This window comes from Thermoplasma sp., assembly GCF_008709555.1.
Lineage (GTDB): Archaea > Thermoplasmatota > Thermoplasmata > Thermoplasmatales > Thermoplasmataceae > Thermoplasma.
Genome location: NZ_VYIJ01000003.1, coordinates 1 through 46,420 on the forward strand (window position 1 = coordinate 1; position 46,420 = coordinate 46,420).

Annotated in this window: 50 protein-coding genes, 2 tRNA genes and 1 pseudogene; 26 read left to right on the forward strand and 27 right to left on the reverse strand. The window is 45.9% G+C overall.

Going from position 1 to position 46,420, the window contains the following annotated elements; translation table 11 throughout:
- Positions 1–230 precede the first annotated feature (230 nt).
- Entirely contained in the window at positions 231–1,667 is a 1,437-nt protein-coding gene (locus F6Q11_RS01655) for a S41 family peptidase (RefSeq protein ID WP_297025981.1), read from the reverse strand.
- Between the two features lie 500 nt (positions 1,668–2,167).
- Between F6Q11_RS01655 and F6Q11_RS01660 the strand changes: the two genes are divergently transcribed.
- Both F6Q11_RS01660 and F6Q11_RS01665 read left to right on the forward strand, forming a co-directional pair.
- On the forward strand, positions 2,168–3,283 hold the full coding sequence (locus F6Q11_RS01660; protein ID WP_297025982.1) for an NAD(P)/FAD-dependent oxidoreductase: 1,116 nt from the start codon (positions 2,168–2,170) through the stop codon (positions 3,281–3,283).
- Positions 3,284–3,445: 162 nt separating this feature from the next.
- Positions 3,446–4,255: a spherulation-specific family 4 protein gene (locus F6Q11_RS01665; RefSeq protein WP_297025983.1), complete on the forward strand. Its 810-nt coding sequence runs from the start codon at positions 3,446–3,448 to the stop codon at positions 4,253–4,255.
- A 165-nt stretch (positions 4,256–4,420) separates the two neighbouring features.
- On the opposite strand, the gene F6Q11_RS01670 is transcribed toward F6Q11_RS01665, so the two are convergent.
- From F6Q11_RS01670 to F6Q11_RS01695, 6 genes and pseudogenes are all read right to left on the reverse strand, one after another.
- Positions 4,421–5,014, reverse strand: coding sequence for a cob(I)yrinic acid a,c-diamide adenosyltransferase (locus F6Q11_RS01670; protein ID WP_297025984.1), 594 nt, complete (start codon positions 5,012–5,014; stop codon positions 4,421–4,423).
- An 80-nt stretch (positions 5,015–5,094) separates the two neighbouring features.
- On the reverse strand, positions 5,095–6,504 hold the full coding sequence (locus F6Q11_RS01675; RefSeq protein WP_297025985.1) for an APC family permease: 1,410 nt from the start codon (positions 6,502–6,504) through the stop codon (positions 5,095–5,097).
- Between the two features lie 246 nt (positions 6,505–6,750).
- Positions 6,751–7,695: a TIGR00269 family protein gene (locus tag F6Q11_RS01680; RefSeq protein ID WP_297025986.1), complete on the reverse strand. Its 945-nt coding sequence runs from the start codon at positions 7,693–7,695 to the stop codon at positions 6,751–6,753.
- 136 nt (positions 7,696–7,831) lie between these two features.
- A pseudogene (locus tag F6Q11_RS01685) lies at positions 7,832–8,191 on the reverse strand (DUF4382 domain-containing protein); the annotation flags it as partial.
- Between the two features lie 12 nt (positions 8,192–8,203).
- On the reverse strand, positions 8,204–8,332 hold the full coding sequence (locus tag F6Q11_RS01690) for a hypothetical protein (RefSeq protein ID WP_297025987.1): 129 nt from the start codon (positions 8,330–8,332) through the stop codon (positions 8,204–8,206).
- A gap of 202 nt (positions 8,333–8,534) precedes the next feature.
- Positions 8,535–8,619, reverse strand: a tRNA-Ser gene (locus F6Q11_RS01695).
- Positions 8,620–8,835: 216 nt separating this feature from the next.
- Here F6Q11_RS01695 and rpl7ae point away from each other — a divergent pair.
- The 5 genes from rpl7ae to infB are packed head-to-tail and all read left to right on the forward strand — an operon-like array spanning position 8,836 to position 11,815.
- Positions 8,836–9,201 (forward strand): 50S ribosomal protein L7Ae, encoded by a 366-nt coding sequence (rpl7ae, locus tag F6Q11_RS01700; RefSeq protein ID WP_010901526.1) that lies wholly within the window; start codon positions 8,836–8,838, stop codon positions 9,199–9,201.
- An 11-nt stretch (positions 9,202–9,212) separates the two neighbouring features.
- Positions 9,213–9,422 (forward strand): 30S ribosomal protein S28e, encoded by a 210-nt coding sequence (locus F6Q11_RS01705; protein WP_010901525.1) that lies wholly within the window; start codon positions 9,213–9,215, stop codon positions 9,420–9,422.
- Positions 9,422–9,625, forward strand: a complete 204-nt coding sequence (locus F6Q11_RS01710) for a 50S ribosomal protein L24e (RefSeq protein ID WP_367119316.1) — start codon at positions 9,422–9,424, stop codon at positions 9,623–9,625. Before F6Q11_RS01705 ends, F6Q11_RS01710 begins: the two co-directional genes overlap by 1 nt.
- A complete protein-coding gene (gene ndk, locus F6Q11_RS01715; protein WP_297025989.1) occupies positions 9,622–10,068 on the forward strand; it encodes a nucleoside-diphosphate kinase in 447 nt (148 codons plus the stop codon). Before F6Q11_RS01710 ends, ndk begins: the two co-directional genes overlap by 4 nt.
- Positions 10,046–11,815, forward strand: coding sequence for a translation initiation factor IF-2 (gene infB / locus F6Q11_RS01720; protein WP_297025990.1), 1,770 nt, complete (start codon positions 10,046–10,048; stop codon positions 11,813–11,815). Before ndk ends, infB begins: the two co-directional genes overlap by 23 nt.
- Positions 11,816–11,825: 10 nt before the next feature.
- Here infB and F6Q11_RS01725 read toward each other — a convergent pair whose 3' ends face one another.
- Both F6Q11_RS01725 and F6Q11_RS01730 read right to left on the reverse strand, forming a co-directional pair.
- Positions 11,826–12,779: an NAD-dependent epimerase/dehydratase family protein gene (locus tag F6Q11_RS01725; protein ID WP_297025991.1), complete on the reverse strand. Its 954-nt coding sequence runs from the start codon at positions 12,777–12,779 to the stop codon at positions 11,826–11,828.
- Positions 12,780–12,832: 53 nt separating this feature from the next.
- On the reverse strand, positions 12,833–13,144 hold the full coding sequence (locus F6Q11_RS01730) for a helix-turn-helix transcriptional regulator (protein ID WP_297025992.1): 312 nt from the start codon (positions 13,142–13,144) through the stop codon (positions 12,833–12,835).
- 107 nt (positions 13,145–13,251) lie between these two features.
- Between F6Q11_RS01730 and F6Q11_RS01735 the strand changes: the two genes are divergently transcribed.
- Genes F6Q11_RS01735 through F6Q11_RS01745 form a run of 3 tightly spaced genes read left to right on the forward strand, consistent with a single transcriptional unit; the run spans position 13,252 to position 15,744 of the window.
- Positions 13,252–13,863 (forward strand): FmdE family protein, encoded by a 612-nt coding sequence (locus F6Q11_RS01735; RefSeq protein ID WP_297025993.1) that lies wholly within the window; start codon positions 13,252–13,254, stop codon positions 13,861–13,863.
- Entirely contained in the window at positions 13,863–14,636 is a 774-nt protein-coding gene (locus F6Q11_RS01740; protein ID WP_297025994.1) for a sulfite exporter TauE/SafE family protein, read from the forward strand. Before F6Q11_RS01735 ends, F6Q11_RS01740 begins: the two co-directional genes overlap by 1 nt.
- Before the next feature lie 31 nt (positions 14,637–14,667).
- On the forward strand, positions 14,668–15,744 hold the full coding sequence (locus F6Q11_RS01745; protein ID WP_297025995.1) for a 5-(carboxyamino)imidazole ribonucleotide synthase: 1,077 nt from the start codon (positions 14,668–14,670) through the stop codon (positions 15,742–15,744).
- Between the two features lie 18 nt (positions 15,745–15,762).
- Here the strand turns inward: F6Q11_RS01745 and F6Q11_RS01750 are convergent, their stop codons facing one another.
- Positions 15,763–16,275 (reverse strand): ACT domain-containing protein, encoded by a 513-nt coding sequence (locus F6Q11_RS01750; protein ID WP_297025996.1) that lies wholly within the window; start codon positions 16,273–16,275, stop codon positions 15,763–15,765.
- Positions 16,276–16,441: 166 nt separating this feature from the next.
- Between F6Q11_RS01750 and F6Q11_RS01755 the strand changes: the two genes are divergently transcribed.
- Positions 16,442–17,011, forward strand: coding sequence for an O-acetyl-ADP-ribose deacetylase (locus F6Q11_RS01755; RefSeq protein WP_297025997.1), 570 nt, complete (start codon positions 16,442–16,444; stop codon positions 17,009–17,011).
- Between the two features lie 66 nt (positions 17,012–17,077).
- Here the strand turns inward: F6Q11_RS01755 and radA are convergent, their stop codons facing one another.
- The gene (gene radA / locus F6Q11_RS01760; RefSeq protein ID WP_297025998.1) at positions 17,078–18,046 is read right to left on the reverse strand and encodes a DNA repair and recombination protein RadA; all 969 of its coding nucleotides are present in this window, start codon (positions 18,044–18,046) and stop codon (positions 17,078–17,080) included.
- Entirely contained in the window at positions 18,046–19,062 is a 1,017-nt protein-coding gene (locus F6Q11_RS01765) for a type II glyceraldehyde-3-phosphate dehydrogenase (RefSeq protein WP_297025999.1), read from the reverse strand. The genes radA and F6Q11_RS01765 overlap by 1 nt, the downstream gene beginning before the upstream one ends.
- A gap of 155 nt (positions 19,063–19,217) precedes the next feature.
- On the opposite strand from F6Q11_RS01765, the gene F6Q11_RS01770 reads away from it, so the two are divergent.
- From F6Q11_RS01770 to F6Q11_RS01795, 6 genes are all read left to right on the forward strand, one after another.
- Positions 19,218–22,652 carry a hypothetical protein gene (locus tag F6Q11_RS01770; protein ID WP_297026000.1) on the forward strand — a complete coding sequence of 1,145 codons (3,435 nt, stop codon included), beginning with the start codon at positions 19,218–19,220 and terminating at the stop codon, positions 22,650–22,652.
- A gap of 44 nt (positions 22,653–22,696) precedes the next feature.
- Positions 22,697–23,242, forward strand: a complete 546-nt coding sequence (locus tag F6Q11_RS01775) for a hypothetical protein (protein WP_297026001.1) — start codon at positions 22,697–22,699, stop codon at positions 23,240–23,242.
- Between the two features lie 12 nt (positions 23,243–23,254).
- Positions 23,255–23,797, forward strand: a complete 543-nt coding sequence (locus F6Q11_RS01780) for a UbiX family flavin prenyltransferase (protein WP_297026002.1) — start codon at positions 23,255–23,257, stop codon at positions 23,795–23,797.
- Entirely contained in the window at positions 23,766–24,236 is a 471-nt protein-coding gene (locus F6Q11_RS01785) for a Mut7-C RNAse domain-containing protein (RefSeq protein ID WP_297026003.1), read from the forward strand. Before F6Q11_RS01780 ends, F6Q11_RS01785 begins: the two co-directional genes overlap by 32 nt.
- A 7-nt stretch (positions 24,237–24,243) precedes the next feature.
- Positions 24,244–25,263, forward strand: a complete 1,020-nt coding sequence (locus tag F6Q11_RS01790) for an mRNA surveillance protein pelota (protein WP_297026004.1) — start codon at positions 24,244–24,246, stop codon at positions 25,261–25,263.
- Between the two features lie 103 nt (positions 25,264–25,366).
- A tRNA-Glu gene (locus F6Q11_RS01795) sits at positions 25,367–25,441 on the forward strand.
- Positions 25,442–25,636: 195 nt separating this feature from the next.
- Here F6Q11_RS01795 and glpK read toward each other — a convergent pair.
- Positions 25,637–27,178, reverse strand: coding sequence for a glycerol kinase GlpK (glpK, locus tag F6Q11_RS01800; protein ID WP_297026111.1), 1,542 nt, complete (start codon positions 27,176–27,178; stop codon positions 25,637–25,639).
- A 138-nt stretch (positions 27,179–27,316) separates the two neighbouring features.
- Between glpK and F6Q11_RS01805 the strand changes: the two genes are divergently transcribed.
- The gene (locus F6Q11_RS01805) at positions 27,317–28,396 is read left to right on the forward strand and encodes a DUF763 domain-containing protein (RefSeq protein ID WP_297026005.1); all 1,080 of its coding nucleotides are present in this window, start codon (positions 27,317–27,319) and stop codon (positions 28,394–28,396) included.
- Positions 28,397–28,443: 47 nt separating this feature from the next.
- Positions 28,444–28,746 (forward strand): DUF2175 family protein, encoded by a 303-nt coding sequence (locus tag F6Q11_RS01810; RefSeq protein WP_297026006.1) that lies wholly within the window; start codon positions 28,444–28,446, stop codon positions 28,744–28,746.
- On the opposite strand, the gene F6Q11_RS01815 is transcribed toward F6Q11_RS01810, so the two are convergent.
- The 8 genes from F6Q11_RS01815 to F6Q11_RS01850 all read right to left on the reverse strand — a co-directional run bounded on the left by F6Q11_RS01815 (position 28,741) and on the right by F6Q11_RS01850 (position 34,096).
- On the reverse strand, positions 28,741–28,908 hold the full coding sequence (locus tag F6Q11_RS01815) for a 30S ribosomal protein S27ae (RefSeq protein ID WP_010901503.1): 168 nt from the start codon (positions 28,906–28,908) through the stop codon (positions 28,741–28,743). The two genes, F6Q11_RS01810 and F6Q11_RS01815, sit on opposite strands and share 6 nt — an antisense overlap.
- 9 nt (positions 28,909–28,917) lie before the next feature.
- Complete coding sequence (locus F6Q11_RS01820) at positions 28,918–29,217, reverse strand: 30S ribosomal protein S24e (RefSeq protein WP_297026007.1); 300 nt, start codon at positions 29,215–29,217, stop codon at positions 28,918–28,920.
- An 11-nt stretch (positions 29,218–29,228) separates the two neighbouring features.
- Positions 29,229–29,729, reverse strand: a complete 501-nt coding sequence (locus F6Q11_RS01825; protein ID WP_297026008.1) for a DUF359 domain-containing protein — start codon at positions 29,727–29,729, stop codon at positions 29,229–29,231.
- On the reverse strand, positions 29,707–29,901 hold the full coding sequence (spt4, locus tag F6Q11_RS01830; protein ID WP_297026009.1) for a transcription elongation factor subunit Spt4: 195 nt from the start codon (positions 29,899–29,901) through the stop codon (positions 29,707–29,709). The genes F6Q11_RS01825 and spt4 overlap by 23 nt, the downstream gene beginning before the upstream one ends.
- On the reverse strand, positions 29,898–30,476 hold the full coding sequence (locus F6Q11_RS01835; protein ID WP_367119314.1) for a DNA-directed RNA polymerase: 579 nt from the start codon (positions 30,474–30,476) through the stop codon (positions 29,898–29,900). The genes spt4 and F6Q11_RS01835 overlap by 4 nt, the downstream gene beginning before the upstream one ends.
- A gap of 127 nt (positions 30,477–30,603) precedes the next feature.
- The gene (gene dnaJ, locus F6Q11_RS01840; protein ID WP_297026011.1) at positions 30,604–31,701 is read right to left on the reverse strand and encodes a molecular chaperone DnaJ; all 1,098 of its coding nucleotides are present in this window, start codon (positions 31,699–31,701) and stop codon (positions 30,604–30,606) included.
- Positions 31,702–31,717: 16 nt separating this feature from the next.
- Positions 31,718–33,562 carry a molecular chaperone DnaK gene (dnaK, locus tag F6Q11_RS01845; RefSeq protein ID WP_297026012.1) on the reverse strand — a complete coding sequence of 615 codons (1,845 nt, stop codon included), beginning with the start codon at positions 33,560–33,562 and terminating at the stop codon, positions 31,718–31,720.
- 6 nt (positions 33,563–33,568) lie between these two features.
- Positions 33,569–34,096: a nucleotide exchange factor GrpE gene (locus tag F6Q11_RS01850; RefSeq protein WP_297026013.1), complete on the reverse strand. Its 528-nt coding sequence runs from the start codon at positions 34,094–34,096 to the stop codon at positions 33,569–33,571.
- Positions 34,097–34,222: 126 nt separating this feature from the next.
- On the opposite strand from F6Q11_RS01850, the gene F6Q11_RS01855 reads away from it, so the two are divergent.
- The 6 genes from F6Q11_RS01855 to cgi121 all read left to right on the forward strand — a co-directional run bounded on the left by F6Q11_RS01855 (position 34,223) and on the right by cgi121 (position 40,352).
- On the forward strand, positions 34,223–35,455 hold the full coding sequence (locus F6Q11_RS01855) for an MFS transporter (protein WP_297026014.1): 1,233 nt from the start codon (positions 34,223–34,225) through the stop codon (positions 35,453–35,455).
- Between the two features lie 193 nt (positions 35,456–35,648).
- Positions 35,649–36,095: a YbhB/YbcL family Raf kinase inhibitor-like protein gene (locus tag F6Q11_RS01860; protein WP_297026015.1), complete on the forward strand. Its 447-nt coding sequence runs from the start codon at positions 35,649–35,651 to the stop codon at positions 36,093–36,095.
- Positions 36,096–36,107: 12 nt separating this feature from the next.
- On the forward strand, positions 36,108–37,412 hold the full coding sequence (locus F6Q11_RS01865; RefSeq protein ID WP_297026016.1) for a nodulation protein NfeD: 1,305 nt from the start codon (positions 36,108–36,110) through the stop codon (positions 37,410–37,412).
- A gap of 49 nt (positions 37,413–37,461) precedes the next feature.
- Positions 37,462–37,803 (forward strand): putative transcriptional regulator, encoded by a 342-nt coding sequence (locus F6Q11_RS01870; protein WP_297026017.1) that lies wholly within the window; start codon positions 37,462–37,464, stop codon positions 37,801–37,803.
- Positions 37,804–37,963: 160 nt separating this feature from the next.
- Positions 37,964–39,937 (forward strand): ATP-dependent protease LonB, encoded by a 1,974-nt coding sequence (lonB, locus tag F6Q11_RS01875; protein WP_297026018.1) that lies wholly within the window; start codon positions 37,964–37,966, stop codon positions 39,935–39,937.
- The gene (gene cgi121 / locus F6Q11_RS07580) at positions 39,927–40,352 is read left to right on the forward strand and encodes a KEOPS complex subunit Cgi121 (RefSeq protein ID WP_367119315.1); all 426 of its coding nucleotides are present in this window, start codon (positions 39,927–39,929) and stop codon (positions 40,350–40,352) included. The genes lonB and cgi121 overlap by 11 nt, the downstream gene beginning before the upstream one ends.
- Here the strand turns inward: cgi121 and cobS are convergent.
- The 5 genes from cobS to F6Q11_RS01900 form a co-directional block, all read right to left on the reverse strand.
- A complete protein-coding gene (gene cobS, locus F6Q11_RS01880; protein WP_297026019.1) occupies positions 40,295–41,062 on the reverse strand; it encodes an adenosylcobinamide-GDP ribazoletransferase in 768 nt (255 codons plus the stop codon). The two genes, cgi121 and cobS, sit on opposite strands and share 58 nt — an antisense overlap.
- On the reverse strand, positions 41,059–42,090 hold the full coding sequence (locus F6Q11_RS01885; protein ID WP_297026020.1) for a pyridoxal phosphate-dependent aminotransferase: 1,032 nt from the start codon (positions 42,088–42,090) through the stop codon (positions 41,059–41,061). The genes cobS and F6Q11_RS01885 overlap by 4 nt, the downstream gene beginning before the upstream one ends.
- 162 nt (positions 42,091–42,252) lie before the next feature.
- Complete coding sequence (gene ftsY, locus F6Q11_RS01890; protein ID WP_297026021.1) at positions 42,253–43,119, reverse strand: signal recognition particle-docking protein FtsY; 867 nt, start codon at positions 43,117–43,119, stop codon at positions 42,253–42,255.
- A gap of 6 nt (positions 43,120–43,125) precedes the next feature.
- Positions 43,126–43,518 (reverse strand): prefoldin subunit alpha, encoded by a 393-nt coding sequence (gene pfdA, locus F6Q11_RS01895; protein WP_297026022.1) that lies wholly within the window; start codon positions 43,516–43,518, stop codon positions 43,126–43,128.
- Positions 43,519–43,521: 3 nt separating this feature from the next.
- Positions 43,522–44,748, reverse strand: coding sequence for a phosphoglycerate kinase (locus F6Q11_RS01900; RefSeq protein ID WP_297026023.1), 1,227 nt, complete (start codon positions 44,746–44,748; stop codon positions 43,522–43,524).
- A 79-nt stretch (positions 44,749–44,827) separates the two neighbouring features.
- On the opposite strand from F6Q11_RS01900, the gene F6Q11_RS01905 reads away from it, so the two are divergent.
- Positions 44,828–45,559, forward strand: a complete 732-nt coding sequence (locus F6Q11_RS01905) for a nucleotidyltransferase family protein (RefSeq protein ID WP_297026024.1) — start codon at positions 44,828–44,830, stop codon at positions 45,557–45,559.
- Positions 45,560–45,569: 10 nt separating this feature from the next.
- Here the strand turns inward: F6Q11_RS01905 and F6Q11_RS01910 are convergent.
- The coding region (locus tag F6Q11_RS01910) for an NAD-dependent epimerase/dehydratase family protein (RefSeq protein ID WP_297026025.1) at positions 45,570–46,420 on the reverse strand (851 nt) is incomplete at its 5' end.

A 46,420-nucleotide genomic window follows, 5' to 3' on the forward strand; every position in this document is an offset into this window, starting at 1 on the left:
AGTTCCAAGATCTCTTCTGAAAATGGGTCTTAACTATAAAACAGAAAGCCATAATGTTTTTCATATCCACTTAATTAAATAATCGGATACCTACCTATCCTTTTGAACATATATATGCTGATTATTGTCACAATTCCCTATCGCTTACTTCAAAGCTTTTTATGGATGTTCCAATTTCAACGACAAATTTTCCCCAAGCAGACTTCATAGATAGTGATACGTATAGACTCCTAATAATTGCTATCACGCCGCTTGGAACGTATCAGTTCCAATGTTTCTATAAGGATAGTATTTGTATCCCATTCGTGTTTCATGTAATTTTCTATGCCTATCGATATATCTGGCTCTATTCTATAAAACATATTTTTGTCAGGGTCTTTTAACATTAATTTTGATGATACCCATCCCTTGAGTCCTGAAATATCTAAGGAAAAACGAATAGTATTCGTAAACGCATTTGCAGGTTGAGAGGAAGGAATCCCAATTATGGTCGCTCCACATTTTTTCAGCATATACAAAAGATCAAAACCAGCACTGAAGGTTCTAGCTGAGGATAGCACATATACTTTAATTTCGCTACTAAAACGGAAGAATCTTTCATATTCCGCAAAGGTAGGTGATAGATCAACTATCTCTTTCCATTCATCACGATCAATTCCTCTCTTTCCTGATAACCATTTATGCATCTCCTCAAAGGTATATCCTCCAGGTGATTCCATATCTCCCTTGGTGTTAAATTGGTCTTTATACCAGGCTGAATGCCGCTCTATATCATATCCAGTATCTACTTCCAATGCTCTGTCCCCATATAAAAAATAAGCTAAAATGTATGCTAAATAAGAATTGCCTCCTTTATTTTTCCGCAGATCCACAATGAGATCTTTGATATTTTTATCAATCATTATCTGAAGAAGTTCAACTATACGATCAGATGCTGACGGGACCTTAGATATCATCTTCTCTATTTTTCCATTGGTCTCAAATCCTTGATATTTTAGAAGCTCCCGTAGGAAAGATTCGCTTGCGCCGAGTTTCAGCTGTGATTCATAGTTTTCCCTGTATTTGGTCATAGAATCTATCTTTAGATATCCAACTCTATCCTCAAGTATTTTATACGAAATATCTGTTTTTGAAGATCTGATAAGCGATGAACCATGTTCAATCAATTTACCAGGCGGTTCTTGACTGAAGGGAAGGATAATTTTCTGAATCGAATTATTTTCAAAAGATTGTAGGGTGAGTACCACCTTTTTAATATTGCTTATGTCATCTCTAGTAAGAAATGAAATGGTATATGGATCCTTAAGAGCGTCTGCAAGATGAATAAGATTTTCATAAATTCCATTTGCACCTCTTATCTCAAGCATTTTTGACAATAAGTGCTCTACAGGAACTTCGTCAATGGCAAGAAGGCAGTGGCCAATGAGATTGCTAAATTTCTTCTCATACACACCTACAACAATAAGCTTCTCTTCTATAGGCTCCAACTCAATCCAGATTCGTCCTTCATTGTGTTCTAACGGATCCATGAAGGTGTGACCATCACCTACAAGTGCAACGATTTTGGAGGCAATTGTGTGTATCTGAGGGATCTCCAGAGTTTCTGGTAAATTGCTCAGAATCTCATCAATCTTTATGTAAAACTTAACTTGCGAACCAACATTCATGAAAGGATCTGGATGAGCTTCGGTTAATATCTTGATCAGCTGAGATATATCGGATAACACATCCTATCTCGTGAATTTGCGCAAGGATGTATTCATATTTTTCTATATAAGCGTGGTCTCATTAAACTTGCGATGAATTTCTTCTAACGAGAAACTGAGCAGATCAGTTTGTTTAGCATATCCATTTAATGAAAGGTTAGGATGTTGGAGGAGGCTGTAATTCTCAACAGCTCCAATGATGAGATACACGGTATTCCCAGATGGAAATATTTTTAGAGTGTGCATCTTCCACGATAACCAAGTGGTGTAATACCTAAGCAGGGCTGTTGCATAATCAATGCTCATGGGGATCTTTCGTCTTTCACTGCATATACCGGTACAGGCAGCTGTCTCTTCGCTGAAAGGAAGAAGTTCTGAAGCTTAAGCAGAGTAATAGTTTACAAGTCTGGATGGACTAAGTTAGGAAGATATATATTATTAATAGTTATGGACTTCCCTAAATGGAAAGTGCAAATATTGTTATAATCGGTGCTGGTGTAGTTGGCCTTTCCATAGCGTCTGAATTATCTAAAGATAATGAATCTGTATATGTTTTTGAGAAGAACAGGGTGTTCGGTGCCGAAACCAGCAGCCATAACAGCGGCGTAATACATTCAGGTATATACTATCCAAAGGGCACACTAAAAGCCACTCTCTCTATCAAGGGAAACTCAATGATATATCAGATCTGCGAGAAATATGGAATATCATATAAAAGGCTGGGAAAACTCATCGTGGCAACCGGAGATCGTGAACTGAAGGAACTGGAAAAAATCTTCCAGAATGGAATGAATAATGGAATAGACGGTATAGAAATGGTGGACAGCGATGGCGTGAGAAGAATTGAACCAGCGGTACAAGCAGATGCCGCCATATACGTCCCGTCAACTGGAATAGTCGAACCATACGATTTGATGAATTATTACTATGCCAAAATCTCGAAAAACGGTGGCATAGTGGCTCTGAGAACTGAAGTTACCGGCATAAGAAAATCGGGAGATGGCTATATTCTTGATGGAATCAGTGCCGGTGAGAGATTCTCAGTAAGATGCAATACCGTGATAAATGCGGCTGGCCTTTATTCCGATAGGATAGCTGAGATTGCAGGTTTCGATGTCGACAGCCTCGGATATAGATTGAATTACGTTAAGGGTGATTATTTCAGGGTATCTGGTAAACCACCGGTCAGAATGCTTGTATACCCCATACCTGAAGCATCTGGCCTTGGTATACATCTAACTCCGGATCTTTCAGGTTCAGTGAGGCTTGGTCCCAACGCATATGAAGTTGATCATATAGATTACAGGGTGGAGTCCAAGGCTGAAGATTTCATGGCCTCGGTGATGAGGTTTCTTCCATCAATATCGGAATACGAGATCCATGAGGACTCTACTGGCATCAGGCCTCAGCTTAGGAAAAAGGACGGTTCATATAAGGACTTCATAATCAGAAATGAAGTCGATCACGGAATGCCCAATTTCATAAATCTTATAGGAATAGAATCACCGGGTCTTACCGCATCGCCGGCAATAGCTTCCTATGTCTCTGATATATACAAGAATGAAATAAGAAACTGATCTTGATCATAGCGTATGAAAATCGATTTGAGGAAATGATCATTCGAAGTAAATTTAGCGGTGTTATATATATTAGAAGATGAAATATAAGTTGGAGATTATGAAACGGAAGCTGAATCGACATAAAATATGTATTATGTTTGATGATAGTACATCGTCCACATGGTCAAGTACAGGAAGGCATTGATATCGATTTTTCTTGTGGTTGTTTTGTCTTCGCTGACAGCAATAGGATACCATTATTATTCAGCGGAGGAACGGTATGGTTCAGGACATGGCTATAAAGTGACTGGTCTGATCATTCCACTGTACAGCGACCCGAATGGGTCGTGGATAGATATATTGCAGATACACCGCCAGTTTCCGGATGTTCCTATGATTGTGATAATAAACCCGGATAACGGCCCAGGTCAGAATTTTTCGCATGATTATTTCAACTGGACTCAAGCGCTTATGAATGCGGGCATCAGGGTCATAGGTTACGTTTACACAGAGTATGGATCCAGATCTGCTGGTGTCATAGAGAGCCAGACCATTGATTATTTGAACTGGTATCATGTCAATGGTCTGTTTCTGGATGAGGTTTCTGAATACAGCAACTATAGTTCATACTATGAAGACCTTACTGACATCTGCAGATCGCTGGGCGCAGAGTATATCGTCGGTAATCCAGGCACCTCAGCGCCTTTAAACATAACACAGTACTTCAACCTCACCGTGCTTTATGAGAATCCTGGCATCCCTCCACTGGAAAACTTATCATTGATTGTGAACGGGACGCCCAGATCACACTCTTCGATAATATGCTATGACGTGGAGGCTGTCAACGAATCGGTACTAAACACCATCTTGAATTATTTCTCATACGTATACTTCACTAATCGTGGACTTCCAAATCCGTATGCAAGCCTTCCGGAGTATCTTTATCAGGAGATGAGCCTAGTCTCCTCTTTACATCCTGCAAATGAATGATCGAATCATATATTCCACAATGCTCAGATGGTACTTACAGATAAACGGCTGCAACGATGTTACCGGAATGCCATATTTTTAGATCTAGTGGTTGTCAGCGAATTCGGTGAATTTTTCTTACAGTTTTTAATTCCAAGGATTCGATAGCAGCCATATTCAATTATATCAAAAATCGACGCCACGCCTTGCAAGTATGCCTCTCTGATATGGATGCTTCGGTGAGGATACTTCCGTGATCAGATCCGCCCTCTCCATGATCTCCTTTGGCATCTTTCGTCCTGTGAAAACAAGTTCTGTGTGATCAGGCTTCAGTTTGAAGATCTCCATGACTTCATCCAGGCTTAAAAGATAGTAGTATAGCGCAACGTTGATCTCATCGTATATGAATACGTCCCATTTTCCGCTCTTCAGCTCCTCCAGCGATCTATCAAAATGTTCCTTTACGGCCTTCCTGTAATCATCTGGAGGATGACCTTTCTTGCAGATTACAACGTTCTTTACCTTGTCCAGATCCTCCTTTGGAATCTCATTTTCCCATGCGATGAAATAAGGCATTCCAACGAAATCAACCCGCAGATTCCTGTCAAAAATCAACGCTGATTTGTTCTCGCCATACACGCCTGTCTTCATGAACTGCAACATGTAAACACTGTAACCCCACCCAAGAGCCCTGAACGCAAGGCCGAAAGCTGCAGTGGTCTTTCCCTTGCCGTCTCCGGTGAACACATCGATGAGGCCGAGTTTCGAAGTCTCTTCCATGATCCAAGATCGGAATGGGATATAATAGATATAACTGATTGTGCCGACTAAAAATAATTTAAATCATGTCTCGAGACAAATTACTGTTTTACGGTAGTGAATGTATCCATCCTTATGGAACGGTTTCTCATCACGTATATTATAACCAGGGAGAGTATGACCAGGAGCGGAATTATGGCATATACAAGGGATAGCGGGTAAGACAGCCCCGTCAACGAATAATACATAGCGATGCCTATTATTCCGCTCGCTATGGTTGGGCCAACGATGTGTATGAGTGGTTTCAGCTGCTTCAGTTTGAACATGAAGAATGGAAGGCTCTCATTTATGATTATGTGGTAGACCAATGTAAATGTCGAACCAACAAGAGCATTTATTACGAGCAGATAGTACATTCCATAATTCTCCCCGTAATAATGTACTAGGGGAATGAGACCGAAGCCTATACCTATTATCGCTATTACGAATACGGTTATGACGGCAATGTATGGGCTTCCGTATCTGTCATGAACCTTCGCAAAAACAGGCGGCAGTATCCCATCCCTTGCAAGAGAGAATAGATCTCTGGCCGCGCTGTTTCCGAATATCACCGTGGATATCAGTGCAGATACAAGAAACACGAAGAATGCTGCCAGTGTCACGTCCATACCATAGTAGCTTTTCGTGACGAAGAGGCCAGGAGCGAAGAATTCAAGGGCAGCGGGAAGATGAGGCCCAGCACCTGCGACGTTCGCATATATCACAAAGGTATCATAGGATATCATGATGATGAGGGATGTAATTATTGCCTTTTTTATGCTTTTCGATGGCATCTTGGCCTCTTCCGCAAGAACAACGATGGATCCATAACCTGAGAAGGCAACAAAACCTCCAACGATCATTCCAAGAAAGAATCCATGAAGCCCATCATTTGAGTTCATTATATTGAAATACTGTATACCATTGTATGGAGATTTCACTATTATGGCAATGGACAGTGCAAGGTAAAAAGCCAGATCGATGAGGCCCACGGTGACCGCGATCTTCTGACTGTAGTTGAGGGAGAGATATCCCACTATAAGGTATATGACGGGCGTTACAAAGGAAATGGCTATGACGTATGTGAATGGAAGAGAATAACCGATCATGGTTTCCAGACCGATCCATGTGAACCATCCCAGCAGTATGCTCGAACCTATTATGCTGCTCAGGACAACAAAAAGATAGTAGAAGCCAACACTCTTGCTGAAATACTTATTGTTGAATGTCGCTTCCACAAACTTGTAATAACCCCCCGCACTGCTTATGCGACCACTATAAACATATACTGCTATCACGGCTAGAAAGAGTGTCAATCCACCAATGAGGAAGGTCAGCGGCGCGGTTTTCCCTGCGTAATCCATGGCCGAGGCTCCCGTGAAGGCAAATGGACCGGCAGGTGAAATAACCATTATAGCATAGAATACAAGACCCCAGAACGTTATTACATCCTTCTTCAGTGTGCCAGCCACCAGTTGAAATCGCTTTCATAGAGATTAAAATGTCGTGAAATTAGTGTTCAGGATAAGATATTGCTATGCACGAATAACGGTGGTTTGTCCCTGAGCTCCATATACCATGAGAAAAAACGGCATCCTCAGAAAATAACCAAGCTTAAATGATCCTCTATGGGCCAGGGAGCGTAAGAATGAACACCTCACGAAACGATCCGTATTGATCTTTACGTCATACAGGGTTGGAATAAAAGACGCATTTTGTCATCTGAAGCTGATATCATATTCTTCACCTTTTCCTTCCTTCCTGAGGCTCTCAATGGCAGCGCAAGCTGAACATATATCATTCTCCGTAGGTGCACCACATATCTTGCATCTTCCCAGTATCTTTGTCTTCTCTGCCTCATGCGATCTGGCTCTTTCAAAAAATTTAAGTATAGAGAACTTCGTACTTGGATTGTATTCTGATAGCCTATTGATCACCTCTCGGAATATGTTTCTCTGAGCCCGTGAATAATACGGACACCAGCTGCTGTCAAATGGTATCCCATTGGCAACTGCGTAGATCACGACCTCCTTTTCAGGAACGGATCTGAGTGGTGCGATGCGCCTCACAAGGCCGTCTTTAATGTCCTTCTGCGGTGACATCCTCATGAATCTGTCAAAATCGCCCTTTGCAACGTTCATGAGTATGGATTGACTGTAATCGTCTAGATTGAGCCCAAGGGCCACGTAATCCGCATTCTGTTGTTCCGCCATCTCGTTTATGAGCTTTCTTCTGAGGGGACCGCAATATGAACAAGGTATCCTGTTGGGATCAGAGGATACTATTGAATCAAGGGTCATACCGAACGAATCCCTGAACCGTATTATGCTGTGTTCAACGCCGAGCATGTTGGCGAGCCTTATGGCACTATCAAGTCCTGCTGGTCTGTATCCATTTATTCCCTCGTCTACGGTGAATGCCGCCAGCTTGACGTTTCTCCTGTTTGACAGGATCTTGTGGAGCAGGTAAAGCGTGACTGAGGAATCCTTTCCGCCAGATATTGCCACAGATATTCTGACCATGGGCTTCTTCAGATCTATCTGCTTTCTTATCTCCGACTTAACGCGTTTTTCGACCATTTCATTGAAGTGTTCTCTGCAGAGATACAGCCCATTATAACTGGCGAAGTAAATTGCTTCAGCGTTGCACTTCGAGCATCTCATGTTTACTGCATGTATCCAGAATTGATATTTATGGAAGATCCTTTTTTATAGCAAAATGAATGCTGGCCTTTGAATCACTTATATCATAATCTAAAAATGTAGATAATTGGAAATTAATATTATAGTCTCTCCGTATTCAATTTGTTGTGTAGCCCACATACGGAGTGAAAATCTTTGACTGAAGGTTGAGATCGGAATGCAGATCGAACTCTATTATCACCGTTGTCGTTGAATGAGGCGATACAGTGAATGGATGGTTGATGAATGCAAATTGCGCACTCATGCTGAAGGTTTCATTAGTTCCTGAAAAGATCACGTTGACCTTGGATATGTATAGACGGATCATCGTGTATTTTCCAGCATGCAGCGATATGTTGGTAAGGAGAGAAGCATTACTTGTGGTGAGACCGTATATGTTCACGGTCTTATCGATCGTATAGTTTTGCCATCCGCTTGTATTGCTGTGCAACGCCACTGATGTGAACGTTATGTAAACAGCGGATACATTTTAATTTGGAAGATCCGAAACCGATATTGCCATCCTTCCGGTGTCGGTTGAATTATAATAGGCATAGCCGCCTACCGCTGCAATTATTGCAATCAGAATTATGGCCATGACAACGTATGAAACTTTCACATACGTTGATTTCAAGCCCAGTATTTAAATTTTCACCTATAATAGCGGTATTTTGCGTTTGAAGTTCATTCTATATATTTTTCAGATTCATGGATCAAATCAGTTTCGAAAACACCATGGTGGTCAATGAGATGGCATTAAATTGCATCTCCTCTACTGTCGCGTTACAGATGCCAGCGTCGAAGACAAAGGAATAATATAGCGCTGGGAGGGAGATTTGAACTCCCGAGCTCTTTACGAGCACAGGTTTTCCAGACCTGCGCCTTACCGGGCTAGGCTATCCCAGCTTTAAATAGCCAAGCAGTTTTCCATTATGGAAGCTGAATTTATAAAGGTTTCCTGCATCGGCGAAATAATCCATTCTAAATGATTATATATCCGCAAATCATCATCTCGTTGCATCATACGAGGTCTTGATACCAGGTGCATGACGCTTCAAATAAAATATATATGCGTTCGGCATATGGGAAAAGCTCGTATATTGAGATGAAGGAGGTAATGATATGGAAAAGAGCTACGTGAAGTTTGAAACTCCCGAAGACGTTTCGCAGAAAGCACTGGATCTTGTGGAGAGTTCGTACAGAACCGGAAAGGTCAAGAAGGGTACTAACGAGGTTATAAAGTCCATAGAGAGAGGAGAGAGCAAGCTGGTTGTCATAGCGGAGGACGTTAATCCGCCTGAAGTTGTATACTACTTGCCTTCTCTCTGCGAGGACAAGAAGGTTCCATACGTCTATGTGAAGAAGAAGGCAGATCTGGGTTCAAAGGTTGGTATAGCCTCAGCAGCGTCTGTTTCCATAGTGGACTATGGAAAGAATGAGGAACTCTACAAATCCATAGTTTCTGCTCTTGAGCAGATAAAGAAGTGAAGGTGAAATAGATGCCCAACGAGGCGACACCCGCTGAGGTTGTCGAGATAATAGGAAGAACGGGAATGACCGGAGAAGCGACAACGGTAAAGGTCAGGGTACTTGCAGGTAGGGACCAGGGAAGGATAATAGCGAGAAACGTTCTCGGTCCAGTAAGGGTCGGTGACATCCTGATGCTCATGGAGACCGCAAGAGAAGCAAAGAAGCTCTCTATAAGGTGATAACATTGGCAAAGAACTGCAGTTTCTGTGGCAAGGCAATAGAACCTGGGACAGGAATAATGTATGTCCGCAAGGATGGTGCGATCCTCTATTTTTGCTCCAATAAGTGCAGGAAGAACATGATAGAGCTGAACCGCGTTCCCAGATATGTGAAATGGACTAATGAATATCATGACTTAAAGAAGATGAGGGCCAAATCATGACGGAGAGAACTCTTGTGCTTCTCAAGCCTGATGCTGTCAAGAGGAGATTGATCGGGCGCATAATTTCCAGACTCGAAGATAAGGGGCTCAAGGTGGTTGCGCTCAAATTCATGCAGATGACGCATGATCAGGCGGAAAATCACTATTCTGTACACAGATCGAAGCCATTCTTCAAGGATCTCGTAAGCTATATCACCTCTGGTCCGATCGTGGCCATGGTGCTTGAGGGCCCTAAGGCCATCGAGGTCGTGAGGCTGATGGCAGGATCCACAGATGGCTCAAAGGCTCAGCCAGGGACTATACGCGGAGATTTCTCAATGGGCATTGAAAAGAACATAATACATGCATCAGATTCTCCAGAGGCCTATTCTCATGAGATGCCCATATTCTTCAATGAGAGTGAGATAGTAGAATGGTCCTATGGCGACGAAATCATCTACTAGCCAGACTGCCTCAAAACTGAGGCAGCCAATAGTTTGCGTTCTGGGTCATGTTGACCATGGAAAGACCACGTTGCTTGATCTCATCAGGGGTACCTCTGTAGCCAGCAAGGAACCCGGGGGGATAACACAGAGAATAGCCGCAACAACGGTTGATATTTCCAGAATTCTGAAGGAGACCGAGAAGCTCAACACGAAGGGATTGAAGATACCGGGGCTGTTGTTCATAGATACGCCTGGTCATGTCGCATTTTCAAATATGAGGGCTAGAGGAGGCGCTCTAGCAGATCTTGCAATACTCGTGATCGACATCAACGAGGGCATAATGCCCCAGACTGTTGAATCAATAGATATATTGAAGAAGTTTAAGACGCCGTTCATAATAGCAGCGAACAAGATCGACCTGATACCATTCTTCACCGATGTTAAAACAACGCTCTTCACGGAATTCATAAGAAAGCAGAGGCCAGAATATGTGAACGAGCTTGACAACAGGATATACGGCATAATGAACAAACTTTACGAATTTGGCCTGAACTCTGACAGATTCGACAGGATATCCGATTTCACGAAGACTGTAGCCATAGTCCCGGTCAGCGCCAAGAAGAACATAGGTGTACCAGAGATTCTTATGGTTCTCGCTGGCCTTGCACAGCGCTTCCTCGAACGGGAGATAGAGTACAAGGATATAAATGGCCACGCCACGATAATAGAGGTCAGGAAGGAGGAGTCCGCGGGTATCACTCTCGACGCTGTTCTCTATCAGGGCACAATATCTGTCGGCGATACCATAGCCGTGAACACGAAGAATGGGCCAGCTGTGACCAAGGTCAAGGCTCTGTTCGTGAACACGGGTAAGGGCCAGCGCTCACTGAAAGAGGTGAAGAAGGTATCAGCAGCCGAAGGTATTAGGGTGCTCATAAGCGATAAGATCGATGTCATATCTGGATCGCCAATGATCGTTGTCAACGATAACCTTGATCAGGTTATGAAGGAGATCGAGGAGGAGAGCAAGATAGACATCCAGCTGAGTGAAGATGGCATATACGTGAAGGCGGAGGCCATCGGATCCCTCGAGGCTATAAGCTATGAGCTGAACAAGCAGGGTATAAAGATAAGGCAGGCTCAGGTTGGAGACATAACAAAGAGAGACATAATGGATGTCTCGACTCTATCCGATCCAATAAATAGGATAATTGTGGGGTTCAACGTATCTGTGCTGCCTGAGGCTAAGGAGGCCATGTCTTCATCAGATGTGAGCATCGTCAATGGCGACATAATTTACAAGATCGTCGAGGACACACAGAAGGTTATGGACGATAGGAGGAAGATGCTCCTTCAGGGCAGGAAGATGTCAATGCCCGTACCGTCCAGGATAAGGATACTCCCGCAGTACATATTCAGGGCCTCTAAACCCGTCATTGTCGGTGTCAGAGTAGAAACCGGTCAGATAAAGGTTGGTGATAACCTGATAAGAGGTGACGGCAAATACGCGGGTACGATAAAGAGCATAAGGAATGAAGACATTAGTGTTCGATATCAGGATGCGCCAGCAGAGGTCGCTGTCGCAATAGACAACGTGACTCTGAACAGGCAGATCTTCCCGGACGATGTTCTTTATGTTGACATAAATGAAAACGTTGTGAAGGAGCTGCGCAGGGCACCGATGGAAAAGGATATAATGGACACGCTTGAGGAAATAATAAAGATAAAAAGAAAGGATAACCCCTTCTGGGGAACCAGGGTCTGAATTATTGTATTCAGGCCAGGTGTTTTCCGCTCACGCCGAGTTTCTCGGATATATGTTCGATCATGTCATCTACGGTTCTGTCCAGGTCGTAATCAAACCTATATCCCCACTCTCTGACTGCATCTGAAGAATCTATGCTTTCCGGCCATGTCGCCGCTATGCCATCCCTGTAATCCGGTTTGTATTCGATCTGGAAGCCGTTGATTCTCTCAGCTATCTTCATATATATCTCTTCAGGCGTAAAGCTGTATGCCTGCACATTGTAGCCATTCCTTATCTTGAGCCTCTCCGAATTCGCTTCGTAAAGATCGGTGAGGGCCCTGAGCGCGTCTGGCATGTACATCATGGGCAGGCGCCTGTTTCTCTGCAAGTAGCACGTATACTTCTTCATGCGTAAGGCGTAGTAGAATATCTCAACGGCGTAATCAGTGGTACCGGCTGTCGGCTCAGCCATGTAGCTTATGATACCTGGATAACGCAGCGATCTGACATCAAGCCCAAACTTCTCATAGTAGTACTGTGCCAGGAGCTCTGCCGCGACTTTTGTAACGCCGTACATCGTCCTTGGCCGCAGCACCGTTATGCTCGGTACATCGCGTTTTGGTGTTTCTGGGCCGAAGACTCCTATGGTGCTTGGTATTATAACCCTGTCTATGGAATGGTGCCTCGCAGCTTCCAGGACGTTGTAGGTACCATTCAAATTCACCCTATAGGCCAGATCCGGATCCTTTTCGCCCTTGGCTGAGAGTATGCCAGCCAGGTGGAATATGTCTGTGACCTTGTACTTCTCTATGGCACGGTCAAGCGAATCTCTGTCCGTCACGTCGAGCCGTATGTACCCTGTCTCTGTCCCCTTTGTTTCCATTATATCGGACGAGATAACAGAGTCCTTACCGTATTTCTCTCTCAGGTATGGAACAAGTTCGGTGCCGATCTGACCGGAAGAACCAGTAACGAGTATCATAACTATAGATCAAAGATCCGTATAAAAACAATTTTATTCAAGCCTGCTATGTTTTAGCTTATCCTGAGCACATTTTCCACTATATCCCTGTATTCCGGGTTTATATGGTAGAAGGTGAACTTCTTTATCTCACGTTTCTCTATTATCCCAGCATCATAGAGCTTGTTCAGGTGGACCGTCACGGTTGGTTGTGAAAGCTTGAGGGCAGGTACGAGCTCACAGGTGCAGACCTCATCGTATTCCATCATAAGGTCCAGGATGGCCAGCCTGACCTTGGATGCCAGAGCTTCCACTATCTTCTCCCTTCTCTCGTATGATCTCAGATCTGGATTCCTCAGTTTTATGATCCTGCAGGCCGACTCCATGATAAAATAAGAGTGGTTCATCACATATATAGTTTTCTGGCTATGGGATGGCATTGCATAGTTAAATAGAAATATAACTATTAAATATCTGACACCGGTGAAAACATATGGAAAAACTTGAGTTCGGGATTCCAGAGTGGGCATTTGAATTCCATGGGCACAAATGTCCATACATGCCGATGGGCTACAGGGCCGGTTCCTACGCCCTCAGGATCGCTGGTCTTGATAAGGAAAAGGACCACAGGACGTATCTGCTTTCGGAGATGTCCACCGAGGACATGAACGGATGCTTCAACGATGGAGCTCAGGCTGCCACCGGTTGCACATACGGAAAGGGTCTCTTTTCGCTGCTTGGTTACGGGAAGCTCGCCCTGATACTGTACAAGCCAGGAAGGAAAGCCATACGCGTACATGTAAGAAACAGCTTCATGGACGACCTGACCACAAGGGCCTCTGAATTCTTCAAATACAGGAAGCAGGGCTATGAGCCATCCGAAATACCGGCAGGCGCCATAGATCCAGTGCTTGAATGGATCTCATCGCTGAAGGATGAGGAAATATTCGAGTATGAGGAGATGGATGACTTCCACTTCGATCCTGTGAAGAAGAACGGTGCCAAGATCAAATGCGATATCTGCGGGGAATACACCTATGAAGCAGATGCAAAGATTCTGAATGGTAAACCCGTATGCAAACCTGACTACTACGGCAGGAAATGATGCCCATGATCGGGGCCCTCTACATAGTGATCCTCATACTTACCTGGATATTGTCCGCAATATTCGCAATATCTGGTGTGGGTGCGGCCAACACGCTCATACCGATATATTATTCATTCGGCATACCATTCTCGATAGCAGCAGCGGCCGGTCTTCTACTAAACGTATTTTCACTTTCAAGCGCAACGGCCAACAATGCGAAACACAGCTTCATACTATGGAAGATAGGTATAATATTCCTGATTCCTGCCGTCGCGATGGCACCAGTTGGGGCCATGGTCGGCGTCCACACACCAAGGAAGTATCTGCTCATAATATTCGTTGTGTTCCTCTCGTACACGCTATTCAATCTCATAAGGGGCAGAAAGACCGGAAAGAAGGATGCCGTGCTCACTGGGATCAGCGGTGCAATAACTGGGATTTTCATCGGTGCTCTGGCCGGTTTCCTCGGAGGTCTCCTTGGAGTGGGAGGCGGAATGATCATACTGCCCGTGCTTACCTTCATGGAGAGCGATTACAAGAAGATCGCCGGTACTTCGGCATTCATAGCACTTTTCTCATCGGCCTCAGGTTTCCTCTCTTATCTGGCCATACTCAGGGGGGTCAACTATCTGCTCTGGATTGTGGTGCTCATCGGTGGAATCGCTGGAGGCCTGTCCGGATCCTTCATGATGCACAGATTCGACAGCAGGAAGGTCAGGCTCCTGATCATTATAATAATACTCTTCGTAACGGTGAAGACAGCTTATTCCGTTGCGGTGAGCTTTCATTAAAATATTTATTTTTTGATAACATACGATGCGCATGAACATAGGCATAATAGGCACAGGGCAGCTTGGCTTCATGATGATAAACGAAGGACGCAGGCTTGGCAACAGATACCTCGTACTTGATTCAAATGGTGTTGGTCCAGCATCCCTGATAGCCGACGCACACTTCAGTCCAGAGGAATACAGAAAATTTGTGGATGAATCTGATGTCGTCACGTTCGAATTCGAACATGTGATGGAGGAAGCGCTGATCTACGCACAGTCTCAGAAAAAACTTTTTCCCGGGATCGAAGCCGTTGATCTGAAGAAGGATAGATCGAAGGAAAAGGACTTTCTGACCGATCATGGACTTCCCGTTGCGGAGTACCGGAAAGCGGATAGTTTTAATGAGGCGCTGAGGTATGCAAGGGACTTCGGCAGAGCCGTCATAAAGAACGCTTATGGTGGGTACGACGGCAAGGGCCAGGTCATCTATGATGGCGGCGTGACAGAGGAACTCCATGGGGAGAAATTCGTGGTTGAGGAATTCATAGATTTTGATTATGAAGCCTCTATAATAGCTGTAAGAGACAGAGAGGGAAACTTCACATACTTTGATCCGACGTACAATTACAACAGGGAAGCAATATTCATCTACAATGCGGCTCCCACAGAGGAGCTGGTAATGCCTGATATGGCCAGAAAGCTCCTGGAGGCCCTGGACTATCACGGCGTCATGGGTATCGAGTTCTATGTAAGAAACAGGCAGGTGATCATAAATGAGTATGCACCGCGTGTGCATAATTCTGGCCATCACACGCTACTCGGATCTTCTGTATCACAGTTCGAGGAGCATCTGAGGGCGATAAGCGGGATGCCGGTTCCAAAGCCCATCCTCTATCGCCCATCATCCTCCGTGAACATTCTGGGCCAGGATCTGAACCAGGATAAGGTGAAAAAGATACTGTCGCTGGGCGAATCAGAGATATATTGGTATGGAAAGGCAGGAATAAGGCGGAGAAGAAAGGTCGGCCATGTGAATCTTACCGGTTACACCAGGGAAAAACTAGACCATCGCATAGCCAGCGTGATGGATATACTTTACCCAGATGGTGTCCAGAATTACATATAATGGGTCTGGTCCGAACGATCACATGATCGTGATGGCTCTGACCCCTTCCACAGATTTGAGCTCCTGAATTATATCCGGCGGCACCTTCTGCTCAGTGACGACTACAGCCTTTGGATCCTCCACCAGTTCCGGGTCATCAACTATCACCTGCCTGATGCTTATGCCTCTTCTGGCTATTATGGTGGAGACTCCCGCTATTATGCCCGGCTTGGAGGCACTTTCAGGCAGTATCTCTATCACTCCATATCCAAGCTTGGAACTCGCCTTCCAGAGGTTAGCCACGGGTTCAAGCTGAGAGAAAACTGGATAGAGTGTCTCATCCTTTATTATACGATCGATGACACTCATCACGGATCTGCGATCCGTACCTGTGGCCTTGGCAAGCGTGTTCGGTCTTATCTCTATGTCTCCGCACATCAGTACGGGTTCATCGTATAGCTTTGCGACACGTATCCCCACAGAAAACATCTTCTTTACTATTTTGAGCTGCGAAGGGCTTCTGGAAAATTTCTCGTAGATATAAGACCACATTCATAATAAAATGCCCTTGCAATACTTAAATTTTTCAGGTTCCACCAGCGATCGATCCGCACGTCGGCATCGCGAGCATGCGTTCGGGTCTGGAGTCATGCTTTGATAGGCATTGTATGGCGTGCATGATCGAAGGAATTTTGAATGATTATCTCTATGCTGGTCTATGAAAGATCTGCTGAATTTTTCATACGGAAAACACAGAATAATCGTTGAGGTTGGTGATATTACAGAATCGGATGCAGATGCGATAGTGAATGCCGCCAATTCATCTCTCATGGGTGGTGGCGGTGTCGATGGTGCGATACACTCTGCCGCTGGCCCAGAACTCGACGCAGAACTTGCCGAGATAAGGCGCAGGCGTTATCCAGGCGGGCTCCCCCCAGGTGAGGCGGTGATAACCCGTGGATACAGGCTGAAATCTGCCCATGTGATACACACGGTTGGTCCTGTCTGGATGGGAGGCCATGGTGGGGAGGATGAGGTTCTTTACAGGGCATACAAAAATTCCATGATGGTGGCTGCCGATAACGGTATACGTGATATCGCGTTTCCGGCCATAAGCACTGGGGCATACGGATTTCCATTCGATCACGCTGAGAGGATAGCCATAAGATCCGTCAGGGACTTCCTCAATGGCCAGAATGACGCATACACGATCAGATTCATCTTTTATACGGAGAGCCAGGGCAGGGAGTTCCTATCGATACTTGCGAAGAACGGCATGATGCAATAACCCGAATGAACCTATATTCCTCAGCGATGTCCAAAAAATTCATGCATCACAGTTCGGAGAGGTAGATCACGTCCCGTCGCTGACCCCATCCTCTCCTATCTGTATGACCGTCTCGCCCTCCGGGAGGTACGGAGAATCTATGAGTCTTGCTATTCTCTTCCCGCCCTTGCTCTTCCTCAGATAAATCCTGAAGGTTGCAGTGTGGCCGACGATATTGCCGCCTATTGGCGCCATCGGATCGCCAAAGAAGACGTCAGGCCTGGCCGAAACCTGGTTCGTTACGGCTATGACTGCATTGTATATGGTTCCGAATCTGAGCAGATCATGCATGTGCTTGTTCAGAAGCTGCTGCCTCTCCGCCAGCGACCCTCTTCCAACGTATTCGGATCTGAAGTGCGCTGTGAGCGAGTCCACGATCAGGAGCTTGATGTTGTACTCCTTGGCCGTATCCTGGGCCTTCTCAGCCAGCAGTATCTGATGGTGCGAGTTGTAGGCCCTTGCCACATGTATCCTCTTCAATGTCTCATCGGGATCGGCGCCTCTGCTCTTTGCCATCTGTATTATACGTTCTGGCCTGAAGGTATTCTCGGTGTCTATCATCATAACATCGCTGTCGAAGCCACCCTTCTCCTTTGGAAGAGTGCAGTTCACGGCCAGCTGGTGCATTATCTGTGTCTTTCCTGATCCAAACTCACCGAAGAATTCGGTTATTGCCTGTGTTTCAAGGCCTCCACCGAGAAGGTCGTCAAGATTCTTGCTACCTGTTGTGAGTTTCTGTATGCTCTTCCTCCTCTCGAGTATCTCCTCACCAGTCTCGAAATTTCCAATATCAGCGAATTTTCTTGCAGCGGCGATTATCTTTGCGGCGGCACCCTCGCCTATGCCAGTGACATCAGAAAGATCCTTTGGAGAAGCCACGGCGATGGCCATTATGTCATCATAGCCGTTTTCTCTCAGCTTCTCGGCCGTCGCCTCTCCTACTCCTGGAAGATCCTCTATGGTCTTCTTCTCCTTATTCTCCTCGTTACTTTCCATCAAAACACCCTCTTCTCTATCCTCAATTTGCCATCGGTCATTGATATGGACCTCTCCCTGTCAGCAGTATCGAACATGGATCTTATGGCATCAACATTCTCTGGAACCACGTCACTCTCCTGATGCACCGCCTGAATATAAGAGACATGGTTGCCATCAACTGACACGCTCTGGCTCCACACAGCTATCTCATACAGATCGGATCGGTCTCTCCCGAATTCACGGGCGAGATCCATCATCTGTCCGGTAGACGTTATTCCGCTGTTCTTTCCAACCTCCATTATCCGTCTGTATCCTCTCCATGCCTCAATTATATCGTTCTTTGAGGCTTTCTTTTCCAGCTCCACTCTAACCGCATGCACATGCATGAGGGTGGTCGGAGCCTTTATGGCCACGGTGCTTACATTCAGGCCAGCCATAACCGTCTTCAGGTCTGGAGCGTGATGGGACGGTATGGACAGGCTTGGTTCCACGGCGTTTATTGGGCCCTTTTTACTGTCATTGGGATCAGTCGCCCTCCGCACTATGGTGGCGTCAACAAACTTTATCCCGAATCTCTCTCTTATGGGGTGAAGGGTTCTGGCCAGTGCGGTGGTGTTGCAGGAGACTACTCTGACATAGTCCTTTGATCTTGCCTCCTCAAAGTTGGAATAGGCGTTGAAGCTGGCCTGTGCTATCTCTGGTTCTTCACCACCCTCAAATATGGCCTTTATCTTCCTATTGACGTACATTTCTTTGTTTTTCTCCCCCTGCCCCTCCGGAGTAGCGTCAACGACGATCTCTGAATCGTCGATCAGATTTTCGAAGGTACCTTCAACCTTTATTCCCGCATCCTGGAATGCCTTTTCAAAGGATTTATCTGGAACAAAAATCTTAAAATCCTTTGAGGCAACCATGCTTACATAGTCAGGCTTCGTCTTGACGATTCCCGTGACTATCATGTCATCCTGCAGAGATACCGCTCGAGCAACCCTTCTACCGATGGTACCATACCCATTAATAGCTACTCTGATCATTCGATTTTGTAAGTTATATGGTGATATAAATCTATCCATGTTCGCAGAGGGCTGTTTTGATTGAATTTTTCATAAATTAGGATACACGCGGGGTTTTGATTATCTGCCATTTACGGTAAAAATATAATTTTTATATGAGTTAAATTTATGGTCATATGAACAGAATTATAACTGTTATAATAATTGCAACAATCACCGTACCATCGATCATGATCATCAGCCATGGGCAGCCCTACTACAATTTTTCAGATCAGCCCCAGGGAACATTTCCCTCGAACACCACCAATTTTTCATTCAGCGTTCTCAACGCTGCAAGTGGAACAGACATAGGCATTAAGGACATCTATGGGCACGTAGGCCTCAACATATTTTCACTGGACCTGAATTCCAATGGTACCTATCTCAATATATCCTTTGACAGAAGGAACAGCGAATCTGTCTCGTTAGTTTTCAATTACTCGGAAAATGGCATAGGTGGAGCGGATGTGAACTATATGATAATGAGGGCAGGATCATCATCCATCGGCTTCAGTTTTTCTAACTCACAGAATCTGGCAGAATATTCGCCATATATGGTACATACAGGGATCACCGTGTCGGCAAACATCATTTACACTTTGAAGTTCACTTTCTTCCACAACCAGACCCTTGTCTTTCTTAACGCAAGCGGAAAAACCCTCAATATGCCACTGGTGTTCAATACATCCGTACCAGCCGGGAAGACAAGTTTACTGATAGGTTCGAATGCCGTTAATCTCACCATCTACAACATATCATTGAACGACTATCCTGTCAGCCTTGTGCAGCCCTCAGGGCTGTACAAAATTTATAAAACAGGCTTCTCGTATCATGATGGAAATTGCTACTATCCAGATTATGTGAGGAACTCGATCCTGGATATCAATGATTCAGGCGTGTATGTCTCAAACTATGTGAATATGAGTACGTACAGGATAATTACCTATGATTCACATTATCTTGCCTATTCGCCAAGCGGCACTGCGGTTTACATAGCTGAGACATACCATAATGAAACACATATCGTATCGGTAAATTTAACCAGCCTAACTGCAAGGTTTTCTGGAGTTATTCCGCTCAATCTCACAGGATGCGGTATGTATGCTTCTGGAAATGATGTATTCTTCTTCAACGATTCGGGCACGTATATATACTATCTGAAAAGCGGAGATGCACAGAGAATAGGAAATGGCGTCTTCGAATCGTACGATCAGGCAAGTGGCATTATAAAGATGTACAATGACACATCCAGACAATTCCTTGAATATTCTGTCAGCAATGGTTCGGTGTCAGCAGAAGCATTTTCGAATACGACGGAGCAGGTAACTGGCGTTTCGGACGGGATATCAAGCATCCTCTATAACGCACGGAGTGACGTTGGGGTCTACGGTGATCACCTTTTATATGGAAACTTTGTTGCCTCTGTTGGACTCTTCTATCAGAACAGCGACATCATAATTGGCAATATGAGCCTTCAAACAGGTTTGAATATCGAGTACGCTTCGGCTCACAACTCGAGCGAAATTCTGGTGGCCTCTGGAAACTCCATAGACATCATGTACAGTGGGATAAATATACCGATGAATGGAAGCATCTCGATGAAATACGATCATCTGTCATATATAAGGGGTTCATCGTGGATCAATTTTACAGTGAATTCCAGCTACCCATACTATGCCGTCATGCGAATCGGCAACATAACGGAAACCGAAGCAAACGGATCGCACTTCATGGTGAACAGCGTACTTCTTAGCAACGGTACCCAGAGCTTATCGCTTCATGTGAATAACTCTATGGGATATGAAGCAGAATACAGTGGAACGGTCTTTGTGGATAATTATGTTCCTCTGATAACGAGCACGGTGAACAACAATTCATATGTGCTATACGGTGAGAACATATCCATAGGCGTTGAAAACGATCCCATAATATCAGAATTGAAGGTATCTGTAGATGGCGTCGATCACATATATCCTGGAAACGCTACCGTAGTGATGAACAGAACCGGTATGAACTATGTCAACGTCTCGGCTATCGATGAATTTGGAATAATTTTCATCAAGGATCTACGATACGAGGTTTACAGGGATCAGAACTTCTCGGTGAATATATACAATGGTGAATACTTCAATACTTCGCACATACCGATCTCAATTTATCCTGAGGGTTATAATTTCACGGTTGTATCGGCAGGTAGAATAATATGTGGCACCGATCAGGTGGTACTTGATGGGCATGAGGGAATAAACAACGTGACGGTGTATCTGAACTACCATGGAGATAACATCACAGTATTCGCTGGGACGATATATGTGATGACATTTCCACCAACCATAATCATTAACCGCACTGAAAGCAAATATTATTCATTCCACGGGGACTCCAGAAACAACACCATGTATCTCAATGTATCGACAAATGTCTCCTCATACATATTCGTGCGTATCCTGATCGGTGATGAAGTAATCACATCAATGTCGTTTGTGGACAGAGCGTCCATGGTCTTCAACGGATCATCCCCATACTTCCATGTGAACGGCAACTACACGATATCAATAGAGGCCGTATCCCCCAGCGGAACGTTTTCATATCGGAACCTTTCAATATACGAGAACAGCACGGTTCCAGCTTCTCGCACCTATCATGTATTCACAAATTCTACATCTCTTCCTGTTCCTTTCAACACCAGTGGGCTTGTATACAACTTCAGCCTCAAGGATAATATTCTCACGCTCCCAGGCTACGGCAATTATACATTTGTATTCTACGAATATACATCGACAGGCAACTACGGAAGGATCATACTGGATACGGATGCTTCATTGGATCGCCCGCACATATATGCGATGTTCCGCAACATGACAATGGATGGAACAGCATGTCTGCAGATCAGGGTCTTTCCAATGAACCTGACGGATATCGGGATCAGGATCGATAACTCATCCTACGAGACGAATAACGGCAGCCTCATTTACAGGATAAGATCTGATGGAAATCTTTCCGTGGTGGTTTATGGTAAGAATATCTATGGAAATGAAAACTATTCTGTCTACGAACTTCAAGAATACCCCCACCCGGAGATCACGTCCATGGGCATTATTCATCATGTCTCTCTCTTGAAAACGCTGTTACATCTTCGTCTTACGGGATATCATCTCATCGGAGCAGGTATAACATGGTATATAAATGGAAGACAATACACGGATATCTACAATGTGAGCATGTCGAATCGGCCCGGCTTGAATGTGGTAGTTGTGAAGGTGTCTATCGGCAACCTGACCAAGGAGGCTCAGTTTAAATTTTACTCGCCATCCTATGCCATGTTTTCCCTTGCTGGTGCCGCAGTCGTATATCCTGCTTACATCGCGTCCAGAAACAGGGACCTTGATAGCTTGAAGGAATTGATAACAGGTTCTGATGGATCATCGGTGAGGGATCTGTTGAAGACTGCGAGGAAGAAAAGGTTCACAAGGAAACAGGTTATGAGAGCGATCGATGAAGCAAAGGCAGCGAAGGTTATAACGGTAGAAACCGATCCGAACGGTAATGAATTCATAGTTGGAAGGCAATGATCCTGCGGATAAATATTTAAACAATATTTTCATTCTCGTCCTGAATGAGATTCAAACTGATCACAGCTGTTATCCTGTCGCTTGCCCTACTTTCTCTGCCAGCGGTATCCATGGCCAGTACTCCCACGCTTCCTCCACCACCGTCATCGCTCCCATCAATAACATATTACTATGGATCGACACATTACAGCATAACACAGGCAGAGTGGAACTCTTTCTTCAGCGATGTTATAGATAACAGATCGCTTGTATCTTACAACTGGACAAACGTATCAACCCAGGATCTCATCGTCTTTGATTTGAGCTACACCGGTCTCAATCCGTATGGTCTGGAACTGGTCGTTGCCCTTTCGGATATAGGCTTCCCTAGCGTTCAGAACATGACAAAGGCCTTCATCTCAATAGAGAACAAGCCCTCACAGATCTCAGGATACACAAACATCCAGGCGCTCGATGCAGGTGCATATCCAGGATTCTCATTCTCCAAACCAGTGGTTAACCATACGGGCGAATACATAGGCATCGGTGTCATCATTGTGCTGTTTGCCTCCATATTCATGCTCTACTATGTTTTTAATAGGAGGAAATAATCAGAAGAAACGATGAGAATAGTCGTTGGCATATCCGGTGCATCCGGGATTCCATATGCCGTCAAATTTCTTGAAAACCTCAGAGATCAGGAAACATACCTGGTCATATCCGATGCTGCGAAGAAGGTAATAGAGTATGAATCGGATGAGACGGTCGATCACATAAGATCAATGGCCACGCATCACTATGAAGATGACGACTTCTCAGCCCCCATCAGTTCAGGAAGTTTCCTCTTCGATTCTATGGTAATAATCCCATGCTCCATAACAACTATTTCGAAGATCGCTGCCGGAATATCTGACACGCTCATAACGAGAGCCGCGGCGGTATCGCTCAAAGAGAGGAGAAAGCTCATAGTGGTTCCGCGTGAGATGCCTCTGAGCACCATAGATCTCAGGAATATGACGTATCTTTCGGAAAGCGGAGTCATAGTTGCACCTGCCTCACCCGGCTTTTATACCAGGCCAAAGTCCGTCGATGATATGGTATCGTTCGTTGTGTCAAGGATCCTCGATCTAGTCGGTGTTGAAAACGACCTCATCAAGAGATGGTGAAATAAGATTAACGGTTGATCAGATGCTTGGAAAGCTCGCCAGGTGGATACGCCTGATGGGATACGACGTATACTATCCATCCGGGGCGATACAGGATGACGAAATAATAGAGAGGAGCAGATCCGAGGGCAGGATAATAATAACCAGGGATTACGGGATGTACCAGAAGTACCCCATGTCCATATTTGAGCCATACGACAGCATAGACGATCAGCTGAAGGACTTCATAACACATTTTTCATCTGAGATGAATGAAAGGTTTATGAGATGCCCAGTATGCAATGGAAAGCTTGTAAGGCTGAGATCGAAGATACCTGAATATCTGAGGAACCACAGAGACATATATATCTGCACCGAATGCCACAAGATATACTGGAAAGGCAGCCATTACAGGAGGATATACCGGAAGATAGAGAACCTGAAGCCGAAAGGGGACTGAATCTGATATGAGGATACTGGAGGAAGATCTAAGAAACAGCACCTACAGAATACGCGTTGAGAGCCTGGACGATCTCTGGTACCTGAGGAATATACTCTCTGAGGGAGATACGGTTTCTGCGGTGACGTTGAGACGTGTCGAGGAATCGGCAGACGTGCAGAGGTCCAGGGAACGTGAAAGGATCCCAATAACCATAAAACTGAGGGTGGAGAAGATCGAATTTCAGGATTTCGATAACAGGTTGCGCATACTCGGAACTGTTATTGAGGGCCCTGAGGATACCAGGGGAAAACACCAGTCCATAACGGTCACGGTTGACAGCGAGATCTCCATCACTAAGATATGGCAAGAAGAGCATATCCGTATGCTGAAGGAGGCGACGGACGAAAGATTTGTTACAATATACACCGCTGTGGCTATGGATGAGGATGAAGCACAGGTATTCCTGATACACCCGTACGGCGTACAGCAGATAGGTACGGTCTTCTCGGGCAGATCAGGGAAGTACGCTGAAAGCAATTACTCAGAGACCTCATATTTTGAGCAGATAATCAACGTGGTGAAGAACTACCAAAGCAGAATCATTGTCCTTGGTCCAGGATTTGCGAGGGACAGGTTTGCAACGTACTGCAAGCAGAAAGGACTATCCATCATCGGAAGTTTCCCGGCAAACCGTACGGATTCAGGCGCGGTGTATGAGTTCATAACATCTGCGGATGTGGAGAAATTGCTGAGTGAAGAGAGGATAGCTAGAGATAAGGAGGTAGTGGATGAATTTCTGATCGCCCTCAGGAAGGACATGGCCGTCTACGGAAGGGATCAGACCACAAGTGCCCTTGAAAACGGTGCGCTCTCGGATCTGATAATCACGGATGAGGTGTTCAGGACAGATGAAGGTCGGAAGCTTCTAGGCACAGCTGAGTCCGTTGGTACAAAGATCCATATAGTCAGTGTGAGCAACGATCCAGGTCAGATGGTGAAGAAGTTTGGTGGTTTTGCCGGTATTCTTAGGTACAGGCCTCAGTGACTATTATCCTATAGATGATGCCATAAAATTGTCATTATGATATTTTATGTGAAAATCCGTGTTCTGAAAAATTAAATATACTCCTTCTAAATTCAGTCTTGTCGCTCCGGTGGTGTAGTCCGGACAAGCATATCGGCCTTTCGAGCCGACGACCTGGGTCCAAATCCCGGCCGGAGCATATAATTTATTTAATTCGCATCATGCGCACTGGTACATCTTTTCTGGAGATCATTTCCCAATGATGCTAGTTATGTCATAATTCTTTTCCAAGCGCAGTCCTGATGTCCGGATCTTTCCCTATGCGATCAAAATTATGATTATTGGGATCTGATTCCTTAAGTCATGTGATAAGGAAATCCGCCACGAGATCAGGCTAAGGCCGCCAGGCCATGGATCTCCTCACAGCCTCCTTCCAGCCCATATATTTTAATTCCCTCTCCTCACTGGATATTGTTGGCCGGTATATCTTTCCCAACCGCCAGAGTTCGCGTATCTCCTGCCTGCTCTCCCACAGTCCTGAAACAAATCCTGAAAGATAGGCCGTTCCGAGGACGGTGGTTTCCGTTATCTCCGGTACGTTCACCTCGGCACCGGAGATGTCTGCCTGGAACTGCATCAAGAAATCGCTTTTTGAGCCGCCTCCATCGCATCTTATTTTTGTGATCCTCTTTCCTGTCTCCTCCTCCATGGCTCTGATCACGTCCGTTGTCATGTAAACCTCAGATTCCAGTACGGATCTGGCGATATGATCGGAAGTTGCCCTCTCCGTTAGGCCAATGAAGAGACCTCTTGCATCCTGATCCCAGTAGGGTGAACCCAATCCTGAGAATGCAGGGACAAAGTAAACTCCTTCATTGCTCTTCAACCTGGTTGCAGCCTCCTCTATCTCCCTCTCTGATCTGAAGAGACGCAGGCCGTTCTGAAGCCATCTGAGAGCAGATCCAGAAGCAAGTATACTGCCCTCAAGCGCGTAATTCATTTCATCATCAGAAAGGGAATAGAAGATCGTCCTGAGAAGCGATCTGGACGATTTCGGTATCTCTGTTCCAGCATTGGCGAGGACGAAGGTTCCCGTTCCATAGGTTGCCTTGACATCACCTGGTTCAAAGCAGCCCTGACCGAAGAGTGCTGACTGCTGATCCCCTAGATCAGAGGTTATGGGTATTTCATATCCTCCGAACATGGTTGCAGCATTGTCTGATATGTATCCATATCCATCCATGGATCCGGATGAAATAACTTCGGGAAGCGATGACTCAGCTATTCCACCAAACAGATCTAGGAGATCTGGATTCCACCTTAATCTGGATATATCGTATAGCATGGTCCTTGAGGCATTGCTATGATCGGTGACAAACTTACCTTTTTCCAAGGTTGCTGTATCCCTTCTTGATGTCAGGTTCCATATGATCCATGAGTCCACGGTTCCGAACGCAGCTTCCCCATTTAACATCCTGGATCTGAGGCCTTCGACGTTTTCCAAAAGCCACTGTATCTTGGAAGCTGAAAAGTACGCATCCGGTCTTAGCCCAGTGGATTTCATTATGATGTCCACGAAGTCTTCATCTATGGCCCTGATTCTTGAAGATGTTCGCTTATCCTGCCATACTATGGCATTGTAAAGTGGTCTCCCGGTTAGCCGGTCCCACACAACAAGTGTCTCCCTCTGGTTCGTGATCCCAGCTGAGGCTATTTCCCGCAAATCTATTTTACAGTTCTCCGTGGCCTCTTTAAGTGTTGATCTCACGTTTTGCCAGATATCCATCGGATCCTGTTCAACCCAGCCTGGAGCTGGAAAGTACTTCTTGTTCGTCCTATAAGCGAAGGAAACAATGCGCCCGTCACGATCCACGACCGCGGATCTTGTACCAGTTGTACCCGCATCGATTGCTATGACATACCTTTTTTCCGGAATGAGATGAAAAGATGACCAGAATACTTAAATTTTGTTTCCAATGGGCCATTCCAATTCTACGGAGGATCCTGCATCTATGGGTGATGAACATGGCGATCAAAATAGTTTATTATGAATTCTGCATGGCATCATGGTCATATGGAAAGGCGAGGTATTTCGACACTACCGCTGCATTACGGGCATCCACCAGAATACCTTTTCAGGAGAGCCATAAAGTTATCAGGCATCATGGCAGAAATAATAATGGATACGTACGGGCAGGATGAGCTGATCCGGCGCCTGGCGGATCCATTCTGGTTTCATTCCCTATCCCTTGTAACGGGCTTTGACTGGAATTCAAGCGGAACAACCGTATTCACTCTCTCAGCGCTCAAAGAATACCTTTCAGGCAAAGACCTTGGCGTAATGGTCTGCGGAGGAAAAGCCGGCGCGATGGCTCAAATGAAGGACGATCTGTTGCAATCTGAGGAATCAGGCGTCATCGGTGAAAATGAAGTACAGAAGGTGTATGAAAATGCGCGTAGGATAGCGAAGATAGATAATTCTCTGCTTCAGGACGGATACGATCTGTATATGCAGTTTGTTGTGGTCTCGTCCCGCGGCAGACATGCGGTGATACAGCAGGGCATGAACAGCGAGGAAAGAATGGCGCGTAGATATCACTGGTTGATAGGGGATGATCGCGTGGATATCGAAGGCAGATACGGATTGTCTAGTGAGAGAACGAGCAATAACGTTCTTGATCTTTCGGCGGTAGATAGCAGGGAAAACAGATACGGGATGCTTGCTTCGGTCAGGGAGGGTGAGATATGGCGCTTCAGAAGCGGATTACAGAGCACCTTGGATAACTTTTCTATGCCGTTCCTCGATCTGAGCGACAGAGTTAACTGGCAAAAGCTCAGGGATCTCTATGAATACGGCGTAGATGATTTCGAGAAAATATACATGGAAAAGGGAATCGGCAGGAGCACTCTGAGGGCGCTCTCCTATATTGCCGAGGTCATATATGGATCAAAGGCCTCCTTCAAGGATCCGGTTAAGTTCTCCTTTGCACTGGGCGGTAAGGATGGCATCCCGAAACCCGTGAACACGTACGATTACGATCGTGCCATAGAGTTCTTTTCTGATCTACTAAAGGAGAAGGAACTGAATATACGGGAAAGGGAAAACATAGCCAGATCGCTCTCCCGTCTCAGCCAGATGAGGACTAATTTTTAAACATGATGGAAAAGAAATGGTTAAATTTTGTAAGGTAATGTCTGCGTATGGCAGAGTTCAAATGCTATATTTGCAACAGTACTGTGAAGACCGGAGAGAAGTTCACATTCACGAAGAAAGGATCGGTTCATTATGACTGCTATGTGTCATCAAAGCGCCAGCAGATAGGGCCGGAAAAAACCGAGGAGTTTAGGACGCTTGCCTCGCTTCTTGACTACAGCCTTCAGGGACTCCTTAACGCAATGAGCATACAGACAGAAAAGGAGGAAGCTGCAGAAGCAAAAAGGCAGAGCATACAGGCTTATGAGAAACTAGCTGGAGATCTAACAAAAAAGATAGAGGAATTATGATTTACTCTTCTTTGCCTTTTTGAACTCAGTGTATCCGCATCTCCCGCATGAATAACGGTCAGCGTGTTCTGCAAGGAAGACACCAGGGCCGCATCTCGGGCAGAAGCGGTGCTTTCTTACAAGCTTTCCGTCCGCTATTTCATATAGTTCTCTTTTCTGCATCAGAACCCCTCATTTTGCCTCTTTCTGCTTCAGCCCGTTCCTTATGAGCTCGTAGTCAGGTTCGTAGAGCATGGCACTCGGTTTATCCATGTATATCTTTGTATACCCTTCTATCTCGTGCTTACCGGTCAGCTGCTTGTTGCTGTCAACGATGACAAGCTCCTTATCCACGCCCTCGTGTTTTGCTATTAGTTCCCTTATCTCTTCCCTTGACGGAGTCCTGCTGTTGTCAAATTTCAGCGTATACTTTATCTCCTTCCTCTTCAGGATAGGATTATCCCTCTTTTCCCTAATTATCAGATCAACCATACCATTCACCTTCAAGCAATGGCCATCTCGCTGAGAACCTCGCAGACATGGCATTTCAGATCGAAGTCCACAGTCAGAATGGCCATACCGACATCGGGTATGCCATAGGCAATGACCGTATCCAGATCGGCATAATAAATTATCGGAAGGACTGCAAGATCCTCTTCACCAACGACCTCAATCCTCGTCTTTTCATTTCCGATGAGGGCTGATCGTATTGCCCTGACGAGATCGAATGATATTGTACCAGGATCGTTCCTTATGACTATGCTTCCGTCTTCATGGGAAAATGTGAGATCGCCGCGCTTTGTCCTTAGATCTACGATCTCAAGCTGGACCTGCGCGTTAACCTTTCTGAGATTGTAGGCAGTCACGTCTCCAACTGCAGCCACGATGCTGTTCTTGGATAATTCCCTCACATCCTCTGGTTCAACTATCCTGCCGTTTCTGCCCTTTATCTTCTGTCTGGCAGCCTCCGTAACTATGAATTTACTGCCTGACCTTGATAGCATACATACCAGGCTCTGTTATCCCGGTTCTCTTTGCTATGGCCGATAGATCAGGTTCAGTAATGAGAAGGAATCCAAACCACTCGGTTGTCGTCTTCTCATCGCCGTGCACCGGGCATGTCTTCTCTGGTGTCAGCCTTTTGCATTTCTTGCAAGCCCTGTACTGCACCTTCATTGCGACGCCTCCTTTGCCAGCCAGTCTAGCTTTCCGAGACCAACCTGCTTCATTGTGAAGCCAATTTTGCTGTCCGCTATTGATGATGACGCAAGATTCATGGCCACTATCCTTACTCGTACGCGGTCTCCAACCTTGAGATCGCGTTTCGTCTCCTTTCCTATGAACCTTTTGTTTTCGAGATCTATATCTATACGGTCGTCCATTATCTGACTTATGTGGAGTAGGCCTTCAAAGGAGGAGAACTTTATGAAAGCACCGAACTTCTGAACACTTACAACTTCACCATCCACTATCTCCTGCATCTCGGGATAATAGACCAGTGCTCTGTACCTCACTTCTTGATAAACTCCACCATCGCCATGGACTATCGTGCCCTCACCGATCGACTCCGTTTCCAGAACCGAGATGACCAAGTATTTCCCCTCATTTTGGGAGGTCTTTTCATTTATAACATCAACAAGCCGGCCCTCCAGAGATCTTTTGGTCACTTCCCTCACTGCAACATCATAATCCTCACCAAGCATCTCCGGTGGAACTCTGGCAATATATCTGTCTTCAACCAACATGTACACGATTATCCCTCACAATATTCATATTTATGAATGAAGATGCAACATTCCTTACAACTATCAAAGCTTCAGAGATATAACTAACATAATAATTAATTTTGTCCTCAGTATTATTTTTCATAAACGGCATTCAGTGGAACCAGGATCTGTGGTTCTCTTTGATATCGAATATCTCCCTGATGAGATCCTTCTGTTTCTGCGTCAATCTCTTTGGAACCTCAACGTTTATGCGCACCAGGAGATCACCGTTTCCATGCCCATTCAGGTGGGGCATGCCTGCACCCTTTATCCTGAGAACATCTCCAGGTTGAGTCCCCTCTGGTATCTTTAGGCTGTATTTTTCCTTGAACAGGCCAACCTCTATGGTATCGCCAAGTGCGGCTTGAGCGAAGTTGACCTTCTGTTCGATCATAAGATCGTCATTGATCCTCTGTACGTTTCTGTCATTCCTGACCCTGAGCACCACATACAGGTCTCCAGTACGGCCGTTGTACGATTGCCCCTTCCCCTGAACCCTCAACCTTAGATTGTCTGTTGCTCCCTTTGGAATCTTGACCGATATATCTTCGTTTACAACGACGGTTCCTGTTCCGTTGCATCTTGGGCATTTTTCTTCCGGAATCCTGCCCTTGCCGCCGCATGTCTGGCATGTTGTGACCGTAACCATCCTGAAAAAGCCCTGGCCACGTACGATCCTTTGCTGCCCTGTTCCGTTGCATGTTGGACATGTTATCAGCTTGCCACCCTTGGCCCCTGTTCCGTTGCACTCAGGGCACATGGCGTTTCTCCTGTACTTGATTCTCTTCTCTGTGCCATAGTAGGCGTCTTCGAGCGTTATGTCAAGATTCGTATATAGATCCAGATCGTACTGTTCTTCCCTCTGCCCCCTTCCAAAACCTGAAAAGAAATCGGAGGCAAAGTTGCCGCCGAATATGTCGTTGAATATATCGTTCAAATCGCTGTAATGAGTGAAATTGTCCCAGTTGAAGTTCTGACCGCCTGGTCCGAAATCCACGGTACCCGTCTGATCATACATCCTCCTCTTTTGAGGATCAGACAGTACCTCGTATGCCTCACTGATCTCCTTGAATTTCTCTTCTGCCTCCTGCTTGTTATCTGGATGAAGATCTGGGTGCCACTTTTTAGCCAGTTCTCTGAAAGCCTTCTTTATCTCCTCATCCGTGGCGTTTCTGTCGACACCCAGTATCTTGTAGTAGTCCTTTGCCATCTTATCGTGCTTCTAATTAGCTTTTCTCCTTGTATTCTGCATCAACAGTCTTCCCGTCAGATGATCCGGAATTCTGGTCGGTCGATGTCTGAGCGTTCTGTTGGGTATTTGCAGAGGCCTGCTGGTACATCTTTGCACCGACCTCCTGTATGTCCTTTGAAAGCTTGTCCATGAGCGTCTTTACGTTATCTGTGTTTTTCTCCTCTATGGCCTTCCTCAGATCCTTGACTTCGCCCGTTATCCTTTCCTTCGTTTCCTTGTCTATCTTGTCTCCCGCATCGTTTAGGGTCTTCTCAACGCTGTATGCTAGAGATTCTGCATTGTTCAGCAGCTCTATCTGTTCCTTTGCCTTCCTGTCCTGCTCTGCGTACTGCTCTGCCTCCTTCTTCATCCTTTCGATTTCTTCCTTGGAGAGCTTAGTGGAGGCTGTGATGGTTATACCCTGTTTTTTACCGGTTGCTTTGTCAACCGCAGTAACGTTCAGTATGCCATTGGAGTCTATATCGAATGTAACCTCTATCTGCGGCACGCCTCTTGGAGCCGGTGCTATGCCCGTAAGGTTGAACATACCAAGTGAAACATTGTCCTTTGCCAGCGGCCTTTCACCCTGCACAACGTGTATCGTCACCGTTGTCTGCATATCCTCAGCAGTTGTGAATATCTGGCTTTTTCTCACAGGTATGGTCGTGTTTGCAGGAATTATCGGCGTGGCAATGCCTCCCAGAGTTTCAACACTCAGCGTCAGCGGTGTTACGTCCAGCAGGACGATGTCCTTTATTTCACCTTTCAGAACCGCACCTTGTATCGCGGCTCCTATTGCAACGGCCTCCATGGGATCGACGCCGCCCTCTGCCTTTATGCCCAGATAGTCCTCGACGTATTTCCTCACATATGGTATCCTCGTCGGGCCACCAACGAACAGGAGCTTCGTTATCTCGTTCTTCTTCAGCTTTGCACCCTCAAGGGCCTTATCTATGGGGCCTTTCACCCTCTCCACTATGGGTGATATGAGCTCTTCGAGCTTTGCCCTGGTCAGCGTCATCTTTATGTGCTTTGGACCGCTGTTTGTGACAGTTATATATGGCAGATCAATGTCTGTCGATAGGGTGGTTGAAAGTTCTATCTTTGCCTTCTCTGCGGCGTCTCTGAGCCTTATATAGGCAGATCGATCCTTTCTCAGATCGATACCCTCCTTCTTCTGGAAGTCGTCAGCAATATAGTTGACGATAGCCTCATCCATGTCTGTTCCACCCAGCTGGGTATCGCCGGATGTTGACATGACCTGAAAGACACCGTCCCCGAAGTCCATGATGGTTACATCGAGGGTACCTCCTCCTAGGTCGAAGACAAGGATCTTCTCAGACTTCCCTGTCTTGTCCACGCCGTACGCGAGAGCTGCGGCCGTGGGTTCATTTATTATCCTCTTCACATCGAAGCCGGCTATCGTCCCCGCATCCTTGGTTGCCTGCCTCTGGTTATCGTTGAAATACGCAGGCACCGTTATAACTGCCTCATTCACGGGTTCGCCAAGAAAGGCCTCTGCATCCTTCTTTATCTTCTGAAGGATGAAGGCGGATATCTGCTGAGGCGTGAATTCCTTGTCGAACACCTTGAACTTGTAATCTGTGCCCATCTTTCTCTTAGCTGCAAATATTGTGCCTTCGGGGTTTAGAAGAGCCTGTCTCCTGGCAGGTTCACCCACAAGCATCTGTCCGTCCTTCGTGAATGCAACATAACTGGGGAATGCCTTACCACCAATGGATACACCCTCTGAGCTTGGAATAACCGTGGGCTTCCCCGAAATAACCACAGCAGCAGCAGAGTTGCTTGTACCCAGATCAATACCTATTATCTTCGACATTCATCATCACCTTTTGACAACGATCACCTTTGAAGTGCGGAGCACACCATCATTCAGGGTATACCCCTTCTGAACCTCATATTTGACCATGCCGTCCTCACCATCGGCCGTGACTCCGACAACCTCGTGCAGGTACGGATCGAACTTGCTTCCTTCAGCTTTGATCGGTTTCAGGCCATATCTGGAGAGCACGCCTAGCATCTGATCCCTGATCCTTATCAGGTTGTTATCCTTTTCTGCCTGTATCGCAGCGTCTATTGAGTCAAGAACTGGCAGAAAATCCTTCAGCAGTTTCTCGTTGGCGTTCTTCCTGGAGATCTCAACCTCGCGGTCCTTGATCTTTATGAAGTTCTCCACCTCGGCCTTTTCACGTAGGTATGCATCGGTAAGCTTTGCTATCCTGTCAAGGGCCTCCGAATATTTCTTCTGAGCATCATTGTACATCTCTTTATAAACCATGCTGTTTCTTTCCATGCTTCGCTGCATCTCAATTCTCACTGGAGTCTTTGCATATTCCGATGGTGTTGGCTGCATCTATCAGGTATATTTGTTCTTCTATATAAACATAGTTGGAATACTGATCTCAATGGTCACTGATTTACATGTATCATATTCATGGTGCAAGAGGTTAAGAGATAGAAAGTAATCAGCCTATAGATTATGGCATATTCCTATGGTTTTAAATCCCTGGATAGGAGAGTTCTCTATCTGGGCATTTCAAGGTTCATCCGCGCCTCCGGAAGGGTATCCGCCTTCATATTCCTGCCGCTAATATTCATTTCAATCTACCACATATCGTTCCTCTTAACGGGCCTGATCCTCGGGTCATCAGCCATAGTCATGGCCATAGTGCAATATTATTCAGGAAGATGGACGGATAGAATAGGCAGGAGGGCCTTCCTGATAATAATTCCCATACCCGCAAGCATATTCTATTTCTTCATGTTCGTAGCGGTTTTCTACCATCTCAGTTTCATATATCTGATACTCCCATGGTATGGCACCATAATATTGAATTCGCTTCAGTATCCAGCCATTGAGGCGGCGGTGGCAGATATAACAAGCCTGAGTGAAAGGCTGTCCGGGTACACACTGATCAGGATATTGGCAAACCTCGGTGCTGCGATAGGACCCCTTATAGGCGGTCTGCTAAGCTCGATCAACTTTTCGTATATATTCATTCTCGCCTCCATTCTCACCATAGCGGAGCTGCTCATACTCTACTTCAACGTTAAGGAAACGTACGTGACAGGAAGCATCAGAAAGGAGCAGATCAAGCTGCGGATATTCAAATCCGACAAATTCTTCTTCCTTTTTACTATTGTAGGCGTTATTCTCGGCTTCACGCTGAGGCAGAATGGACCAACAATGACCGTTTATGCCTTCGATCTGAAGGCCCTGCCACTCATCGATATCGGTCTGATATATTCAGTGAACGGAATAGCTGTCATTGCCTTGCAGATGCCCATACTGAGGTTGATGTCATCTAGGATGAATGCCGTTTTCTGGAGGGGCATAGGTACGATCTACTATGCGGCCGGATTCATGGTCCTTGCTCTCAACGGAACTTTCACGTATTTCCTGATCGCAATGCTTATATTCACGGTGGGGGAGGACTTCATGGCTCCGACAACGCAGACAATTATCACAACTCTTGCACCACCTGAAAAAAAGGGCACATATATAGGATCCTACAATCTCCTTACAAGCTTTGGAAGATTCTTCGGAACAATATTCGGCCTTTATTTCCTCTATCTTTTAAGAACATCCACGCTCACCTTCTGGTCATCGATAGCGGCGGCCACCATAGTTACAGCCATTGCATATATATTCATGGGCAACAGCTTCGTCAGGAGAGTCTCGCCGGTCACAGGATCGACCAACAGGGCATGAATCGTAAAGGCAGAACAAGAAAATTCAGAATCCTGCGTGAAGGATGTTAATTAGCCAGGATCATCCAATCATATATTTATTTCATTTAGCAATATGAACATGTATTGCAGGAAGCAATTGCAAAGAATAATATAATAATGACGCAATTGCTAATAGGCAAATACGAGTGAATGGTTAAAAAGGGGTTGATGAAATGGAGATCAAGGTGGAAGGATTTAGGAATGGTTCTCAGATTCCGGTTGAATATACCTGTGATGGAGAAGACAGAATGCCCAAGATAATGGTGGAGGGAACACCCGCGGGTGCTAAAGGTCTGGCCCTTGTGGTGGATGATCCAGATGCCCCGTCTGGTCTTTTCACTCACTGCATTATTTACAACATACCGGCGTCCGTTAAGGTGATAGACGATTCCATTCTGAAGCATAATGGTGTCATGAGCGGAATAAATGACTTTGGAAACAGGGGTTATGGTGGTCCATGCCCGCCGCCAGGAAAGCCTCACAGATATTATTTCAAAATACTGGCGCTGGACAGAACTCTAGATAAGGCTGGGATGAAGCGCAGGGATTTTGATGGCGCTGTCAAGGGGCATATAATAGAGCAGGCTGAATATATGGGTACCTATTTAAGGAAGCATTGATTTATTATAACAATGGATCGGCCTGTTCTGATAGCTATCATAGCGGCGATTTTCCTCATATTACTGGTAAGTGTAGCTGCAAGTTCCCAGGCGCAGCCAAGGAAAGATGTTGTTGTCATATATCTGGACGAAGAGATAGATGCCGGTTCATCCGCAATGATCACCAGCACCATGAATTCTCTTTCTAACACGACGACCGCAGCCGTTGTCATAGATATGAACACGCCAGGTGGAGAGCTGGAGAACATGATCCAGATGGTATCGGCAATAACGAATGCCGAATCAAGGGGCATAGTAACGATAACGTATGTCCCGCAGAACGCAATGGCGGCTTCCGCGGGTTCATACGTGGCGATGGCAACGGACTACATCTTCATGGCCAACGGGACTTACATAGGGCCTTCCACACCGATCGTTGTTGGTGGAACGTCACTGGAACAGCAGCACACGACCAGCGCAATGGAGCAATACATGGTCAGCCTTGCGGCAGAGCACGGGAGGAACACGACTGCGGCCTATAGCATGGTTAGCAACAACACGGCCTACAACAATACGCAGGCATACAGGATAGGTCTCATAAACGGGATTTACGGATCTCTGGGCCAGGCTCTTGCTTCACTTTCGCTCTCATCGTATCTCCAGGTATCAGTTTACCCATCAGCCTACGATAATTTCCTCAGCTTCCTCAGTAACGCATACGTTGACGGAATCTTTATATTGCTTGGTTTTGTAGCCATAATGCTTGACATCTATCATGGGAGCGTGGTTCTGACGATCGCCGGTATAACACTGCTTATACTTGGATTCCTCGGTCTACAGCTCATATCAGCCTCACTTGTGGGCGTGCTGCTACTCCTGGTGGGATCTGTTCTGATAATACTGGAGGCGAAGATGGGCCATGGCTTTGCCCTTCTATCAGGTGTTGTGGTCGGTCTTATCGGTACATTCCTGCTCGCCTCGCCTTATTATTCATCGAACCCAGGCTATTCACCATCGCCTTTCACAACGTTCGACCTCCTGACCTCGATACTCATAGTGATCGTGGCCGGTTTTCTGGCGTTCTACATCAGGAGGATCGTACGTACGCTCAAATTCAGAGGGAAATGGACCGGCGCAGAATCGCTGATAGGCAAATTGGGATATGCTGTGGACAGCATAGACGATAGGGGATGGGTGTCTGTGGATGGGATTGAGTGGCAGGCAAGGTCTAAAACGGGAACCGGAATACCACGCGGCTCTAAGGTAAAGATCGTTGGCAGAGATGGCCTTATACTTATAGTGGAGAAGCTCGAAGACGAATCGATCAAGATCAAATGACATGGTATATGCTAAAAAAATTTAAATACTGTTTATGTCATCTTCATTTATGGAACCGATAATCGATGGGAACATATTAAGGTCATTGAACAGAAGTGAACTGAGAAGAAAGGTTCTCTTCTATCTTCTCTCAATATACCCTTACAGATCATACCTGTCTGAGATATCGAGGGCAGTAAAGTCGGATCCTTCAAATGTCAAGGGCTGTCTCGAGGGTCTTGGAGTGAGGTACACCGGGGAAGAGAGCCTGATTGGGCTGGGGCTTGTGATCGTAGAGCAGTCCAAGAATGGCTTCAAGTATTTCAAGATCAACCCTGAGATAGTCGAGGAAGTAAGGAATATGAAAAACATGTTCAGCGACAAGAAGGTCTATACGGTCGAAATTGGCTGATAGGCCTCATATATTCTCAGATTTGTTTTCTTAACTAATTTTGCGAAATTTCTCATTCGATTTTTCCTGCAGAATGCTGGTTTAAAGATTTCTTACAGAGCGACATTTTAAACGTTCTAATTTAGGAAAGACTTATTTATGAAATTTTGATTATGAAGTCGTGGAAGAAAACATTGAGAGCGTCGAGGAGTGGGTCAATAAACTTGACATAGAGACAACCAAGGATATACATGTGCCTAAACTCCTTTTTGATCAGGTCATTGGGCAGGATCAGGCTGGAGAGATCGTGAAAAAAGCTGCCCTCCAGAGAAGGCATGTGATCCTGATAGGAGAACCAGGTACCGGAAAATCGATGCTTGCGCAGTCAATGGTGGATTTCCTGCCCAAGAGTGAACTCGAAGATATCCTTGTTTTTCCAAATCCTGAAGACCCAAATAAGCCAAAGATCAAGACCGTCCCTGCGGGGAAGGGCAAGGAGATCGTGAGGCAGTACCAGATTAAGGCTGAAAGGGAGAAGAGGGACAGATCAAGAAGCATAATGTTTGTTATATTTTCAGTCGTATTGCTTGGTATAATAGCTGCAATAGTTCTGCGTTCCATAACGCTGATATTCTTCGCCATAATGGCGGCGGCATTCCTTTATATGGCCATGGCTTTCAATCCAGTTATAAGAAACGAGAAGGCTATGGTACCGAAGCTGCTTGTTTCGCACAGTCCAAATGACAAGCCTCCTTTCGTGGATTCTACAGGTGCGCATTCTGGTGCCCTGCTTGGAGACGTGAGGCATGACCCGTTCCAGTCTGGCGGTCTGGAGACACCTGCGCACGAGAGGGTTGAGGCCGGAAACATACATAAGGCCCATAAGGGTGTTCTTTTCATAGATGAAATAAACCTGCTCAGGCCGGAGGATCAGCAGGCAATACTGACAGCCCTTCAGGAGAAGAAGTATCCAATATCAGGTCAGAGCGAGCGCAGTGCAGGTGCCATGGTTCAGACTGAACCTGTACCGTGCGATTTCGTGCTGGTGGCCGCTGGTAACTATGATGCCATCAGAAACATGCATCCAGCCCTCAGATCCAGGATAAGAGGATATGGATATGAGGTCGTTGTCAACGACTATATGGATGACAACGATGAGAACAGGAGGAAGCTTGTGCAGTTCATAGCTCAGGAAGTCGAAAAGGACAAGAAGATACCGCATTTTGATAAATCAGCCATCATTGAGGTGATCAAGGAGGCCCAGAAGAGGTCTGGAAGGAGGAACAAGCTTACCCTGAGACTCAGAGAGCTTGGCGGCCTTGTAAGGGTGGCTGGCGACATAGCCGTATCCCAGAAGAAAACAGTTGTTTCTGCTGCCGATGTTATAGCGGCCAAGAACCTTGCAAAGCCTCTGGAACAGCAGATTGCAGATAGATCCATAGAGATAAAGAAGATATACAAAACCTTCAGGACGGAGGGTAGTGTGGTCGGCATGGTCAACGGTCTGGCTGTTGTCGGCGCCGACACAGGCATGTCCGAATATACCGGCGTCGTCCTGCCAATAGTGGCAGAGGTTACACCTGCTGAGCATAAGGGTGCTGGAAATATAATAGCAACTGGAAAGCTAGGGGATATAGCAAAGGAGGCTGTACTGAACGTTTCCGCGGTATTCAAGAAACTAACGGGGAAAGACATATCTAACATGGACATACACATACAGTTCGTGGGTACATACGAAGGCGTTGAGGGCGACTCAGCCAGTGTATCTATAGCCACTGCCGTTATATCGGCCATAGAGAACATACCAGTCGATCAGAGCGTTGCCATGACAGGATCGCTGAGCGTGAGGGGGGACGTCCTGCCGGTCGGTGGCGTTACCGCAAAGGTTGAGGCAGCCATAGAGGCGGGTTTAAACAAGGTGATAGTGCCTGACCTGAACTACAGCGACATAATCCTTGATGCCGAACACGTAAACAAGATAGAGATAATCCCAGCTAAAACAATAGAGGATGTGCTGAGGGTTGCATTGGTGAACACGCCAGAGAAGGAGAAGCTTTTTGACAGGATATCAAACCTTATAAATGCTGCGAAGATAATAAAACCTCAGAGGCCGGCCACGACTGCAACGACAAGAGCAGGAAACAATGCAGCTTAAAGTTAAATTTTTTTCCTCTGATAATGTCGATATCCCCTCCCTGATCAATTTTGTAAGATCCAGAATTTCCGTATTTCAGCCGATCAAAATTGGATGTATACCATCGCAGGTTGCCCTTGAATCTGCAATTGAAAGGGCATCCAGACGCACAGATCATGGCAGCAGAGTGAGGGATACAGGCATACTGATACTGATGTATCTATCAGGATGTGGCCAGATACAGGATGCGGTAAGCCGATGCGGTATTTCTCCAGGAGAACGTTCTTTTGCGTTGGTATATGAAGACCAGGCAGACATAACAGAACTCATGCATCGCTTTCCACGCATTAGAGAGATACCACATGATATACCAGCAGATCAAAGCGATGATATGATCTTTGAGAAGATGTCGTATGTGGACAGCATGCTGGACTGAGCAAGAAGAAGGGAAATAAAAAGGAAAATCGATCTGCTAAACTCTCCCATGAAACCCGCGATGTCCCCGTTTATCCCACCAAACCTTCGCACGATCATGGTCTTTGCCAGCATGAATATCAGGAACCCTAGAAGCACGGATAATACCAGGGAGACAGGAAAGATCAATGAGACCACGACTGGTACGATCAGGAACTCCGCTGCGTAGGCAGAGGGATGCTGGTTATAAAACTCTATGAACAGGCTTCCAATGCCCTTTATTATGGGCCTTGATCTGTGTAACATGAGCATCATAGTGGATTTGGAAAAAAACTCGGCCACAATAACGGAGGCCACTCCTATGTAAAGGCCCATGCTGGAAAGTGATATCAATGCAAGCAGATAGATGAACGTCAGCGTGAAGACGCCTCCTGCACCGACATGATGATCTTTGAAGATCTCTGTGGTCCTTGCACTGTTTCTGACCATCAGTGCGTCTCCCGTGTCTGCCACAGCATCGACATGGTTCAGGCCGTTGATTATATATATGGAAGATATGGATATCAATGCAGCAAGCATCCTGGAAAGATGATACAGAACCACGTAAAGAGAGACGCCGACTGCTGCATCGAACATAGCAACAAGCGGAATATATGATATCAGGTGATCATCAAGATCCGAACTTATTGGGATGATCGTGAAGAAAGAAAAAGCAGATCTAAGCCCCTTCATTTCAGCCGCTCTTTCTCTGCGAATTCCCTGAACGCTGATAGGTCTGGCCCTGCATCATACGCAGTGATGCAGACACGCAGATATCCATCAAGTCCGAAATAGGATCCAGGCGCAACCAGCAATCCGTATTTCTGAACGGCCGTGGTTGCCATTTTTTCAGAGTCGAAGTTTCCATTACCAACAAACAGGAATGGTGCGCCCTCGTATTTCTCAGAATAGAACTCAAAGTCTGAAAGCTCTCTTCTGGCCTTTTCTGCGTTCTTCCTCACAATGGAATGTGTTCTCTCCCTGAAGAAGCTCCACCTTTCAATTGCCTGCTTTGCCAGGAATAGGCTGAACCTGGCATTGTTGATGGTCGTGAGATCCTTTATCTTCCTCATTGCAGCTATATTATCCTTATGGGAGATTATCCATCCAACCCTAAGGCTACTGAGCCCATAGAACTTTGTCATTGTGTTCGATATGATCATATTCTTCGATCCATCGTACAGCGATACCCTTCTGTCGTCGGTGAAATCATGGAAGGTCTCATCTATGTAAACGTGGCGATAAGATCCTCCTATTCTCGTTACGATATCTGCGATATCTTCGTATTTTCCGGTTGGGTTGTTGGGTAGACTTATCGCAAGGCTCTCTCCTTCTGTATCTGCACGGGCCATGCTCTCAAGTCTTACTCTCCTCACCCTGCTGCCCATGGCCTCAGGAACGAGAAATATGGGCTCATACTCTGGAAAAGGAACGGTGATGATATCTGATGTGGCGCTCAGGAAAGCCGATGCAAGAAATATGGCCTCTGTGCCTCCGTTCGTCAATATCACGTTGTCCCTGTCAACACCATATCTCTTCGCGATGGCATCCCTCAGTTCCGCGTCAAGATCGCCTGTTTCCTTAAGATATGTTTCGTATTCCACATTAATTCCAAGGGCCTTCAGGTCTGGTTCTGGCATCCCGCTGTTTGAGAGATTGTGCCTGGCAAGGGATCTGTATTTCTCCAGAAAATTCAACCATTTGAAATCGATTATCTTCATGGAAATCCTCTTTTAACTTCTTCTGTGCAAGATCTGCAGAACGAATAAAAAGAATTTGCTCGCTATATTCGGATCATGGTGCGAGCATGCGTCGGATGATCTTCATAACCCCCATTGCGTCTGAATTCCTGTGACGCCAGGTATTGGACACCGATGCAGGTTTCAATCGGATCCGGTTTCCTCCTGGGGGAGCAATTTCCTGACATACCACTGCCTATCGAAAGGCATTATGTCGTCCAAGCCCTGACCAGTACATATGAAAAGGACAGGCTTCTTAATATCGTGATATATCGATAGAATCGAACCACCTCTGGCATCGGTATCAAGCTTCGTCACTATCACGCCATCATAACCAACGTTTTCCTCGAACATCCTTGCCTGATTTACCGAGTCCTGACCTGAGACTGCATCGATAACGAGAAGGGTGAGATCCGGTTTCGAAACCCTCTTTATCTTCTTCATCTCGTCCAGAAGGTTCTTGTTCGTGTTCATTCTGCCTGCGGTATCTATGAGCACGTAATCTATGTTCCTTGCCTTTGCGTGTTCGATGGCATCGAATGCGACTGAAGACGGATCGCTGCCCCTGTCATGTTTGATGACTTCTGTACCGGCTTCCCTGCCTATGAGTGATATCTGCTCAATTGCACCTGCACGGAACGTATCAGCAGCCGCTATCACAACGCTCTTACCGTTGCGTTTGAGGTAATGTGCAAACTTGCCTATTGTTGTTGTCTTGCCTGTACCATTGATACCAAGGAAGAGTATGACAAAAGGTTTTTTGTTGACATCCAATACACTGATGCGTGTTTCCGGCATCATCTCAAGTATGGATGTCGAAATGACATCACTTGGTTCCAGATCGGGATCTTCCTTCAATTTCTTGCGGACCAGGCCTGCAAGATCCTCGGCGGTCTCCAGCGAAACATCGGCCTCTACGAGCTTCAGCGGTATCTCCTCCGCCACTTCGTCCGGATCTATCTTCTTTCTGTGGAAGATCTCAGCGAACTTCTTCTTCAGTTTTTCAAACATATACCCTCATTTCACGTTTCTTGTTGCCTCTGTCGCATAGACTGTGTTATACTGATCCACAAGAGTCTTTCTCTGATCCAGCAGTTTCTGCATCGATGCCTTTATATCGTCTAGGTTTTTCTTCAGCCTCTCGATGGATCTCTCCCTGTTCTCTGCAACATAAATGCCGGATCCGATTGGAACGATGAGATCCTGATCTATGCTGATGCTCCCCTTGGCAAAGAGGCCAGATCCTATGGAAATGAGTTTTTCAGGGCTTTTTTCCAGATCGCTGTTTGACAGAAGATCAATGGTGTTCTGGACCTCTATCATTGCCTTGTTAAGTGTATCTATCTGGGAATCCACCGATGATATTAGTGATTCGATATAATTCAACTGAGCTTCAACATCTCTAGCCATAATTCATCCCTCAAACAATCTTTTACTTTCCTTCAATGCCTCAAGGACAGGCATTGTTTCACCACTTAAATAGCTTATCAGCGCGCCACCTCCAGTGGAGGCATGATCGATCATCTTCGTCAGGCCAAGCTTGTCAAGTGCGCTGAGGGTATGTCCTCCTCCGGCAAGCTTGAATGCCTTGGAATGGGCCACCGCATTGAATACTTCCCTGGTACCGGAAGAGTAATCCTCTATCTCGTACATGCCCATCGGCCCGTTCATGAATATGGCCCTCGATCCGTCGATTATATCTGAATATTGGACAATGGTGTCTAACCCTATATCAGCAAGTATCTGATCATCAGGGATCTTATCGTTGACCGATATCCTCTGGCCAGAGGGGTTCATAACGAAGTCCGTTGGCATGACAACCCTATCTCCATATTTGGAAAGGATGTTTCTGCATTTCTCAAGGAGTTTCTCGTAGTCCCCATTGTTCTTCATTATGAATTCCCTGTTCTTCTTTCCGATGTCCATGCCAGAAGCCCAAAGGAATGCGTTTGCAACAACGCCCCCCGTCAGGATCCTGTCCACGAAACCACGTGACAGGAAGTTCTCAGATACAGCTATTGAGTCCTCAATCTTGGCGCCTCCAAGTATGGCTATCTTGGGTTTTTCCTTTATCCTTCTGAACCTCTCGATCATGCTGACCTCCCGCTCTATCAGTGTACCGGCTATGTTGGGTTTGATCCTGTGGAAACCAACTAGTGTTGTCTGTGCCCTGTGTATGGCCGCAAATGCGTCAATGATGAAATAATCAAATAGCGGAGAGAGGCTTCTCACTATGTTGGAGGACTCCATGCTCTCAATCGTGGTGAGGTCGACTTCCTCAGAGTAGAATCGAGAGTTCTCGAGCATTATTATGTCCCCATCAACCATATCGGATACAGCCCTATTGACCTGGCTGCCAAAAAGCTGATCCACAAACTGAACCTTCTTGTTTAGGAGATGGGACAGTATCTGTGCATGCTGGCGGAGTGATATGAAATCGTCCTTGCCGGGCCTGCTCTGATGGGCCACTATGACAACCTTTGAATTTCTGAGGTTTCTTATGGTGTCTATGTGAGCCCTGAATCTGTCAATCCCCATTATCTCGCCCGTCAAAGGATTGACGGGTGCATTTATGTCCACTCTAAGGTATACAGTTTTTCCCGCAAGATCGAAGGAATCCATCAAAAAGAACTCATCCATGGTAGTGAATATGGCCAGTTATTAAATTTATTGCTGAAAACCGAGATAATTAATAAACGGAAACAATATAACGGTCTGAATGAAGGGTCTGATCACAGCCGCTGGTCTGGGTAAACGCTCAATGGCCTCAAAATACTACAGGAAAGAGCTCTTTTCCATTTACGATGAACGTGATGGAAACGTTGTAATAAGGCCCATACTTGATGCAGCCATCTACCGGATGAGATATGCAGGCGTGGACGATATTTACGTAGTTCTGGATCAGGAGGATGGAGTTACCAAAAAATTTATAGAAGAGAGCTATCCCGACCTTCACATCATCATTCAGCGCGAAAGAAAGGGTTATGGATATGCGGTATACCTGGCGAGAGACTACATAAACGAACCGTTCGTACTCAATGCTGGAGATGGGATTCTGATCGATCCAGATAGGGAGAGGGAGATCATCCATGGTTTTTCCGGCGGAAATCTGCTTGTGGCATTTCAGGTGGATGATCCGAGGAAATACGGAGTTCTGGATATGCAGGGAAATACTGTTATCGGTGTTAAGGAAAAGCCAGAGAATCCAACCTCAAACCTCGCGTTGGCAGCCTTCTATGTCCTTGATCCTTCGGTATTCGACCACATAGATAATGGGCAGAGGGAATCTGAGCTAACACCTGCTATAGATGCGACGATAAAGATGGGAATAAGGACGACGGCACAAAGGATACAGAAAGACGAGTGGATAAGCGTCGGTCAGGTGACCAGCTACGTTGACGTTGTGAACAGGACTTACAGGTATGCCATGGAACGAACAGCGTCTATATGAACACCGCTTTTCAGGTATAATCATATGCGGATTTCTTCCAGAACGTTTTCGGCATCAGTGTATCTTTGAGGTCGATCAACCTGCTCCTGAATCTGGATAGATCGGATATTGCATCCCTTATCTCATCCTCGATGTTCTTGGTTCTTCTGTATCCAAGAAGTTCAAGCTTCCTGTGTTCTGGATTATAGTAATGATCCTCCTTCTCCACCCTTGGATTATCAACATGGGCTATTTCGGGGATCTTCCCATAGTCCCTTTCGAAGATCCTCTGCACCATCTCAGCCAGCTGTTCCACGCTGTATTTCTCGTCGAACTGGTTCAGAACCCTGTATTCGCCGTGATCTGCGGGTTTTTCCAGGGCAAGCGTTAAGCACTGTATACTGTCGTTGAGAGACAGGAAACCGCGTGTCTGCCCTCCCTTGCCGTAGACCGTAAGGGGTACATCTATGATCGCCTCTGCGGTGAACCTGTTGAGGGCGGTGCCATAAACCTCATCTATATCGAACCTTGTGAATAGACCTGTGTCCGCTATCTCCTGCGTCCTTGTCCCGTATACCACACCCTGCATCACATCCGTCACGGCCAGGTCCCAGACCCTGTTGGCAAACATGAGGTTGTTGGAGTCGTGGACCTTTGTCCAATGATACCATGAACTGGCATTCTTTGGGAATGGCAGTGTGTCTTTTCTACCGTGATATTCTATCTCAAAAAAGCCCTCAGGGATGTCTATGTTTGGAGTACCGTATTCTCCCATGGTACCAAGCTTAAGTATGTGGGCTTCTGGTACCGTGTCCTTTATGGCATATATCAGATTCATGGTGCTGGTTATGTTCTTAACCATGGTCTCATTGGCCTCCCTCA

Excerpts from the sequence above, each read along its gene's own strand:
- F6Q11_RS01865 (WP_297026016.1), top strand. The coding sequence starts at position 36,108 with ATGGATCGGCCTGTTCTGATAGCTATCATAGCGGCGATTTTCCTCATA.
- dnaJ (WP_297026011.1), bottom strand. The coding sequence starts at position 31,701 with ATGGCAAAGGACTACTACAAGATACTGGGTGTCGACAGAAACGCCACG.
- F6Q11_RS01740 (WP_297025994.1), top strand. The coding sequence starts at position 13,863 with ATGCCCATGATCGGGGCCCTCTACATAGTGATCCTCATACTTACCTGG.
- F6Q11_RS01770 (WP_297026000.1), top strand. The coding sequence starts at position 19,218 with ATGAACAGAATTATAACTGTTATAATAATTGCAACAATCACCGTACCA.
- cobS (WP_297026019.1), bottom strand. The coding sequence starts at position 41,062 with ATGAAGGGGCTTAGATCTGCTTTTTCTTTCTTCACGATCATCCCAATA.
- F6Q11_RS01810 (WP_297026006.1), top strand. The coding sequence starts at position 28,444 with ATGGCAGAGTTCAAATGCTATATTTGCAACAGTACTGTGAAGACCGGA.
- F6Q11_RS01905 (WP_297026024.1), top strand. The coding sequence starts at position 44,828 with ATGAAGGGTCTGATCACAGCCGCTGGTCTGGGTAAACGCTCAATGGCC.
- spt4 (WP_297026009.1), bottom strand. The coding sequence starts at position 29,901 with ATGAAGGTGCAGTACAGGGCTTGCAAGAAATGCAAAAGGCTGACACCA.
- F6Q11_RS01855 (WP_297026014.1), top strand. The coding sequence starts at position 34,223 with ATGGCATATTCCTATGGTTTTAAATCCCTGGATAGGAGAGTTCTCTAT.
- F6Q11_RS01730 (WP_297025992.1), bottom strand. The coding sequence starts at position 13,144 with ATGGAGTCGGCCTGCAGGATCATAAAACTGAGGAATCCAGATCTGAGA.
- F6Q11_RS01825 (WP_297026008.1), bottom strand. The coding sequence starts at position 29,729 with ATGCTATCAAGGTCAGGCAGTAAATTCATAGTTACGGAGGCTGCCAGA.
- ftsY (WP_297026021.1), bottom strand. The coding sequence starts at position 43,119 with ATGTTTGAAAAACTGAAGAAGAAGTTCGCTGAGATCTTCCACAGAAAG.
- ndk (WP_297025989.1), top strand. The coding sequence starts at position 9,622 with ATGACGGAGAGAACTCTTGTGCTTCTCAAGCCTGATGCTGTCAAGAGG.
- F6Q11_RS01670 (WP_297025984.1), bottom strand. The coding sequence starts at position 5,014 with ATGGAAGAGACTTCGAAACTCGGCCTCATCGATGTGTTCACCGGAGAC.
- radA (WP_297025998.1), bottom strand. The coding sequence starts at position 18,046 with ATGGAAAGTAACGAGGAGAATAAGGAGAAGAAGACCATAGAGGATCTT.
- F6Q11_RS01680 (WP_297025986.1), bottom strand. The coding sequence starts at position 7,695 with ATGAGATGCTCGAAGTGCAACGCTGAAGCAATTTACTTCGCCAGTTAT.
- dnaK (WP_297026012.1), bottom strand. The coding sequence starts at position 33,562 with ATGTCGAAGATAATAGGTATTGATCTGGGTACAAGCAACTCTGCTGCT.
- F6Q11_RS01655 (WP_297025981.1), bottom strand. The coding sequence starts at position 1,667 with ATGAATGTTGGTTCGCAAGTTAAGTTTTACATAAAGATTGATGAGATT.
- F6Q11_RS01745 (WP_297025995.1), top strand. The coding sequence starts at position 14,668 with ATGAACATAGGCATAATAGGCACAGGGCAGCTTGGCTTCATGATGATA.
- F6Q11_RS01775 (WP_297026001.1), top strand. The coding sequence starts at position 22,697 with ATGAGATTCAAACTGATCACAGCTGTTATCCTGTCGCTTGCCCTACTT.
- cgi121 (WP_367119315.1), top strand. The coding sequence starts at position 39,927 with ATGCAGCTTAAAGTTAAATTTTTTTCCTCTGATAATGTCGATATCCCC.
- F6Q11_RS01725 (WP_297025991.1), bottom strand. The coding sequence starts at position 12,779 with ATGATACTCGTTACTGGTTCTTCCGGTCAGATCGGCACCGAACTTGTT.
- F6Q11_RS01735 (WP_297025993.1), top strand. The coding sequence starts at position 13,252 with ATGGAAAAACTTGAGTTCGGGATTCCAGAGTGGGCATTTGAATTCCAT.
- F6Q11_RS01780 (WP_297026002.1), top strand. The coding sequence starts at position 23,255 with ATGAGAATAGTCGTTGGCATATCCGGTGCATCCGGGATTCCATATGCC.
- pfdA (WP_297026022.1), bottom strand. The coding sequence starts at position 43,518 with ATGGCTAGAGATGTTGAAGCTCAGTTGAATTATATCGAATCACTAATA.
- F6Q11_RS01815 (WP_010901503.1), bottom strand. The coding sequence starts at position 28,908 with ATGCAGAAAAGAGAACTATATGAAATAGCGGACGGAAAGCTTGTAAGA.
- F6Q11_RS01705 (WP_010901525.1), top strand. The coding sequence starts at position 9,213 with ATGCCCAACGAGGCGACACCCGCTGAGGTTGTCGAGATAATAGGAAGA.
- F6Q11_RS01900 (WP_297026023.1), bottom strand. The coding sequence starts at position 44,748 with ATGGATGAGTTCTTTTTGATGGATTCCTTCGATCTTGCGGGAAAAACT.
- infB (WP_297025990.1), top strand. The coding sequence starts at position 10,046 with ATGGCGACGAAATCATCTACTAGCCAGACTGCCTCAAAACTGAGGCAG.
- F6Q11_RS01805 (WP_297026005.1), top strand. The coding sequence starts at position 27,317 with ATGGAAAGGCGAGGTATTTCGACACTACCGCTGCATTACGGGCATCCA.
- F6Q11_RS01750 (WP_297025996.1), bottom strand. The coding sequence starts at position 16,275 with ATGTGGTCTTATATCTACGAGAAATTTTCCAGAAGCCCTTCGCAGCTC.
- F6Q11_RS01860 (WP_297026015.1), top strand. The coding sequence starts at position 35,649 with ATGGAGATCAAGGTGGAAGGATTTAGGAATGGTTCTCAGATTCCGGTT.
- F6Q11_RS01665 (WP_297025983.1), top strand. The coding sequence starts at position 3,446 with ATGGTCAAGTACAGGAAGGCATTGATATCGATTTTTCTTGTGGTTGTT.
- F6Q11_RS01790 (WP_297026004.1), top strand. The coding sequence starts at position 24,244 with ATGAGGATACTGGAGGAAGATCTAAGAAACAGCACCTACAGAATACGC.
- F6Q11_RS01850 (WP_297026013.1), bottom strand. The coding sequence starts at position 34,096 with ATGCAGCCAACACCATCGGAATATGCAAAGACTCCAGTGAGAATTGAG.
- F6Q11_RS01660 (WP_297025982.1), top strand. The coding sequence starts at position 2,168 with ATGGAAAGTGCAAATATTGTTATAATCGGTGCTGGTGTAGTTGGCCTT.
- F6Q11_RS01885 (WP_297026020.1), bottom strand. The coding sequence starts at position 42,090 with ATGAAGATAATCGATTTCAAATGGTTGAATTTTCTGGAGAAATACAGA.
- F6Q11_RS01870 (WP_297026017.1), top strand. The coding sequence starts at position 37,462 with ATGGAACCGATAATCGATGGGAACATATTAAGGTCATTGAACAGAAGT.
- F6Q11_RS01820 (WP_297026007.1), bottom strand. The coding sequence starts at position 29,217 with ATGGTTGATCTGATAATTAGGGAAAAGAGGGATAATCCTATCCTGAAG.
- rpl7ae (WP_010901526.1), top strand. The coding sequence starts at position 8,836 with ATGGAAAAGAGCTACGTGAAGTTTGAAACTCCCGAAGACGTTTCGCAG.
- F6Q11_RS01765 (WP_297025999.1), bottom strand. The coding sequence starts at position 19,062 with ATGATCAGAGTAGCTATTAATGGGTATGGTACCATCGGTAGAAGGGTT.
- F6Q11_RS01755 (WP_297025997.1), top strand. The coding sequence starts at position 16,442 with ATGAAAGATCTGCTGAATTTTTCATACGGAAAACACAGAATAATCGTT.